This window comes from Mycolicibacterium aichiense (assembly GCF_010726245.1).
GTDB classification, from domain to species: Bacteria; Actinomycetota; Actinomycetes; order Mycobacteriales; family Mycobacteriaceae; genus Mycobacterium; species Mycobacterium aichiense.
The window spans coordinates 4,909,049-4,965,904 of record NZ_AP022561.1 but is presented as its reverse complement, the minus strand read 5'-3'; the positions used below and the strand labels follow the sequence as shown (position 1 = coordinate 4,965,904).

Below are 56,856 nucleotides of genomic sequence, written 5' to 3'. Positions count from 1 at the left end.
CCGCCCACCACATACCGCTTGCCGTCGACGGTGAACGGGGTGATCGGCGTCGAGCGTGCCTTGCCCGACTTGCGGCCCGGCACCGTCAACACCACCGGCGATTCGGTCCCGAACGGGATTCCCAGACGCATCGCCGCCATGAAGATCTTGTTCATCGGCTTGAGCCACCACGGCGGCCTGATGCGCTCGGAGTCGGCCATGTCCAAAAGGTACGCCTAGCATCCGATGCCGCGGTCGCGCAGTGCGTCGATGAGCCCGGTCGGGCGCTCGGCGACCGGCAGCGGGTCGACCAGGACGAAGTCGCACCCGAGGTGGCGCGCGGCACCGTCGTTCTCTTCACTGTCGCCGACCATCAGCGCCTCGTCGGCGGCGACGCCCAGGCGCTGCAGCGCGATCTCGAAGATCCGCGGATCGGGTTTGACCACACCGACTTCGAAGGACAGCACGAATTCGTCGGCATCGGCCCCGGCGGTACGGAACGCGGGCCGGATGTCGAAGGCGATGTTGGACACGATCGCGGTGCGTAGACCCTGCGCCCGAAGCGACTGCAAGACCTCGACAGTGTCGGGGTAGGGCATCCACGATGCCGGGTCGACGGCCCGCTGATAGAGCGTCTCGGCGTGGTCGTCCGCCAGGCCTGCGTCGGTCAGCGCGTGCATGTAGGCCTCCCGGTGCAGACTGGGGGCGAGGTCGCGGTTGACCCAGGCGCGCTGCGCCTCTTCGGTTCTCGTCACCGAGCCGCCGGTGGGGTGGGTGAGGCGCTCCATCAGCTCGGCCTGTGTGTGCTCGTCGACGGCGCGACGGCCGTCCTCGCCGATCAACTCCATGCCGTCGAACCAGCTGTCGTCCTCCTCGAGACGAAACAGGGTGCCGGAGAAGTCGAACAGCACAGCGCGTACGGGCATGGCCCCATGCTGCCAGTGCGCGAAAGGGACGCCGCTCAGGGCCTGGGAATGGTCCCGGTGGGATTGGTCATGCCGGGCGTATTCGAGGTCGGCGCGGGATGGTGCAGTCGGTGCTCCAACATCGACGCGCCGCGGTAGTACGCGAATGCCATGCCCAGGGCGATCAGGCCTGCCATGAACGCGACCTGCAGCGCCACCGAGACTGCGCGGGGCACGGCGGGGACGGTGAACCTGCTGCGGATCCTCGGCGCGATTCGTTCGGCACGCGGCATGATCGGCTGCTCTTTGCCGCGCAGGAACTGCATCACCACGTCGGTGGCCCGATGGATCTGCTCACGGTCCACGTACAGCTGGACGCCGTTGGCCGGTGAACCTCTCAGGCCGCTCGGACGGGCCACGTACCCGCCGATGTCGGCGTCGTGCAGAAGCGCGAGAACCGGTGCCGCGTGGGCAGATTCGAGGTCGGCGAGGATGACCCAGGTGTCGGCCCACACGTCGTTGTCCTGGCCGCCCGGCGGCAGCCAGAACATGATGTCGCGCTCTTTGAGGTACTCGAGCGGGATCACCCGAGACAACATCACCCAAGTATGCGCCGAACAGCTAGCCGATGGCTCGAGATGACCCTTCCCAGAACTGCGCCCGCACGGCTTTCTTGTCCGGCTTACCCAGCGCGGTCACCGGCACCGAGTCGACGACGATCACTTGCTTGGGTGCCTGCACCGAACCCTTGCGCTCCTTGACCGCGGCCTGGATCTCACCGGTCAGCGTGGCCACCGACTCGTCGTCACTGGGGTGGTCGGGCCGCAGCACGATCACCGCGGTGACGGCTTCGCCCCACTTCTCGTCGGGGGTGCCGATCACACACACCTGCGCGACGGCGGGATGTTCGGCGACGACGTCTTCGACTTCACGCGGGAACACGTTGAAGCCGCCGGTGACGATCATGTCCTTGACCCGGTCGACGATGAACCAGTAGCCGTCCTCGTCCTCGCGCGCCATGTCACCGGTGTGCAGCCAGCCGTCCTTGAACGTCTTGGCCGTCTCCTCCGGCAGGTTGTGATACCCGCCGGACAGCAGCGGCCCCGACACGCAGATCTCGCCGACCTCGCCCTGGGGCACCTCGTTGCCGTCGGCGTCGAGCAGTGCGGTGCGCGCAAACAGCGTGGGCCGTCCGCACGAGGTCAGCCGCTTCTCGTCGTGATCTTTCTTGCCCAGGTAGGAGATCACCATCGGGGCTTCGGACTGTCCGTAGTACTGCGCGAAGATCGGGCCGAAGCGGCGGATCGCCTCGGCCAGGCGCACCGGGTTCATCGCCGAGGCGCCGTAGTACACCGTCTCCAGCGACGACAGGTCCCGGGTGTGCGAATCGGGATGGTCCATCAGCGCGTAGATCATCGACGGCACCAGCATGGTGGCGGTGATCTTCTGCTCCTCTATCACCCGCAGCACCTCGGCCGGGTCGAACTTGGTGAGCACCACGAGCTCGCCGCCCTTGACCACGGTCGGCACGAAGAAGGCCGCGCCGGCATGCGACAGCGGCGTGCACATCAGGAACCGCGGGTTCTCCGGCCACTCCCACTCGGCGAGCTGAACCGTCGTCATCGTGGTGATCGACTGGGCGGTGCCCAGCACACCCTTCGGCTTACCGGTCGTTCCGCCGGTGTAGGCCATGCCGCCGACATGGTCGGGCGGAAGGTCGGCCGCCACCAACGGCCTCGGCGGGTATTTGGCAGCCTCTGCGATCAGGTCCACCGCGGAGTCACCCAGGGCTTCGGGCACCGGGCCGAGCGTCAGCACCTGCTTGAGGGCGGGCACCTTCTCCAGCAAGCCCTGCGCCCGCTCGATGAACATCGGGTTGGGGTCGATGATCAGCGACGTCACCCCGGCGTCGTTGAGCACGTAGGCGTGGTCGTCCAGTGAGCCGAGAGGGTGTAGTGCCACTCGGCGATAGCCCTGGGTCTGGCCGGCGCCGATGATCATCAGCACCTCGGGCCGGTTCAGCGACAACAGGCCCGCGGTCGCCCCGCTACCGGCGCCGAGCGCCTCGAACGCCTGAATGTACTGGCTGATGCGGTCGGCGAGCTCGCCCCCGGTCAGGGTGGTGTCACCCAGATGCAGCACCGGCTTGTTCTTGTTGCGCTTCAGTGCGCCGACGGTCAGGTGGCCGGAATGGAGGGGATGGCGAAGCAGCTCGTCACTCATGCGGTCCACATTAGAACGTGTTCCAGTTCGGAAGGAAGGGTGTTCGCCAAGCTCGACGACCGCGTGGGGTTTGACGCCGGCGCAAACCGGTGAATCAGGCGCTCACGCGTCCGTACCAGACGGTGCGCGAGAGGACACGGCGTTATTCATGATGTTTCGGGGCGCGCGGCAGCGCCAGGCGGTCTTCGTCGATGCGATCCGCAGCCGGTTGTGGCCGGTACCGGCGATAGGCGTAGTCGCCGCCGTCCTCCTCGGCGTTGCGCTTCCCCAGCTGGACATGGCGGTGGACAAGAGCATGCCGCCGACGTTGGCGGCGTATCTGTTCGGCGGCGGAGCCGACGGTGCGCGAGAAGTGTTGGCCGCCATCGCGACATCGTTGATGACTGTCACGTCGTTGACGTTTTCGTTGACGCTGGTGACACTGCAGCTGGCCAGCAGTCAGTATTCGCCGCGGCTGCTGCGCACGTTCGCTTCAGACCGGTTCGTGCAGCGCACGCTCGCCCTGTTTCTTGCGACGTTCGCCTTCGCGCTCACCGTCTTGCGCACCGTCCGAAATGCCGACGACGGGTCCGCCGCGTTCGTACCGCGGATTTCGGTCACCGCCGCCTACCTGCTGGCGACGGCCAGCGTGCTTGGTCTTGTGCTGTTTCTCGCTCATCTGGTGCGCCAGATCCGGATCGAGACGATGCTCGATCACGTCTCGACCGACGCCATCGACACCGTCTGCCGCACGGCGGCACCAATGGACGAGGATTCCCCGGCGTCCCCGCCCCCGCGGCTGCGGGGGCACCGTATCGTCGCGAATTCCTCGGGCTTCCTGACCCAGGTCGATGAGGCCGCGCTCGTCGCCGCCGCGGTTGACGCCGATGCCGTGGTATTCGTCGATCGTCCCGTCGGTAGCAGCGTCGTTGCGAACGTGCCGGTTGCTTTTTGCCGTCCCGCAGACGCTGCCGCCCAGCTCGACGATGACAGCCTCACGTCGCTGCGCACACGCGTCGCCGCTGCGCTGCACGCAGGTGTCGAACGCACCGCGACCCAGGATGTCGGCTACGGGCTGCGCCAACTGACCGATGTTGCCATTCGGGCGCTGTCGCCGGGGATCAACGACCCCACCACCGCCGTGCATGCGCTGCAATCCTGTACCGCCGTGTTGTGCGAGGCGGCCGGTCAGCGGCTGGGCCAGCGGATTCTGCGCGATGAGGACGGCGTCGTACGGGTCGTGGTGGCCCGCCCCGATCTTCCCGATCTGCTCGACATGGTCTGTACCCAGCCGCAGATCTACGGAGAACGTGATCCGCTGGTCATGGCCAGTCTTCTGACACTGCTGAGGGACCTGGCCTGGGTGGCGCGCCAGTCGGAGCACCGGCAAGCAATCGCAGAGCGTTGCCAGCGGCTGCGCCTCGGTATCGCGTCTCAGCAGTTCGGGTCCTCCGAACGCAGCGCCCTCGAGACTCTTGCAGATCAGGTCGACGAGGCGCTCGATCGTTGACGAGGTCCCTGGTGTCTGATTCGGCCGGACGACGCGTCGCCCGGGGGTTCCGGTGAGTGACGTGGGCAGGCGGCTGCGTTCCGCGATCCTCACACTGACGGCCGAGCGTGCGCCGCGCACGATCTGCCCCTCGGACGCCGCCCGTGCAGTGGACCCCGACAACTGGCGTGAGCTGATGGACGCGACGCGCGATCTCGCCCGCGAGCTGGCCAGGAGCGGGGATGTCGTCATCACCCAGAAAGGCGAAGAGCTCGACCCGGACGCGCAGTGGCGCGGACCAATCCGGATCCGACGAGCAGGCACCTGAACTTTCGCCGACATGGCAATCTGGCTCGTATGCAACCACCCGAACCACGCTTTCTCGACGACCGGCCGGCGTACTGGGCCGAGCACAAGCCCGACGGTCAGGCCATCAGTTACCTGGACCGCAGCTGGACCTGGGCGCAGTGGGACGACCGGATCCGGCGGCTGGCAGGCGCCCTGGTGGAGCGTGGCATCGGCCGCGGTGACGTGGTGGCGTTCCTGGACAAGAACCACCCGGCCTGTGTCGAGCTGCAGCTGGCCGCTGGATCGCTCGGCGCCGCCACCGCCGTCATCAACTTCCGGCTGGCCGCCGACGAGATGGACTACGTCCTCAACGACTCGGGTGCCAAACTGCTGATCGTCGGCACCGAACTGATGGGTGCTGTCGACAAGATCCGGGACAAGCTGACCAACGTCTCGGAGGTCATCGAGGTCACGCCCGACGGCGCGGACGGCGATGGCTACGAAGCCCTGCTGGCGACGGCCAACCCGGTAGGGCGGCCCGCCGAGGTCGATCCCGAGGATGCCGCTTTGGTCATGTATTCCTCGGGCACCACGGGCCGGCCCAAGGGTGTGGTTCTCTCGCACCGAAATGTGTTGGCGCACACGATGAACGCTGCGACGTTCGAGTTCGGCGACGACGACAAGAACATGGTGGCGATGCCGTTGTTCCATGTCGGTGGGTCCGCCTACGTGCAGTACAGCATTCACGCCGGTGTCCCGACGATCATGACGCGCGAGGCTGACGGTGCCTCGCTTGCCGGAGCGCTCCTGCAGGGTGCCAACCGAACTTTCCTGGTGCCCGCGGTGCTGGGCAAGGTGCTGGAGTCCGGCGAGGACGCGGTCAAGCTGTTCAGCGCGCTGCGGACCTTCGTTTACGGGGCTTCCCCGATGCCGCCCGCGCTGCTGAAATCGGCGCTGAAAGCCTGGCCCGACACCGATTTCATCCAGGTGTACGGCCTGACCGAGGTGTGCGGCGCGATCACCCAGCTCTCCCCGGAGGTGCACCGCGACGACTCCCGGCCGGAGCGCCTGATCAGTGCCGGGCAGCCCTCGCGGGAGGTGGAGGTCCGGGTTGTGGACACCGACACCCTGGCTGAGGTGCCGGTCGGTCAGCCCGGCGAATTATGGTTCCGCACACCGCAGCTGATGAAGGGCTACCACAACAAGCCGGAGGCCACCGCCTCGACCATCACCGAGGACGGCTGGTTCCGTTCCGGTGACATCGGCCGCGTCGACGAAGACGGCTTCATCTTCGTCGAGGACCGCCTCAAGGACATGATCATCTCCGGCGGCGAGAACATCTACTCCGTGGAGGTGGAGCGGGTGCTCACCGATCATCCTGCGGTGCTCGACGCCGCGGTGTTCGGTGTCCCGGACGAGAAGTGGGGCGAGTCGGTCAAGGCGGTCGTCGAACTGTCGCTCGGCGGTAAGACGTCCGAGGAGGAGCTGATCGCCTGGTGCCGGGAGCGGCTGGCACACTACAAGTGCCCGCGCAGCGTGGAGATCTCCGAGGCGCTGCCGCGCAACCCGACGGGCAAGCTACTCAAGCGCGACCTGCGCAACCCGTACTGGGAGAACCGCGGCCGCGCGATCTGATGGCGGTGGACCTGGACGACCTGCTGAATCGGTTGCATGTTCTCGCGCTACCGATGCGGGTTCGGTTCCGCGGCATCATGGTTCGCGAGGTGGCCTTGATCGACGGGCCTGCGGGCTGGGGTGAATTCGGCGCATTCATCGAGTACGAACCACCTGAGGCCGTGCACTGGCTGGCCTCCGGTATCGAATCCGCCTATAGGGCACCGCCTTCCGTTGTCCGCGATGTGGTGCCGATCAATGCGACGGTGCCTGCCGTGCCGGCGGAGACCGTGCCGGAAGTGTTGGAGCGCTTTCCCGGGACACGTACCGCCAAGGTGAAGGTGGCCGAGCCGGGCCAGACGCTGGATGACGACGTCGCCCGGGTGAACGCGGTGCGTGCGGTGATCCCGACGGTGCGGGTGGACGCCAATGGCGGGTGGACGGTGGAGCAGGCAGTAGCGGCGGCAGAAGCGCTGACCGCCGACGGTCCGCTGGAATACCTTGAGCAGCCGTGCAAATCGGTGGCCGAACTGGCCGAAGTGCGCAGCAGGGTCGACGTCGCGGTGGCCGCCGACGAGAGCATTCGCAAGGCAGCCGACCCGCTGGCGGTGGTGCGCGCGCGGGCAGCCGACATCGCGGTGCTCAAAGTGCCGCCGCTCGGTGGGGTGCGGGCACTGTTGGACATCGCCGCCGAGATCGACATTCCGGTGGTGATCTCCAGCGCGTTGGACACCGCGGTCGGCATCGCCGCCGGGCTGACAGCGGCGGCGGCGCTGCCGCGGCTGCAGCATGCCTGCGGGTTGGGGACCGGCGGATTGTTCGTCGATGACGTCGCGGAGATCACGTTGGTCGATGGTGGCCTGCGCGTCGGTGACGTGGTGCCGGATCCGGCGCGCCTGGCCGCACTGGCCGCACCGGCCGCGCGCCGCGACTGGTGGATCGAGCGTGTCCGCGTGTGCCACGCCCTTCTCGCCCGAACCGACAAACGGGCGAGCAATCGCGAGTAGATCGCTGCAGAACGTCGACCTCGGCGCTACATGCTCGACTTGAGGTCCGCCACCGCGCGGCGGACGAAGTGAGCCAAGTCGTGCGTGTCGTCGGCCAGCCACTGCTCGAAAGCCAGGTGGAACACCGCGGCACCGGCCTCGGCGGTCAGGCGTGCGGTGGTCTCGGGGACACCGCGGCTCACCAAGCCGTCGGCCATCGCGGCGGCCAGTGCGGATCGTTTGGACAGCTCGCGTTCCTGCAGAGCGGGATTGGCGTCGATCACCGCTTGCCGCAGCCGTGATGCGTCCCGGCGATAGCCGAAAGTGGCGCCCAACGCCTGTAGCGCTGTGCTGACCGCATCCAGGGGGGCAAGCGAATCGGGCGCTTCCGCAACGCCTTTCGTCAACTGATCCAATAGCTGGGGCTGGCCGCCGAAGAGCACTTCGCGCTTGTCGGCGAAGTAGCGGAAGAACGTGCGCTCGGTCAGACCGGCGCGCTCGGCGATCTCGGCCACCGTCGTCTGGTCGAATCCGCGCTCGGTGTAGAGCGCCATGGCCGCCTGTTGCAGGCGGCCCTGCGCATCCGGCTCCCAGCGGCCCATGCGGGAATTTTAGCGGGATGACAGCTGCTGACATCAGCGCTAGTGTTCGATGACAGCGACTGACATGGAGGTAGTCCCATGAAAATATTCGTCACCGGAGCATCCGGCTGGGTCGGCTCGGCCGTGGTGCCCGAGCTGCTGGCCGCCGGACACCAGGTGCTCGGTCTGGCCCGCTCCGACAAGTCCGCCGACGCGGTTGCCGCTGCCGGTGCCGACGTCCACCGCGGTGACCTCACCGACCTCGACAGTCTGCGCAGCGGTGCCACGGATGCCGATGCCGTGATTCACCTGGCCTTTCACCATGACTTCGACAACTTCACCGACGCGGGCGAACTCGACCGCGCCGCGATCACCGCCCTTGGTGAGACCCTGGCTGATTCTGGCCAGCCGCTGGTGGTCACCAGCGGCACGGCCGGACACGCGCCGGGGCAGGTGCTCCGCGAGGACCAGACCGCCAACCCGCAGTCGCCGCGCGTCTCCGAGCAGGCCGCGTTGGCGTTCGCCGACCGCGGTGTGCGGGTGTCGATCGTGCGGCTCGCGCCGTCGGTGCACGGCAACGGCGACTACGGGTTCGTCCCGCACCTCGTGGGAATTGCTCGCGAGAAGGGCATTTCGGGCTACGTCGGCGACGGTGCGAACCGATGGTCGGCCGTTCATCGTGACGACGCCGCACACCTGTTCCGGCTCGCAGTCGAAGGTGCGCCTGCCGGAACCGTGCTGCACGCGACCGGCGAGGAAGGTGTTACCACCCGCGCGATCGCCGAGACCATCGGTCGCGGTCTCGGCGTTGCGGTCACCAGCGTGCCGGCCGAGAACGCGATGGATCACTTCGGCTGGATCGCTGGGTTCTTCAGCCTCGACATGCCGGCCGGCAGCGCCGTCACCCGTGAGCGGTTCGGCTGGCAACCCACCGGCATCGGATTGCTCGAAGACATGGAGCGCCACTACTTCTGATGGAAGCCCTCGCCGCCGAAATATAGGCTTGCCGTGTGCTGCGCCCTGGTGATCAGTTCGCCGGCTACGTCGTCGACCGGACGCTGGGGCGCGGCGGCAACGCGATGGTCTATCTTGCCCATCGGCAGTCCGAACCCGCCGTTGCGCTGAAGATCCTGACCGATGAGCATCGCGACCCGGCGGCGTTGGAACGTCTGCGACGCGAATTCGACATCGCCAGCGGCCTGCACCACCCGCACATCGCCGCGATGTTCGACCGCGGACCCGACTGGCTCACCATGCAATACGTCGACGGGGGCAATGCGACCGCTCTGGCATCGTTGGCTGACAAGCTGTCGGCGCTCGCGCAGATCGCCGCTGCGCTCGACTACGCACACGGCGCGGGGGTGGTGCACTGCGACATAAAACCCACGAATATCCTTGTCGCTGAAGATTTTCTGCACATCGGTGCGGTCCTGATCGATTTCGGAGTGGCCCACGTTGTGGACGAGCAGTGTCCTCCGATGGCTGCCCGCCCCTCCCACGTGCAGGCGTCCCTGCCGTACGCCGCACCAGAGCTGTTGACCGGGTCGCCGCCGTCGCCCGCGACCGATGAATACGAGCTTGCCTGCACCGCAGTCGAATTGATCGCCGGCGCTCCGCCGTTCACGGCCGCCACGCCAATGGGACTTTTCGACCGCCACCTTCATCACCCGCCGCCGCGGCTGTCACGCAAGATCGATTGGGTGCCGCGCGCGTTCGACTCCATCCTGGCGAAAGCAATGGCGAAGCGTGCCGAGGCCCGATACCAGACGTGCACGGAATTCGTCACGTTGATCACGCGAGCGCTGACGTGACACCCGGGAAACGTTGTGTAACCGAGGTTTAACCGCAGGTGAGTTTGGGGTACGGGGCCGGCTGGATATTCCCGGGCAATGGGAGCGCCAACTACATACGACAATTCCGCGTTGGCCCACGAGGATGTCGGCTATCACAAGGGGCTCAAGCCCCGGCAGTTGCAGATGATCGCGATCGGGGGTGCGATCGGCACCGGCCTGTTCATGGGTGCCGGTGGGCGCCTGCACACGGCAGGCCCGGGACTGTTCTTGGTCTACGCCGTCTGCGGTGTGTTCGTGTTCTTCATCTTGCGCGCCCTGGGGGAGCTGGTACTCCACCGGCCGTCGTCAGGGTCTTTCGTGTCCTACGCCCGAGAGTTCCTGGGGGAGAAGGCGGCGTATGTGGCCGGCTGGATGTACTTCTTCAACTGGGCTTGCACGTCGATCGTCGACGTGACGGCGATCGCGCTCTACATGCACTATTGGGGCGCCTTCAAGGCGATCCCGCAGTGGACCATCGCGCTGATCGCCTTGGTGATCGTGCTGACCGTCAACATGATCTCGGTCAAGGTCTTCGGAGAGATGGAGTTCTGGGCCGCCCTGATCAAAGTCGTCGCACTCGTCACGTTCTTGGTTGTCGGCATCGTGTTCCTCGCGGGCCGCTTCACCGTGGAGGGTGCGACCACCGGACCGTCGCTCATCGCCGACCACGGCGGTATCCTCCCCACCGGTCTGCTGTCGTTGGTGGTCATCACCTCGGGCGTCATATTCGCCTATGCAGCAGTCGAATTGGTCGGCACGGCCGCGGGGGAGACGGAGAATCCGGAGAAGGTCATGCCGAAGGCCATCAACTCGGTGGTGTTCCGCATCGCGGTGTTCTACGTCGGCTCGCTGATCTTGCTGGCGCTCCTGCTGCCGTACACCACCTACAAGCAGGGGGAGAGCCCGTTCGTCACATTCTTCTCCCGCATCGGGGTCCCGGCCGCCGGCACGATCATGAACTTCGTGGTGCTGACCGCGGCGCTGTCCAGCCTCAACGCCGGCCTGTATTCCACGGGCCGGATCCTGCGCTCGATGGCGATGAACGGAAGCGCACCCCAGTTCACCGGCCGGATGTCCAAACGCGGCGTGCCCTTCGCCGGTATCGCGCTCACCGCCTGCTTCACGGTGGTCGGCGTGTTCCTCAACCTGGTGGTTCCGGCCGAGGCGTTCAACATCGCGCTGGACCTCTCGGCGTTGGGCATCATCGCGTCGTGGGCGACGATCGTCATCTGCCAGATTCAGTTGTATCGCTGGTCGAAGAAGGGGATCCTGAGCCGGCCGGCGTTCCGCCTGTGGGCGACGCCGTATACGAGCTATGCCACGCTGGCTTTCCTGGCGGTCGTCACCGGACTGATGTGTTACGAGAACTACTGGAATCTGGTGGCCATCGTGGCCCTCGTCCCGCTGCTGACGATCGGCTGGTATGCGGTCCGCGGCCGCGTGCTGGCGATGGCACAGGAGCGCGTCGGGTACACCGGCGACTACCCGATCTCCGCCGAGACCCCGCTGATGGACGAGTACTTGCGCGAGGATCGCGAGCCCCGCTGACGCGCAGCCGAGGCGGATTTACGTAGGTCGCTACGTAAGTCGGCCGTGGCGGTCGCCACGACACTGAAGCGATGTCAACGCTCCGCGTCGGAATGATGGATCCCATCGTGGCGGCACGTCCCACGGTCGATTTCCTCACCAAAGCCAACTACGCGGCCGCGGCCGCCGCCCGGGTCGACTCGTTCTGGGTGCCCGATCACCTGAATTCGCTGTTTCCGCGCTCACTGTGGAACAACCCGAAGTACTGCGGCGGCGCGGCCCTGCTGCCGCGCGGCGACGCGTATCTGGAGCCGTGGACCATGCTCGGCAATATCGCCGCACGCAATCGAGCGCGCCTTCGCCTCGGCATCGGCGTGACCGACACGGGCCGGCGCAATCCGGCCGTCACCGCGCAGGCAGCGGCCACCCTGCACTTGCTGACCCGCGGCCGCGCGATCCTCGGCATCGGCAGTGGCGAACGAGAAGGCAACGAACCCTACGGCGTGGAATGGTCCAAGCCGGTGGCGCGGTTCGAAGAAGCCATGGCGACCATCCGGGCGTTGTGGAATTCCAAGGGGGAGTTGGTGAATCGCGACTCCTCGTTCTTTCCGCTGCGGAATGCGCTCTTCGAGCTGCCGCCATACAAGGGGACGTGGCCGCAAATCTGGATCGCCGCGCACGGTCCGCGGATGTTGCGCGCGGCCGGTCGCTATGCCGACGGGTTCTATCCGGCGTTCCCGCACACTCCGCAGGAATACGCGCAGCGGCTCGAGGCCGTCCGCACCGCGGCTTCCGATGCCGGGCGCGACCCGATGTCGATCAAGCCGGCGCTTTGGCTGATGACGTTGGCCGCCCGCAACAACGACGACCTCGACGAGGCGCTCGAGTCCGAAGTGATCCGGGCGGCGGCACTGAATGCCCCCGATCACTTCTACGCCCGCCACGGCGCCCAGCATCCACTCGGCATCGGCTTCACCGGCGCGCAGGACATCCTTCCGCAGGACATGGACGAACAGACGGCGCTGTCACACGTCAAAGTCATTCCCACCGAGGTGGTCCGTGACTGCCTGCTGTGCGGGACACCTGAGGAGATCGTGGATCGGGCTGCCCAGTGGCGGGATTGCGGCGTCGAGTACGTGGTGCTGGCGAACGTGGGACCGCTGCAGCGCAGCCTGCGTAAAGGCGCAGCGTCGATGCTGCCGCTCATGCAAGCCCTGCGGCGCCTCAGAAAGCTGTGATGTCCTGATCTGTGGGGTACATGGCCTAGACGCCATCGCGGCCAGCCTCGACACTGAACGCATGGCGCGATCGGTGGTGATCCTCGGGTTTCCCGGCGTGCAGGCCCTCGACCTGGTCGGACCGCACGACGTGTTCACCGGCGCCGCGCTGCTCACCGAGGGCGGCTACCGGGTCAGCGTCGCCTCCCTCGACGGCCGCCCGGCGAGCACCCCGACCGGTCTGGCATTCGTCGCCGAGGCGATGCCCGAACCCCATGGCATCGACACCCTGATCCTGCCCGGCGGCCCCGGCGTCGACGCCGCCCGCGAGGACGCCGCCACCATGGCCTGGATTCGCGCGGCCGCGGCCAATTCGAGGCGCGTCGTCAGCGTGTGCACCGGCTCGTTCCTGGTCGCCCAGGCCGGTCTGCTCGACGGCTGCCGGGCCACCACGCACTGGGCGTTCGCCGACCGGATGGCCCGCGAGTTCCCGGCGGTCACCGTCGACCGCGAGCCCATTTTCCTGCGCAGCTCGGCCACGGTGTGGACGGCGGCCGGCGTGACGGCCGGCATCGACCTGTCACTGGCGCTCGTCGAGGACGACTACGGCACCGAGGTCGCTCAGACCGTGGCGCGCTACCTCGTGCTGTTTCTCCGCAGGCCTGGCGGCCAGACGCAGTTCGCGGCGCCGGTGTGGATGCCGCGTGCCCGTCGCCAACCCATCCGCGAGGTGCAGGAGGCCATCGAGGCCGAACCCGGTGCCGCCCATACCATCACCGAGCTGGCTCGGCGCGCCGCGATGAGTCCGCGGCACTTCACCCGAGTGTTCACCGAGGAGGTCGGCGAGGCCCCCGGCGCCTACGTCGAACGGGTCCGCACCGAAGCCGCCCGCCGTCAGCTCGAAGAGACCGACGACACCGTCGTCACCATCGCCGCCCGCTGCGGTTTCGGATCATCGGAGACGTTGCGCCGCAACTTCATTCGCCGGGTCGGCGTCTCACCCGACCAATACCGCAAAACGTTCGCGTAAAGGAGAGTGTCATGCAGATCGCCATCGTGCTCTATCCCGGTTTCACCGCCCTGGATTTCATCGGGCCCTACGAGGTGCTGCGCTGGCTGCCCGACGCTGAGGTGCGCTTCGTGTGGCACGAAACCGGCCCGATCACCGCGGACTCCGGTGTGCTCGTCATCGGCGCCACCCACTCGTTCGACGAAACACCCTCTCCCGACGTCATTCTCGTGCCCGGCGGGATGACGACGATCGAACACTCCCGCGACGAGAAATTGCTCGACTGGGTTCGCCAGGCCCACCAGACCGCGACCTGGACGACGTCGGTGTGCTCCGGGTCGGTGATCCTCGCGGCGGCGGGACTGCTGAAGGGCAAGCGCGCGACGTCGCACTGGGCGGCGCTGACCGCGCTGAAGGCGCTCGGGGTCACGCCCGTCAAGGACGAACGCGTGGTTCACGAAGGCGACATCGTCACCAGCGCCGGGGTGTCGGCGGGCATCGACCTCGCGCTGTGGCTGGCCGGACAGATCGGCGGTGAAGAGCGCGCCAAGGTGATCCAGCTGTCGATGGAGTACGACCCGCAACCGCCGTTCGACTCCGGGCACATGTCGAAGGCGTCGGCGACGACGAAGGCCTCCGCTGCCGCGTTGATGGCCAAGGATCTGGCGACGCCCACCCAACTCAAGGCGATGACGTCGCTGCTGTGGTCCGGCGCCATCGACGCCGCGCGGTCGAAGGCACGGCGGAAACGGGGTCGCGTAGCCTCTGCCAGGTGATCAACCTGGCCTACGAGGACAACGGCTCCGGCGATCCGGTGCTGTTCATCGCCGGCACCGGCGGCGCCGGCCGAACCTGGCACATCCACCAGATTCCGCGCTTCCTGGCGGCGGGTTATCGGTGCGTCACGTTCGACAACCGGGGAATCGGGGCCACCGAGGAAGCCGGCGATTTCACGCCGGAGCAGATGATCGCCGACACCGCCGCCCTCATCGAGGACGTGATCGGCGGACCCACCCGGATCGTGGCGATCTCGATGGGCGCCTACATCGCCCAGGAACTGATGCTGACCCGCCCGGAGCTGGTCACCCAGGCTGTGCTGATGGGCACCCGCGGCCGTCTGGACCGGACCCGCAAGTCGTTCCGGGCCGCCGACGTCGAACTCACCAAGGCCGGCATCCAGCTGCCGCCCGCCTATGCGGCGAAAGTGCGTGTGCTGGAGAACTTCTCACCCAAGACCATCAATGACGAGAAGGCGATCGGCGACTGGGTGGAGATGTTCACCGCCTTCCCGATCAAGCGCACCCCTGGCCTGCGGGCCCAGCTCGAGGTCTACCCGAAGGACAACCGGCTGGCCGCTTACCGTTCGATTACCAATGAGGTGCTGGTGATCGGGTTCGCCGACGACCTGCTGACCCCGGCGGCGCTGGGTCGCGAGGTCGCCGACGCCATCCCAAACGGCCGATACGTGCAGATCGGGCATACCGGCCACCTCGGATTCCTGGAGCGGCCGGACACCGTGAACAACGCGATGCTGGACTTTTTCGCAGGCACTCTTGTCTGATGTCGAGCCCGATCGACGTGTGACACGCTGTAGTAATGAACCCATCGACGGCTCAGGCCCGCGTCGTCGTCGACGAATTGATCCGCGGCGGCGTCCTCGACGTCGTGCTCTGCCCGGGTTCGCGTAACGCCCCGCTGGCCTTCGCACTCTCCGATGCCGACCGGGCCGGCCGGCTTCGGCTGCACGTCCGCATCGACGAGCGCACCGCCGGCTTCCTGGCGATCGGGCTGGCCGTGGCCAAGCGGGCCCCGGTCTGCGTGGCGATGACCTCGGGCACCGCGGTGGCCAACATGGGCCCCGCCGTCGTCGAGGCCAACTACGCCCGGGTGCCGCTGATCGTGCTGTCGGCCAACCGGCCCTACGAGCTGTTGGGCACCGGCGCCAACCAGACCTTCGAGCAGCTCGGCTACTTCGGCACCCAGGTCCGCGCCGCGATCAGCCTGGGCCTAGCCGAGGATTCCGCGGACAAACTGGACTCACTGAACGCGCAGTGGCGCTCGGCCACCTGCCGGGTGCTGGCGGCGGCCACTGGCGCGCGCTCGGCTAACGCCGGCCCGGTCCAGTTCGACATCCCGCTGCGCGAGCCCCTGGTGCCGGATGCTGACTCGGGTTCGGCGGCGATCCCGCCCGGCAGGCCGGACGGCAAGCCGTGGACGTACAGCCCGGCGGTGGTGTTCGACCAGCCGCTGGACATCGATCTCACCCCCGACACCGTGGTGATCGCCGGGCACGGCGCCGGTGTCCACCCGAACCTGGCCGCGCTGCCGACGGTCGCCGAGCCGACGGCCCCGCACGCCGCCAACCCGCTGCATCCGCTGGCGCTGCCGCTGCTGCGGCCCCGCCAGGTGATCATGCTGGGCCGCCCGACGCTGCACCGGCCGGTGTCGACGCTGCTGGCCGACCCGTCGGTGCCGGTGTTCGCCCTGACCACGGGTCCCCGCTGGCCCGACGTGTCGGGCAACTCGGCGGCCACCGGCACCCGCGCCGAGACCAGCGGCACGCCCGACCCGGCGTGGTTGGCGCGCTGCGCCGAGGTCAACGCGCACACCATCGCGGCGGTGCGCCGGCAGTTGGCCGCCCACCCGCTGACCACCGGGCTGCACGTCGCGGCCGCGGTGGCCGCCGCGGTGCGTCCGGGGGACCAGCTGGTGCTGGGCGCGTCCAATCCGGTTCGTGACGCGGCGCTGGTCGGACTGAACACCGAGGGCATCAAGGTGCGCTCCAACCGGGGAGTGGCCGGGATCGACGGCACGGTGTCGACGATCATCGGCGCGGCGTTGGCGCATACGGGCCGGACCATCGGTCTGATCGGCGACATGACATTCGTGCACGACAGCTCGGGGTTGCTGATCGGGCCGACCGAGCCGACGCCGAAGAATCTGACGATCGTGGTCTCCAACGACAACGGCGGCGGCATCTTCGAGCTGCTCGAGCAGGGCGACCCCCGGTTCTCCGACGTGTCGGCGCGGATCTTCGGCACCCCGCACGACGTCGACGTCGGTGCGCTGTGCCGGGCCTATCACATCGACGCCCGCCAGATCGAGGTCGACCAACTCGGCGGCGCGCTCGCCGAACCCTTCGAGGGCATGCGGGTCCTCGAGGTCAAAGCCGACCGATCCTCGTTGCGGCAGCTGCACGCCGCGATCCGGTCGGCGCTGTGATCCGCAGCCTTTCGGCGTGGGTGACATTGGCCCTGCCACGGCGCGATCCAGATGTCACCGACACCACACAGCGAAAGCTGTTGCGCTGGAGCAAGTGTGCGGTGTGGATCCTGATCGGCCTGGTCACCCTGCAATCGGTGCTGTTGGTGGCCGGTGCGTGGCGCAACGACCGGCAGATCGAACACAACATGGGTGTGGCGCAGGCAGAGGTCCTCTCGGCCGGTCCGCGCCGCTCGACGATCGAGTTCGTCACCCCGGACCGCGTCACCTACCGTCCCGAGCTTGGGGTGCTCTATCCCTCCGAGCTGGCCGAGGGCATGCGCATCTACGTCGAGTACGACCGCAACAACCCGGATCTCGTTCGCGTGCAACACCGTACGGCTGCACTCGCGATCATCCCGGCCGGCTCGATAGCGGTGGTGGCGTGGCTGATCGGTGGACTGGTGTTGACGGGCCTGGTCCTGCTGGAACGCCGGGTGAATCAGGTGGACATCAGCTTGGACAACCAGTTGTTGTCGTAGATGTCGATCTTCTCGTTGGTGTTGAGGTCGAACACCGTTGGGGTACCGGTGTTGATGGCGTCGATCTCATAGAGGTATTCGAAGTTGGTGTCCGCCATATCCTGGACGTCCAACGCGGGCTTGCCTGCCCGCATCGCGTCGACGGCCGGGGCGGGAATTCCACTTTCGCGAGCCATGTCGGCGATCTGAGTGTCGCTGGGTCCCTTGCCGTGCGAATCCTGGTGGCTCCAAAGATCTTGCACGAACCTCTGGAACGCCTTGCCTGACGTGTCCGGGCCAGGCGCGAGGAACATCGCGTTGCTCACCCGGTCGGAGTAGCCGCCGGGCTTGTCATCGAGAAATGTCAGCGGACGGTAGGTGACGGCGAGCTGGCCGAGGTCGATGTAGCGGGCCAGTTCGTCACCGAAATCCTTCTGCAGATCCGCGCAGTGGCTGCATTGCGGTTCGGTGTACAACTCGATGTGGACCCGCGCGTTCGGGTCACCGGCCACGATGCCGTAGCCGTCCTTGCTCAGTGCCGTTCCCGGCCCGCGCGGATCCACCTGTGCCACACCGACAATTTCCCTGCTGCAACCGGTGGCCAGCATGACCAGCGCCATCACGAGCACAGACCAGAACCGCATGCTCGCACGGTACCGCGTCGCACCTGTTTTTCGTGTCGTGTATGCCTGGGCGCAACCTCGCTGACAGGCGGCGCTGTCACTGTCTAATCGTGCGCGTTGCCATTGTCGCCGAGTCCTTCCTGCCCAACGTCAACGGAGTGAGCAACTCGGTGTTGCGGGTGCTCGAGCATCTCCGCCGCACCGGCCATGAAGCACTCGTGATCGCCCCGGACACCCCCCGTGGTGAACCGGCAGCTGACCGGATCCACGACGGGATCCGGGTGCACCGGGTGCCGTCGCGGATGTTCCCCAAAGTGACGTCACTGCCGCTGGGTGTGCCGCGCCCACGCATGGTCGGCGTGCTGCGCGGTTTCGATCCGCACGTGGTGCATCTGGCCTCGCCCGCGCTGCTCGGGTATGGCGGGGTGCAGGCCGCCCGGTATCTCGGCGTGCCGACGGTGGCGGTGTACCAGACCGATATCGCCGGATTCGCCCAGAGCTACGGGATCGGTGTCGCGTCACGTGCGGCCTGGGCGTGGAACCGGCATCTGCATTCACGGGTGGACCGGACCTTGGCGCCGTCCACCGCGGCGATGGAAGACCTTGCCACCCACGGCATTCCGCGGGTCTTCCAGTGGGCCCGAGGTGTCGACGTGACCGGCTTCGCGCCGTCGGCGCGGAGTAACGAGCTGCGGGCGCGCTGGTCACCGGCGGGCAAGCCGATCGTCGGCTTCGTCGGCCGCCTCGCACCGGAGAAGCATGTGGAGCGGCTCGCCGTGCTCGCCCGCCGCGACGACCTGCAGCTGGTGGTCGTCGGCGACGGTGTCGACCGCGAGAAGCTCCAGGCGATGATGCCGTCGGCGGTGTTCACCGGGGCGCTGTACGGCGAGCAGCTCGCCACCGCGTACGCGAGCATGGACGTCTTCGTCCACCCCGGCGAGCACGAGACGTTCTGCCAGGCCGTGCAGGAGGCGATGGCATCGGGTTTGCCGGTCATCGCTCCGAATGCCGGTGGTCCCCGGGATTTGGTGGCGCCGTACCGAACCGGACTTTTATTGACGGTCGCGGAATTCGAAGCGCGCCTGTCGCAATCGGTCGATCACCTGCTCGACGAGAGAGCGCGCTACTCGCTTGCCGCGCGCCGCAGTGTCCTCGGCCGGACGTGGCCGGCGATCTGCGACGAGTTGCTGGGCCACTACGAAGCGGTGCGGCTCACAAGCCGACGGCGCCGCGCGGCCTGAGTCTGGTGCCACGCCAATGACTTTCCTTAATTGTTCCTGATAAACCTTTCCAGGGCATGTGCGTGGGCGCACACTTGAACGCAAACGGGGGAATGCTGAATGCCAGTGACAAGACCACCTCTTCAAGACCTGGGGGCGTCCGAATGAACGACGCGTCGTATCGCCAAGATCTCACCGACTTCGCACTCGAACTCCGTAAGTTGGCTTACACCATGCCCGCTGGGCACGAGGATCGGCTGATCCACCTCAGCGAACGGATGGCCAGTCGTGCGCGTCAACTGCCGAGAGTCGACGCGCGCGCGATCTGATCAGCCCTGGGCCTCGACGGCCACCGGCTGCCACTGTTCCCAGTTCGCGATGCGGCTCTCGTAGTCGGCCTTCGCGGTCTGCAGCGGGGACTCCCCGAAGAACACTCTCAGCGGGGGAGTCGGCGCGTCCACGACCTTGAGAATGGCCGACGCCGACGCCTTCGGGTTGCCGGGCGCAGACCACCGTTGCTTGCGGGCCTCGTCGACCTGGCGGTGCAGTTCGGCGTAGTCCGGCAGTTCGGCCGAGCGCCTCGATGACGAGCCGGACCAATCGGTGTCGAACCCGCCCGGCTCGATCAGTGTGACGTGAATGCCGAATGGCGCGACCTCCTGGGCCAGCGCCTGCGAGAACCCTTCCAGCGCCCATTTGGAGGCGTGGTAGATGCCGACGAGCGGGAACGCGGTGATGCCGCCGATCGACGACACCTGGATGATGTGGCCACTGCCCTGAGCGCGCAGATACGGCAGCGCGGCCTGGGTGATCCACAGCGCGCCGAAGACGTTGGTCTCGAGCTGATCGCGCGCATCGCTCTCGGAGAGTTCCTCGATGAAGCCGAAGTGCCCGTAGCCGGCGTTGTTGACGACGATGTCCAGTCGGCCGAAGTGGTCATGCGCCTTGGCGACGGCGGCGAAGTCGGCATCCCGGTCGGTGACGTCGAGCTGGATCGGCAGGATGGCGTCGCCGTACTGGTCGACCAGGTCGGACAGGGTGTCGGTGTTGCGCGCGGTCGCAGCGACCTTGTCGCCACGGTCCAGGGCGGCGATCGCCCACTCCCGGCCGAAGCCGCGCGATGTCCCGGTGATGAACCACACTTTTTCGCTCATGCGTCTAGCCAACGCATCGACGGGCTCAGCATTCCCGCTCGGGTAGCGTCGGCACCGTGAGCCGGGCGACGCTGGACAAGGATCCCCGCGATGTGGCGTCGATGTTCGACGCCGTCGCGCGGCGGTACGACATCACCAACACCGTGCTGTCGCTGGGGCAGGACCGCGCCTGGCGGCGGGCGACCCGTTCGGCGCTGGGTATCGGACCCGGCGACCGGGTGCTGGACCTGGCCGCGGGGACCGCGGTGTCGACGGTCGAGCTGGCCCGCTCCGGCGCCTGGTGTGTGGCCGCGGACTTCTCGGTCGGCATGCTGCGGGCCGGTGCCGCGCGGGCGGTGCCGAAAGTGGCGGCCGACGCGACCAAGCTCCCGTTCGGCGACGCGGTGTTCGATGCGGTGACGATCAGCTTCGGGTTGCGCAATGTCGTCGACCATCCGGCGGGGCTGCGGGAGATGGCGCGGGTGACCCGCCCGGGCGGTCGGCTGGTGGTGTGCGAGTTCTCCACACCCGTCGTGCCGGTGTTCTCGACTGTCTACAAGGAGTACCTGATGCAGGCGCTGCCGCGGGTGGCCCGCGCGGTGTCGAGCAACCCGGACGCCTACGTCTATCTGGCGGAGTCCATCCGGGCCTGGCCCGACCAGGCGGCGCTGGCCACGCAGATCCGCGACGCCGGCTGGTCGGATGTGCGGTGGCGCAATCTGACCGGCGGGATCGTCGCGCTGCATGCTGCGGTCAAACCCGGGTAGTCCCGCATGGTGACCGTGCTTGCCTTTGACGTCAACGAGACGTTGCTCGACCTGAGTCCGCTCGACGCGATCGTAGGCGGCGCCGAAACCCGTAGGCGCTGGTTCAGCCAGATGCTGCAGATTGCGTTTGTCGGCGGGCTCACCGGTAGCTACGTGGATTTTCCGACCGCTCAGCGGGCCGCACTGGAGATGCTGCGGCTGGACTGCGCCGACGAGGTCGCCGCCGGTATGCGGCGCCTGCCGCTGCACCCCGACGTCGCGCCCGCTCTCGCGCGTTTGCGTGGCTTCACCCTGGTGGCGCTGACCAACTCGCCGCTGTCGGTGGTCACCGAGCAACTCGAATTCAATGGCGTTGCTTCGCGTTTCGACGCCATTCTGTCGGCGGACACCGTTCGTGCGCTCAAGCCGCGCGCCGAGGCCTACCAGCACGTCGGCGCCACCCTCGGCGTGCCGCTGAGCGAGGTGCGGCTGGTGGCCGCCCATGGCTGGGATATCGCCGGCGCACTCGCCGCGGGCTGTCACGGCGCGTTCGTCCGGCGATCAGGTCAAGCGCTCATCCCGGTCGGCGCGCAGCCGGACATCGTCGTGGACGATCTCGTTGAACTCGCCGACGCCCTCTAGGCTGATCGGGCGCGATAACCGGTGCTCTACACCGGAAATCGCGCCGGATTTCAGCGGCCGGCGTCTTCTAGTACCTGATACCCGGCGTTGTAGCCGGGGATGAACGTGATGCCCGGTCCGCCGTGACAGCCCGCACCGCCCAGGTAGAGGCCTTCGATCGGGATCGGTTCGTCGATGAACCCCTTGGGTCCGGGCCGGTTGACCCCCATCAGCTCGGGCTGCAGCAGCCCGTGGCAGAAGTCGCCGTTGGGTGCGGCGAACATGGTGTTCATGTGATACGGCGCGAACGTGATGTCGCGGATCAGGATGTCCTTGAAGTTCGGGGCGTAGCGGGTGATCTTGTCGACAACTCGTTCGGCCATAACGGTTTTCAGGTGGCCGTGCTGATCGCGCGGCGCCTCGATCGGGAAGCCGTAGGCGTACACGCTGGCGGCGTGCTTGCCCTCCGGCGCCATCTCGGGGTCGCCGACCGTGGGCATCTGGATCGACAGCGCGGGGTTGTCCGGTACTTCGCCGCCCCGGGCCATCTCCCATTGGCGCTGTTGTTCCTCCGGTGACCCGAACATGCCCACCGACATCTGCATGCCCGGCTCGTTGAGGAAGTCGTAGGGCGCGGCGTACTGGGGCAGCCCGTCCAGGGCGAAGTGGATCTGCATGAAGGATGCCCGGTGATCGCGGCCGCCGAGCCTGGTCACCAGTGACGACGGAAGATGGTCGACGCCAACAAGATCCAGCAGTGTGGTCTCCGGTGCGAGGTTGGACACCACGACCGGTGCACTGATCACTTCACCGTCCTTGAGGCGAACCCCGGTGACCTTGCCGTCCTCGACGAGGATCTGTTCGACCTTGGTGCGGTAGCGCATCTCCCCGGCGGCGTCGACGAACAGGTCCCGCAGATGCTCGGCGAGCACGCCGATTCCGCCCTTGAGTTTGGTGGTCATCTGGCCGCCCTCCGGCGGCATGGCCATTGCGAACGCCAAACATGTTGCGCTGCCTGGGGTGTACGGGCCGCGGTAGGTGGAGTTCACTGCCAGGAAGGCCAGCATGCCGCGGATCACGGAGTGCTTTTCCTTGTCGGGCAGGAACCGGTCGACGACGTCCATCGCCGAGCCGAACAGCATCTCGTGGATGGCGCGCCGTTCGTTTTCGTCTGCGGCACAGGCATACATCTCGTCGATGGTCTTCGGCAGCGCCAGCGCGTCGAAGCGGCCGAGGGCCTTACCGGGGCCGGCGCTCCAGGCGTAGAGGTTGGCCATGGCCATCACGGCGTCCATGCCGTGCTTCTCGTTGAGATGGTTCATCATCGCCATCGGGTCGCTGTGGAAGACCATTGCTTCCTCGCCGTTTTCCCCGAGGTTGACCGACATGATCTCCGAGGAGATGGTCGGCAACGTGTCCAGGCCGAGCTCGCTGTTGATCTTCTGCGCGGTGGGGAAACGCACCGACCCGGCGATCTCGAATTTGAAGCCGTCGATCAGCTCGACGGTGGCCGACATGCCGCCGCTGTAGGTGTTGGCCTCCAGGCAGAGCGTGCGCAACCCGGCTCGTTGCAGCACCACCGCTGCGGTCAGGCCGTTGTGCCCGGCCCCCACGATGATCGCGTCGTAGTCACTCATGCGGCGGAGCTTATGCCGCAACCGCCGCGATGTGAAGAAGTTTTGTCAAATTTGTCATTTCTGCGAGGCGGCGGTCGCTGCACCGCCATTCATTGAGCGCTGACGCTTCACAATGCGCCGCTGAGTGAGGCGTCAACGCTCACTCAACGGGTCAGCTGAACGGCTTGCGCCGGTCCAGGATTCGCGATCCCATCCCCGCGACGCGCCACGCCCGCGCCACCAGGTCGGCGTCGTCGTCGGTGACCAGGTTGCCCATCACCCGCACCGCGACGCCCATCAGCCGCGACGAGCGCATCGCGACCGGCCCGGTCAGCGGCAGGAAGCGAGGCAGCGTCAACAGCAGCCCCAACCGCCGGGCCACCGAGAACCCGCGCCCGTAGTGCGCCTGCAGCATCGCGGGCCACGCCTGTGACAGGTCGCCCGAGCCCAGCATCTCGGCAGCCAGCCGACCGGTTTCCAGCCCGTAATCGATGCCCTCGCCGTTGAGCGGGTTCACGCACGCGGCGGCGTCCCCGATCAGCACCCAGTTGGGTCCGGCCACCCCGGAGACCGCCCCACCCATCGGCAACAGGGCCGAGGACACCGCGCGCGGCGGGCCGTCGAATCCCCAGGCAGCCCGCTTCAGGTCGGTGTAGTGCTTGATCAGGGGCCGTAATGCGACGTCGGCGGGCCGTTTCGCCGTGGCCAGGGCGCCGACGCCGATGTTCACCTCGCCGTTGCCCAGCGGGAAGATCCAGCCGTAGCCGGGCAGCACCTGCCCGTCGACAGACCGCAGCTCCAGGTCCGACGAGATCCACGGCTCGCCGGCCCGCGGCGACGCGAGGTATCCGCGCACCGCCACCCCGTACACCGTCTCCTGATGCCACTGCCTGCCGAGCACCCGCCCGAATGGGGAACGCGCGCCGTCGGCCACGATCACCCAGCGGCAGGACACCCGTGACCCGTCGGCCAGCACCACCGCGTCCACATGGCCGCGCGAATCGCGGGATACGTCAACAGCTTTGACGCCGAGCAACATGGACGCGCCGGCATCCTCGGCGACCTTGCGGATCCGGTCGTCGAGTTCGGTGCGCGGCACCGCCGACCCGCCGGACGGGAACGACGGCCCGGGCCACGGGACCTCGACGTCGGCGCCGAACCCGGACAACCGCAGGCCATGGTGGCGGATGTGGCCGTCGAGCCAGTCGCCGAGACCGAGCCGCTGCAACTCGAGCACCGCGCGTGGGGTGAGTCCGTCGCCGCAGGGCTTGTCGCGGGGGAATTCGGCGGCGTCGACGACGAGCACCTCGTGGCCACGGCGGGCGGCCCAGGCGGCCGCCGCCGAGCCGGCCGGGCCGGCCCCGACGATGACCACATCTGACCGCAACTCCATGCCCCCAGTATGTTGGCAGGGTGAGTACTCCGGCCACGGTGGTAGCAGGGGTGGACTTTGGTGATCCGGCCTTCGCCAAGAGCGTCCGCGACGGGGTAGGTCGTGTCGAAGAGCTCATGAGCACCGAACTGCGCGGCGGTGACGAGCTGATGACCGAAGCCGTCGTGCACCTGTTCGAGGCCGGCGGCAAGCGCTTCCGCCCCCTGTTCACGGTGCTGTCCGCGCAGATCGGCCCGGAGCCGGACGCCTGGCAAGTCACGGTCGCCGGCGCGGTGATCGAGCTGGTGCACCTGGCCACGCTGTACCACGACGACGTCATGGACGAGGCGCAGATGCGGCGCGGAGCGCCGAGCGCCAACGCCCGCTGGGGCAACAACATCGCGATCCTGGCCGGCGACTACCTGTTCGCGACGGCGTCGCGGCTGGTGAGCCGGCTGGGACCGGACGCGGTTCGCATCATCGCCGAGACGTTCGCTCAACTGGTCACCGGTCAGATGCGCGAGACCAAGGGCAACACCAACGGTGTGGACCCGGTCGACCACTACCTCAAGGTGATCTACGAGAAGACCGCCTGCCTGATCGCGGCGTCGGGACGTTTCGGAGCCACCTTCGCCGGTGCCAACGACGACCAGATCGAGCGGCTGAGCCGGCTCGGCGGGATCGTGGGCACCGCGTTCCAGATCTCCGACGACATCATCGACATCGACAGCGACCCCGACGAGTCGGGCAAGACCCCGGGTACCGATCTCCGCGAAGGCGTGCACACCCTGCCGGTGCTGTACGCGCTGCAAGACACCGGCCCGGACGCCGACCGGCTGCGTGAGCTGGTGAAGGGCCCGATCGAGGACGACGACGCCCTGGCCGAGGCCCTGGCGCTGCTGCGCGCCGGCGACGGCATCGCCAAGGCCAAGGCCACCGTGCAGCGCTACGCCGAGCAGGCCGGCGAGGAACTGGCCGGTTTGCCCGACGGGCCGGGCCGGCGGGCACTGGCGTCACTGATGGACTACACGATCAACCGGCACGGCTGACAGCGTCGCGGAACCTCACGGTCTGTTCGAGGCGTTAACCTCCCGGAGAGTGCGTTTGCTCGGAGGAGGAATTGATGACGTGGCATCCGACCGCCAACACGTTCAAGACGTTCGCGCTGCTTGTTGGGATGTCGGCGCTGATCGTCTTCCTCGGTTCGCTGTTCGGGCGCAATGTGATGTTCCTCGCGCTGGTCTTCGCGATCGGCATGAACGTCTACGTGTACTTCAACTCCGACAAGCTCGCGCTTCGCGCCATGCACGCCCAGCCGATCACCGAGGTGCAGGCGCCGCAGATTTACGCGATGGTCCGCGAGCTGGCGACCACGGCGCACCAGCCGATGCCGCGGCTCTACATCAGCGACACCGCCAACCCGAACGCGTTCGCGACCGGCCGCAATCCGCGCAATGCAGCGGTGTGCGTCACCACCGGCATCCTCAACCTGCTCAGCGAGCGTGAACTGCGCGCGGTGCTCGGCCATGAACTGTCGCACGTCTACAACCGCGACATCCTGATCTCGTGTGTGGCAGGTGCACTGGCCTCGGTGATCACCGCGCTGGCCAACATCGCCGTGTTCGCCGGGGTGTTCGGCGGCAACAACCGCGAAGGCGGTGCCAATCCCTTTGCGCTGTTGCTGGTTTCGCTGCTCGGTCCGATCGCCGCGACGCTGATCCGGATGGCGGTGTCCCGCTCGCGCGAGTACCAGGCCGACGAGTCCGGGGCCGAGCTATCCGGTGATCCGCTGGCGCTGGCGTCGGCTCTGCGCAAGATCAGCGGCGGGGTGGAGAACGCGCCGCTGCCTCCCGAGCCGCAGCTGGCCGACCAGGCGCACCTGATGATCGCCAGCCCATTCCGCTCCAGCGAGAAGATCGGCAAGATGTTCTCGACCCATCCGCCGGTCCAGGACCGCATCGCGCGGCTCGAGAAGATGGCCGGCCACTAACTGGCCCACGCTGCGGCCAGGCGTCCGGGGTATGGCGGTAACGAATCACGACCGCGGAGCCGAAGGACCAGGTGAGTACGCAAACTGCGCCATCAGTGGCGCTTACGTAGGGTGTGATGATGCTGAGCAGAATCCTGATCGGCCTGGTGAGCGTCGCGGGGGCGGCAGCGATCGGTACGCCGGGCATGGCAGCGGCAGATCCCGAGCCGGCGCCCGCCCCGGTCCTTCCGAACGTGAATGCCTACACCCCCGTCAGCCCGGTGCCCTACACGGCGATGGGCGGCAACTGGTACGCCTTCGCCGGTCCGCCCGGGGTGGTGTGTGTACTCGACAAGCAGAACTCCAGCTACGGCTGCAGCGGGGCACTGCCCGGTGCGCCCAATGGCGCGAACCTGGTCAGCGCCGGTCCGTCCGGTGAGCCCGGCTTCTCCAGCAGCGGCGCGTCGCTCTATGCGGCGGCCGGTGATGTGAAGCCGCTGCCGCCGAACACTCGGCTGAGCTTCCGCGACATCAGCTGCGGCGTCGACGGTGGCGGCGTCGTGGCATGCGTGAACAATCACGACCAAGTCGGCTTCGTCGTCGGACCTGGCGCGACGTTCACGTCGGGACCGAGCCCGATGCTGGATCGGCCGAAGAACTCGAACCCGCTGTTCCCGTCGTTCCCTGGCTGAGCCGCGCTAGAAGTGTGAGTCGTTGACCTCGTGGCCGGGCTTCTCGGCCATCAGTCCGCGGTAGGCCTGTTCGACGTTGGCGCCGTGGTTGACGACGGCATCGACCTCGCGGGCGATCGGCATGTTCAGGCCGTACTTCTCGGCGAATTCCATGATCACGCTGGCGGCCTTGACGCCCTCGGCGACCTGGTTCATCGAGGCGATGATCTCCTCGATGGACTTGCCGGAGCCCAGTTGCTCGCCGACGTGGCGGTTGCGGCTGCGCTGCGAGGTGCAGGTGACGATGAGGTCGCCCATGCCGGCCAGGCCGGCGAACGTGTCGCGGTGCCCGCCGATCGCTTCGCCGAGCCGTGACATCTCCCGCACCGCGCGAGCCATCACCAGCGCCCGGGTGTTCTCGCCGATGCCCAGCGAATATCCCATGCCGACGGCGATCGCGTAGACGTTCTTCAGCGCGCCCGCGATCTCGACTCCGACGACGTCGTCGGTGGTGTAGACGCGGAACCGCTTGGTGCGGAACATCTTCGCGAGATTGGCGGCCAGGTGCTGGTCGGGCATGGCCAACACGGCGGCGGCCGCATACCCGTCGGCGACCTCGCGTGCGATGTTGGGTCCGGCGAGGATGCCGGCCGGGTGGCCGGGCAGAACCTCGTCGATGATCTGGCTCATCCGCATGTTGGTGCCCTGCTCGAGTCCCTTGACCAGGCTGACGACGGGCACCCACGGGCGCAGTTCCCTGCTCAGTTCGGCCAGCACGCCGCGGAAGCCGTGGGACGGCACGCCCATGACGACGACGTCGGCGCACTCGGCGGCTTCGCTGAAATCTGTGGTGGCTCGCAGGGTTTCCGAGAGCTCGACCTCGTCGCCCAGGTAGCGCGAGTTGCGGTGGTTCTCGTTGATGTCCTTGGCGGTCTCCTCCGAGCGCACCCACTGCAGCGTCGGCCCCCGGCGCGAGCAGATGGATGCGACGGTGGTACCCCAGGATCCGCCGCCGAGCACGACGACCTTGGGTTCGCGGCGTTCAGAAGTCATGGTGTTCAGCGTATTGCGAATACCCGGTTGTTCATGGGGAGTTCGTGCAATCGGGGTGTGCGGTCGGGCCGAGATGGTGGGTGTCTGTTCCAGAACGCGATATCACCGGTGATATCGCGTTCTGGAAATGTGCACACACCCCACCCGCAGCTGGGCTATCCGGCCACCCGCGCCGGGGACGCGATCCGCCCGAACGTCATGTCCTCGTCGATCTTGTCGATGAAGTGGTGGTCGAAGGCATCGGCGAGATAGTTCTGCCGGACCACCCACGGGCGCTTGAGACCCGACTTCGGCAAGGCGTGCAGGTTGCGCAACACGTAGCCGGCCTGGATGTCCCATGCGGGCTTCTCGGCGATGGGTTCGCCGCCCAGGTGTGGGAAAGCGTGGGTGTAGCCGTGCGAGTTCATGTATTCGATCAGCTTGGCCGCCGCGCGGGCGGTCATGTCGGCGCGCAGCGTCCAGGACGCGTTGGTGTAGCCGATGCACCAGATCAGGTTCGGCACGTCCTCGAGCATGTGCGCCTTGTAGGAGAAACGCTCCTGGGGCTTGATCTCGTTGCCGTCCAGGGTGATTCGCACACCGCCGAGGGCCTGGAGTTGAAGACCGGTCGCGGTGACGATGATGTCGGCCGCAAGATGCTTACCCGACTTCAGCATGACGCCGGTGTCGTCGAAGCGGTCGATGTGGTCGGTCACGACTTCGGCGCGGCCATCGGAGATCACCTCGAACAAGTCACCGTCGGCCACCAGGCACAGGCGCTGATCCCAGACGTTGTAGCGCGGCTTGAAGTGGACGTCGACGGGATATCCCGCGGGCAGCCGGCTGAGGTTCTGGGCCCGGATGATCTTGCGGGCCAGCCCCGGGACGGTGCGGGCCAGGAACCACACGATGCTTTCGAAGGCGACTGCGAAGTAGCGGGCGAACGCATGAGAAATCTTGCGGGGAACGACTTTCCGGACCGCTTCGATGAGCGGGTTGACCCGTGAGCCGGCCAGCAGATAGGTCGGTGAGCGCTGCAGCATCGTCACCTTGGCCGCCTTCTGCGCCAGCGCGGGGATCAGCGAAACCGCGGTGGCCCCGCTGCCGATGACGATCACGTTCTTGCCGGTGTAGTCGAGATCCTCCGGCCAGAATTGTGGGTGCACGACGGTGCCTGCGAACGTCTCGAGGCCGGGGAAGTCGGGGGTGTAGCCCTCGTCGTAGTTGTAGTAACCCGAGCCGAAGAAGACGAAGCGTCCGCGGTAGGTCTTGCGTTCGCCGTTCTCGTCCGCGTGCACGGTCCAGGTGTCGGTGGCCGAATCCCAATCGGCCGACTGTACGTAGGTGCCGAACCGGATGTTGGGCAGGATGCCGCGCTTGCGGGCGGTGTCTTCCATGTACTCGCGGATGTGGTCGCCGTCGGCGACGCCTTCCCTGCGGACCCACGGTTCCCACGGCCAGGACAGCGAGAAGATGCTGGAGTCCGAGCGCACGCCCGGGTAGCGGAACAGGTCCCAGGTGCCCCCGATTCCCTCGCGGCGTTCCAGGATCACGTAGCGCGTGCCGGGGTTGCGCTCGGCGATGCGATAGGCGGCACCGATCCCGGAGAACCCGGCGCCGATGATCACGACGTCGTAGGACCCGCCGTCGGTCTCGGCGGGTACGGGAGCAGTCTCCGGGGTGGCGGTCATCGCGGTCCTCGCTTCGCGTGGGTGGTGATGCTCACCACACTAGGCACTGACCGGTTGGTTGAGCGAGGGCCCTTGGTCTACCGATAGTTGACGAACTGCAGCGCCACGTCGAGGTCGGCACCTTTGAGCAGGGCGATGACGGCTTGCAGGTCGTCCCGCTTCTTGGAGCTGACCCGGATCTCGTCACCTTGGACCTGCGACTTCACCCCTTTGGGCCCTTCATCGCGGATGAGCTTGTTGATCTTCTTGGCGTGCTCTTGGTCGATGCCCTGCTTGAGGGTGCCGGACACTTTGTAGGTCTTTCCGCTGGCCTGCGGTTCGCCGGCGTCGAAGGCCTTCATGGAGATGTCGCGGCGGATCAGCTTCTCCTTGAAGACGTCGACGGCAGCCTTCACCCGCTCCTCGGTCGAGCTGACGAGCTCGATGACCTCGTCGCCCTTCCAGGCGATCGTGGTGTCGGTGCCGCGAAAGTCGAACCGGGTGCTCAGCTCCTTGGCCGCCTGGTTCAGTGCGTTGTCGACCTCTTGGCGGTCGACCTTGCTCACGATGTCGAACGATGAATCCGCCATTGGACTCGTCCCTTCGGTTGATCGGCCGGTTTGTATCTGAGGTACATGATCGTTGTACCCTGCTATTCGCACCAAACCGGATCCCCGGCGCGGCGCACCCAGGCAGGTTGCCCGAGCGGCCAATGGGAGCGGACTGTAAATCCGTCGGCGGAAGCCTACACAGGTTCGAATCCTGTACCTGCCACCACATTCAGGCCCGGTTTTCAACCGGGCCTGATGTGGTTTCCGGACCGATGCCCGGGGTAGGCCGACGCTCACTTGATCATCAGGTTGACGATGATCACCGCCACCCCGAGGCCGGTGTTGGCCAGTCCGACCACACCCGAACCCCACCGCGAGTAGCCGCTGATCCGGCCGGCCACCACACCCCAGCCGAAGAGCAGGCCCGCGTTCATCATCAGGGCGAACGAGGTGTAGCCGATCGCGAGCGATCCGTCGGCCCCCGTCACGTCGTCCCGCCATCCGGTGAGATGGGCCACCCACAGGACGATCAACGTCGGGATCGACGCGAGGACCATGGGGATGCCGGTCAGCATGAAGGATCTGAGGTCCTTCACGAAGCTCGTCGTGGTGCCGGCCTGGTGGGTGGAGACATGCTGTCCGTAACTGCGGGTGAGTGCCGCGATCGCGACGCTGGCGGCCACCCACACGGCTGAGTAGCCCGGTGATGGGCCGATGGGTATTGCCGCGAGCGTGGCACTGGCGAACACCGTACCGATCACTCCGCCGTAGATGTCGTTGGCGGACAGCACTTTTGCCAGGGGAGTCCGCTCCCGCGGCGGAGATTCGATGGTAGCTGAGTCAACTGTCATGGCGTGGTCCTGATTCTTGGAGCAACGAGTCGTGGGTGCCGGAGTCGAGGCGCAGCGCGTCGACGAGACTGCGATACAACTCGCAGCGGCCGATCAGTTCGTCGTGGCTGCCGCGGTCGATGATTCGTCCGCGATCCATGACGAGGATCGTGTCGGCGTCGATCACGGTCGACAGTCGATGCGCGATGGTGATCACCGCGCGTTGCCTTGCCTGATGCCGGATGACGTCGTGAACCGCCGCCTCTGAAAGCCCGTCTATCTGAGCCGTGACTTCGTCGAGGAGAAGCACGTCGGGCTCGGCGAGTAGGGCCCGCGCGAGCGCCACGCGTTGCCGCTGCCCACCCGACATGGTTACCGACGCGACGTCGGTGTCGAGCCCGCGCTCGAGTCCCTCGACGAATTCGACGAGCTGGAGCCGCCGCAGAACGTCGTCGATATTGTGCTGTGCGGCTGATTGATTGGCGAAGACGAGGTTCTCGCGCAGGGTGCCGGCCAGCAGCGGGCTGTCCTGCTCCACGTAGCCGAGGCGCGCGCGGACGCCGGCGATGCCCAAGTCCGAGTACGGCCGGCCGGCCATCAGTAGACGCCCGGCGTCGGGCTCGATGAACTTGAGGATCAAGGCGAACAGCGTTGTCTTGCCTGCTCCGGAGGGCCCGACGATCGCCGTGTGACCGTGGCGCGGTACCTCGAAGGAGACGTCGTGCAGCACCGTAGGTCCGCCTCGGCGATACCGTCCGCTGACTCGCTCGACGGAAAGTGCGGGGGCGTCGGAATCGGGTGGGCGAACCTCCGCCAATGTGGCACCGGATCGCTCCGCGGTCAGCGCCTGCACGTCACGGATGCGACCCGCCGCCGCAATACCCGCCTGAAGTGTGGTGAGGTGTGTGCTCAATTCCATTGTGGGGCCGAGCAATCCCACCGCATACAACAGGAACGCCACGAGCGTCGACATGCTGAGTTGTCCGATCGACACCAGATACGCGCCACCGCACACGATGACCAGGGTCGCGGCCTGGATGCCGGAGAAGGTGACACTCCACACCAACGCCTCGCGGCGAACGGCACGCAAGCTGTGCCCCCTCGACTCTTCGGCGAGCGAAAGCAGGGCGCGCGATTGCCGGTCTTCGGCGGCGGCGACTTTGACGGTCTTGATGGCGCGCAACGTCGTCTCCAACAGCCCGCCGAGTGCGCCCAGTGAACTCTGAGCGTCCTCTTGAGCCCGCCCGATCGCCGGCATCAGTGCCCCGAAAATGACCGCGATCACCACGATGGCGCCGATGGTGACGGCCGCGAGCAGGGGATTGAGGTAGGCCATCAACACCAACGTGCCGACGACGGTGATGGTGCCGTTGACCAGACCGACGGCACTCGATGACGCCGCCTCGCGCAGGAGCACCGTATCGCTGGTCACCCGGGTCACCAGCTCGCCGTTGGACCGTACCTGGAGCGGGATCAGACGGGCTCGCAGGAATCGCCGGACCATGCCCTGGCGGGCGTCGTAGACCACGTCCTCGGCCAGGCTGCCGAGCATCACCCACTGCCGCCAGCTCAGGACGGTGCCCACGACGATCAGGGCGGCCAGCACCAGGATCGGGCCTACGAAGCGGCCGGCCGTGCTGCCGATCGAGTCCAGCACCCACCGGGTGACGAGCGGCGTCGCGAGCTCGGCTGCCGAGACACCCAAGCCCAGCACGAAGGCGAAGACCAGTCGGCCCCGATGGGGTCGGGCGAAGGCCCACAACACGGACAACTTGGTCGGTTGAGCCGGTGTGGTCGCGTCGACGTCGAGAAGTGCGGGCATGCAATAATTAGGACAGGATGTCCCATTTTCGTCAAATTCGTCCCATTTTGGGTTCATCCGGCACGATGGGCGCATGGCGCCTACTGATGTGCAGCCGCGGGTCAGAGACCGCACGCGGGCAGCCCTGCTGGCAGCGGCCATAGACGTGCTGACCGACAACGCGGCGGCGTCGATGAGCGAGATCGCCGCGGCCGCGGGCGTCGCTCGAAGCACCCTCAACCGCTACTTTCCCGATCGCGCCGCGTTGACCGAGGGCATCGAGTCGTTCGTCGAGGCCCAGTACGAGGACGCGGTCCTGGCAGCCCGGACGGCGGAGGGCACCGGGTTGGAGGCGTATCTGCGGATCGTCGACGAGATGCTCGAGCGCCTCGACAGCTTGGGGTGGTGGCTGCGCGCGTCGGCCGACTACGACCTCGACGACTTCGACTGCGAGGCCGACCAGGGCTTGATCGCGGTCCTCCAGCGCGGCCACCACGATGGCACGGTCGACACCCAATTCACCCCGACGTTCTTGGTCGGCGCGACGTGGTCGATGCTCACCGCGGCCTACTACGACGTTCGGCACGGCAAACAGCCTCGCCGCCAGACCCGGGACATGTGTCACCGGGCGCTGATGAAGCTGGCCGGCGCAGTCGACGCGCAGAGTTGACGACCGGCCGCCACGCGATTGTCAACGCGCGCTAGCGGTTTCGGCCGCTGCCTCCCACCGCGCGCTTGGCGACCCCGTTCCCGGTCGACTTCTTCGACGAGGCGTTGGAAGTGGGGGAGCCGCCGCGCTCCTTCGCCGGAGCGACGGCTGCGGTTGGTGCGGTGCGGCCGGGCACAGTCTTCGCCGGCCGTGTGCGCGGGCCTGCGGTGCCGCGACCGGAGCGGCCGGTGGCTGTGGGCACGTCGCTCGCAACCGTGGCACGAGCGTCTGATTTCGTCGCCGCCCCTGGCGCAGTGAGGCTCCGCGAGATCGCCGATCCCGCCTGCACCAGGCCCGCGACGACCAGCGCCGGCGGCAAGAGGGCGTAGATGAGCGCGCCGATCAACACCGCGGATCCGGTCAGGATCGGGGTCATGGTTCCACCCGCGGCGGCGACGAACGGACGCAGAAGGACAACCAGGAACGCCGCGCTACCCGTGAGGGTGACCGGAAAGCCGAGGTACCAGGCCGGGGCCAGTAGCGCAGCCGCACCGGCGATGACCAAACCCTGGGCGAAGTTGTAGATGGGCTCGGGCACAACCACGGTCACAGAGGCGGTGGGGGATCGATGCGCCCCAATGGAATTCGCTCCAGTGGCTGTGGAGGCCACAGCGACGGCGTCGACGGCCATCGACGTGACGGTTGCGGCCAGGGTGGCTTCGAGCTCCGCCACCCGGCCGACGTGTGGCCGGCTCGTCTCGCCTGGCGCAGTGACTCCCCAGCCCGCTACCAGCATGGTGGCGGCTATGCCGGCGGCGCAAACACCCCGCAACCCATCGCGGAATCTCACGGTCCATGTCGTCGCGCCAACTGCTGCGGTCATGCCGTGTCCTCTGCTTGGGCGGAATGTTCCTGAGAAATTATCAGGAAGATTGGCAAAGGATCGCTTTCCGGATTTGTGCGTGCGCGTCGGATCTGACGGTCGCCTGGCGTGGTTCTTCGCTGAATCTGTGAAATTATTGACGAGTGCGTAATGCAGGTCGGTCTGTTCCGCTCCGTCGTGGTAGCTGAACCGCGATGGATCTGATAGCCCTCGGCCGTGCCCGCCAGGCGGTACTGCGGCTCGGTGTCGTGCTGATCATGGTCGGCGCGATGATCGTCGGCACATCGCCGGGCGACTGGGTCGCGGAGTGCATCTGGATCGCGGCCTATGCGCTCGCCGCGATCGGAGCGGCCGTTCTCGCGGTCTCACCGGCCGGCAAGCGGATCGGCGGGCCACGTTGGCGCATCGCGACCGCCGTGACCGACATCGTGGCGCTGGCGGGTTTCCACCTGCTGACGTCCGGCGGTTACGTCCCGTTGCTGCTGATCGCGCTGCTTCCGCTGATGGTGATCGTCGAGTTGTCGTGGCAACGCGCGGCAATCGTGTTGTCGCTGAGCGTGGTTGCGTTCTTGGGGACGCTGATTGCCGATACGTCGATCCATCAGCGGATCGGATGGCCGGCAGCCTGGTTCCTCGTGGTCTTGTACGCATACCTGTGCTGCGCGGCATTCCTCGCGACGTATGTTCACGCGCGCCAGATTGCCGAAATCTCCTCCGAGCGCACCGCGAGTGAACGCCTGGCCCATCAGGCCACCCACGACGATCTGACCGGCCTGCCGAATCGGGCGTACGTGCAGGCCCGGATCACCGATGCCCTGACCCGAGACGGCCGTGATGTGTTGTCCGCCGTGCTGTTTCTCGATATCGACGACTTGAAGGTCATCAACGACTCGTTGGGGCACGACGCCGGCGACACGATGCTTCAGACCGCCGCCCAACGCCTTGCGCGTTCGGTGCGAGCCGGGGATGTGGTCGCCCGGCTCGGCGGCGACGAATTCGTCGCATTGCTGTTCGGTCCGACCACCCGCGAGGCGCTGGACGCACTCGCCGAGCGAATGCACGCCGCGTTGGCCGAGCCGGTCCGCATCGGCGGCACCACCCTGCGTATGACCGCCAGCATCGGTATCGCCCCGATCAACGACCGCGAGGAGAACACCGCGGCCACCATCCTGCGGGACGCGGATCATGCGATGTATCAAGCCAAGCGGCTGGGCCGCGGCAAGAGCGCTTACGCCCCCGACGAACTCGTCGACTCGAACGGATCGACGTAGTCGCGTCGGCTGATCAGACCGACAGGATGTGGCCTTCGTTGGCCGGGACAGTCCCGTCCAGCAGTGCCGTATAGCACTGCTCGACGGCGTCGCGACCGTGTCGCGTCACCACGGTCATCCACGGATGCTCGGCGTCGTCGATGCGCGTCAGGAATGCCGTCCACGCGTCGGCCAACCGCTCTTGCAGACCTTCGGCGCCCCACTGCGCCGCCCGCTTGCGGGCCTGTTCGGGCGCGAAGAACAACTGCGGCGGCGGGCCGGGCAATTCGCCCCCGCCACCGAGTGAATCCCAATGGGTCGCGCCCACCGCGCAGCTGTAGGCCAGCAGATCGCCGAGTCTGCGGTGCACCGACCCGCGCAGCGCGGTGTCCCCGCTCATGTCGACGTACACCGACGCGACTTCGGGAAGCGTGCCCGCGTCCTGGTAGCAGACGACGTCGTCGTAACAGCCGAGCGACCGGGTGAATTCGGCATTCGCCGGCGACGTCAGCCCGACGACGGTGACCTCCCCGCCGCGCTGTGCGAGGCAGAACGCGGTGCCGTACGCGGTCTTGCTGGACGCACTGGACAGGATCACCGTCGTGGCGCCGAAGAATGCGTTGTCCGCGAGGAAGTCGTCGATCAGGAACGACGTGGCGAACAGTGGGCGCAGCAGCGCCTGCTGCGCCTCGCGGTCGGTGCGATAGCCGGGGTCGGCACTGCACCGCACGTACTGGTTGTAGACCGCGTGCAGGGCGCGGCGGTGCTCGGAGCCTTCGGCGAAACCACCCGGGTGCACATCGGTGGCCCGCAGCACCACCTCGTCGGCGATCGGCCAGTATCCGTAGAACCGCTCGCCGACTTCGACTCCAGCGCAGCGTGATTCGATGACGGTGGCGAAGCCCCATACCGGGACGTGGCCGGTGGCCGAATCGCCGGTCGGATAGAACTGCCAGTAGTTCATCACGTCGCCGAGCGCGGCGTAGGTGATGTTGTTCGACGTCAGGGCGAAGGCGTCGATACGCAGGCGCACCTCAGCGTCGTCAAGGCTGGGTGCGGGGGACTCGTCCCAGTGGGTCGTGCGCAGATCGTTGCGGTGCACCACGAAGCTCGTCGTCATCGGTTCTCCCAGCGTCATCGTTGACGGGAACGACGGTAACCTACCGCGGCTGTCGTCAAGGGACTCGGTCATCGGTGTAGGGCAGACCCGGTAGGCGATGGGTCGAGGTTTCCCGTGTGGATCTCCGGGGTACACGGGTGGCTGCAGGTTCAGAAGTTGTGCCGCGCAGTCCTGGTACCGCGAGACCAACGTAATGGAGCCTGATATGTCGGAGTATTCGGAAATGACGACGATGTTCCGTCACCTCAAGTCCCTCGAAGTTGGTTCGCTGGCGTCTCGTCGTCAGCGCAACGACATCATCGAGTACGGATTGCCGCTCGCCGATCACATCGCCCGCAAGTACAGCGGCCGGGGAGAACCGTTCGACGACCTCCTGCAGGCCGCCCGAACCGGTCTCGTCAACGCAGTCAACCGTTTTGACGTCGACAATGGCGCAGACTTCCTGTCGTTCGCCGTGCCCACCATGATGGGCGAGGTTCGCCGACACTTCCGCGACCACACGTGGGCCGTCAAGGTGCCGCGCCGCGTCAAAGAGATTCAGCCGCAACTCACCAAGGCTCGGGCGGAATTGTCGCAACGCCTCGGTCGGGCGCCGAAGATCGTCGAGATTGCCGAGCATCTCGGCATAGCGCGAGAGCTCGTCGTCGAGGGAACTCTCGGTGGGGCTCAATACTCGACGATCTCCACCGATACTCCGACCGGGGATGGTGACGACGATCGACCTGTCGGCGCTGTGATCGGCACGATCGATCCCAAGCTGGACAGGGTTCTCGACATCGAGACAGTGCGGCCCCTGATCGCTGCGTTGCCCGAGCGGCAGCGGATCGTTCTCAATCTTCGGTTCTTCGAGAACATGACGCAAACTCAGATCGCAGAACGCATCGGCTGTTCGCAGATGCACGTCTCACGCATCCTGGCCAAGGCGCTCGAGACACTGCGCGACCATGCCGTTGAGCCGCGGCTGGCCGCTGCCGGATAACCGGCTGTCGTTTCGGCGTCAGCGGGGAACGCCGAGCGCCAGAACTGCTGTGTCGTCTTCGATGCCGGATCCGAAAGTGCTTAAAAGTTGCCGGATTTCGGTGATCAGCTCATCGGCACCGACAGGTCCCAGGGCCGTGACAAATCGACGCAGTGCGCCGTCGTCGTCGTACCGGCGTGTGCCGTCGCCGACCCGTGCCTCGGTCAGGCCGTCGCTGTAGAGCAGCATGGTGTCGCCCGGCGCGAGTCGCAGCGAGGCGTCGACGAACCGCGGCCGGTCGGTCAGGCCGACAGCCATCCCACCGGTGATATCCAGATAGCTGACCTCGCCGGAACCCTCCATCAGCAGCGGTGCCGGATGCCCACCGCTGGCCAGCCGCACCTCGAACCCGTCGTCCTTTTGAGTCAGCGTGCCGAAAATTACTGTGCAGAAGCGCGTTTGGTCATCTCGGTGCTCCTGGCCGATCACGGTGTTGAGCCGGTGCAGCACAGTGATCGGGTCGGGGTCGACGACAGCGGCTGTGCGCAGGGTGTAGCGGGTCAACGACGTGATCGCCGCGGCCGCCGGTCCCTTGCCGCACACATCGCCCAGGAAGAACCCGGATACGTTGTGTGACAACGGGAATAGGTCGTAGAAGTCACCGCCGATGTCTTGCATCGATGCATGGTAGTGGGCGGCAGCGGTGAGCCCTTCTGGAACCGACAAGGACGGCGGCAGCAGCGACCGTCGCAGGGTCTCGGCCAACGACTCCGCCCGGGCCCGTTCGGATTCGGCGCGCTGACGCTCTTCGAGCAGCTCTCGTTCGTACGACCGTCGCTCCCGGGCGTCTTGGATGTCGACGCGCAACAACACAGGCCGACCGTCCGCCCCACGTTTGACATTGGCGGTCAGAAAAACCGACCGGCGTGAGCCGTCCGCGGCCCGCAGTTCCACGCTGATGCCTTCGAGTTGGCCGCTCATCTGCAGCAGCGGCGCGAAGTGCGTTTCGAAGTGGATGCGCCCGCCCATCGAGAAAAGATCGGTGATCGGCTTGCCGCGCAACGCATTCGGTGTGGTTCCCAACCAGGACGCCAACGTGGCGTTGGCGTCGACGATGAGTCCGTCCGGGGTCGCCGCCAGCTGACCGCTGGGTGCGTTCTGCCACAGATCCTCGGTGTCGGTCATGGGGAGGCGAACGCCGCAATGACCTCCGCGGTGGCCTCGGGCGCACTGACGTGCGGGCAGTGTCCGGTGGCGTCCAGCGTGATGAGCTGGGCGTCGGGGATGTGATCGCGCACGTAGATGCCGACTTCCGGGGGCGCGATGATGTCCTGGCGGCAGTCGACGATCAGCGTCGGAACCGGAACCGCGGCGAGATCAGCCCGGTTGTCGGAGAGAAACGTGGCGCGGGCGAAGACCTTCGCGGCTGCGGGATTGGTGCGGCAGAACGTGTCGGCGAGGTCCTCGGCAAGCTCGGGGCGGTCGGCGTTTCCCATGATCGCCGGCGCCATCGACTGCGACCAGCCGAGGTAATTGCTTTCCAGCGATTCCAGAAGCTCGTCGATATCGGCGCGGCTGAAGCCACCGCGATAACCGTCGTCGTCGATGTAGCGCGGGGACGGGGTGATCATCACGAGCTTGCCGAACCGGGCCGGCGCCGCAGACACCGCCAGCGCCCCGATCGTGGCGGCCACCGAGTGGCCGACGAGCACCACATCGTGCAGGTCAAGGGCCTCGGCAATCTCCACCACGTCGTCGGCATAGCCCTGCAACGAGGAGTACTTGGCCGGATCCCACGCGGCGGGGTCGGCGTTGCCCGAACCGACGTGGTCGAACAGGACGATGTCGAACCGGTCCCGCAGCCGAGAAGCCACCGGGTGCCAGAGGTGCTGGTCGCAGCCGAAACCGTGGGCCAACAGGAGCGTCGGCCCGTCCGCGTCACCCACGCGGGTCACGTTATTGCGGGAGGCAACATCCATCACGGCATTCTTGCGCAGTCAGCGCCGGGTTCCGGATCTGGTCCGTTTGTCGGCGTACATCGCCGCGTCGGCGCGGGCCAGGACTGCTTCGGCGAGGTCGCCACCGCCGACGACCGCCGTTCCGCAGCTGGCACCGACGGTCAGTGCCCCGACGCTGGTGGCCATCTCTTGCTGCAGCGCGGTGAGCAGGCGCTCACGCAGGCTGACCGGGTCGGGTGCGAACGACGACGCGAGCAGGACGGCGAACTCGTCCCCGCCGATCCGCGCCCCGAGATCCTCGGCCCGGCAGGTGGTCGCAATCCGGTTGCCGATGATCTGCAGCACCTCGTCGCCGACGGAGTGTCCGTGCACATCGTTGATGGGCTTGAACCCGTCGAGGTCGATGTAGAGCACGACGGCGACCGGGTTGCCGGTTCCGGCGGCGCCGGAAATCATGCGTTCCAGCCCCGAGAGGAACGCCGCCCGGTTGGCCAGGCCGGTCAGGGCGTCGACGGAGGCGGCATGGGATTTCTCTTCCATGACGTTGGCGCGTGCCAAGGCTTTGGCGATGAACGCGGCCAGCTGCTCGAGCAGGTTCACATCCTCATCGGTGAACGCGTTCGGCTCGTCGGAGATGACTTTCAAGACGCCCTGGGTGCGGTTCCCGTCGACGAGCGGAACGACGATCATCGACCGGGCGTGCACCCGACGGCAGGCCTCCAGGTCCACCCGGGGATCGGTCTCGGTGTCGGTGGAAATCAGGATCTGGCCGGTTCGGACGCACTCACCGGACATGCTGCCCGACATCGCCAACCGCAGTCCTTCGGTGCCGGCGAGTGAGCCGGCGGTGACGGTGTAGACCATCTCACCGAACTCGGCGAGCTCGATTACCGCGCCGGGTGCTCGGGTTGCTTCGCACGCCTGCTCCACGACGATTTTCATCACCGCCGCAGCCGTGACATCCGCGTCGTTGATCGCTTGCTGGACCTGGATGATGGTCTGCAAGGTCGCCACGGATAGTTCGCCCCCCACGAGCTGGATCGTAGGGGAAAACGCGCGGTCAGCGTAGGCAATGAACAATTCGCATAAGTGCGTTTACGCGTACACGCTCATGTCACCCACGGCGTGTGCTATACCCCTAGCAAATTAGCTTTCTCGTCAACATCGGGGGTTGGTGCCATGGGCCTGGGACAGCAGGGTCGCTACGTCGGTCGGGTTGGAGCGTTGGCGGTGGCTCTCGGTGTCGGAGGGTTGATCGTCGCGCTGCCTGCGGTGGCCGGTGCGGACAGCGGCGCGGGGGACTCAGGCAAGACGACGTCGTCGGCAGGCAAGGCCGGCCCGCGGACCGCGGCGAAGGCGGGTCCGCGCGCCCCGAAGGCGCCGACGTCGACGCCGGCCGCCTCGGTCAAGCCGGCCGCATCGATCACCGTGGCGAGCCGCCGGCCACTGGACCGGGTCAGCGGAAGCGGCGATCCGTCGGCTCCGGTCACCGAGCCGTTGTCGTTCGCGGTGCTGGCGGCGACTCGCCGGGACGGCACCGCTCGCTCGGCGCGCTCGGTCGTCACCGGCGGAACCGCTTCTGCCGCAGCCGCGTCGGTGCCCAGCGCCGGTGTCACGGGCGGCACACCGGTAGCAGCCGGAGCGACCGCGGGCAGCGCGCTCGACACCGCGGTGCGCACCTTCATCGACTCGCATTTCCCGGGGTGGAGCCCAATCGGCGACGAGTTGGCGCCGATCGTCGCCAACGGCATCCAAGACCTGGTCACCAACGGCAAGATCAGCGCCGAGGTGCAGCAGCTGCTCGCGAATAACACGATCATGCAGTTCGTTTCGACGAAGATCTCCGCCGCGCTGAACACCTATCTCGGTGTGCCGTCGCCGGTCGGCACCGTCGTCGGCAATGCGGCGGTCGGCTTCGCTCGCACCGTGCTCGGCAACGCCGGCGTCCAGGCCGCGCTGGATGTGATCGCCACCGCCGTGCAGCCGGACAGCGCGCAGGCCACCGCGATCGCAGCGGGGTTGGCAATCAATGACATTGCGCCGCTTGCGAATTACCTCAAGTCAGTGGTCGCCAACTCGTCCGGCGAGATCGCGACTTTCCTGAGCACCCCGGCCGTCCAGGCCGCGCTGGCGTCAGGTGTGTCCGGTGCGGTCATCGATCTGACCAGCGGTGGGGTCATCCCCGCGTGGCTCGGCAACATCGTCGACGGCTGGGTGACCTCCGCGCTGGGTGACAGCGCCACCGCAACCGCTGTCGGCAACGCACTGGGCGCGGCCGTACAGGGTCTGCTGAGCAACACCAAGGCGGTGCAGGGGGTGGCCGCGGCCGCCGGTGCGGCTGTCAGCGACATCTTGTCCGCACCGGGCGTGCCGGCCGCGCTGGCCGACTACATCACGCACTTCGGCACCGCGCTGCTGGCGGGCGAGAACTGGATCGACGCACTGGACGTGGCCTGGCAAGGGCTGCAGGGCAATTCGGCGTTCCTGTCGGCGCTGGCTCCCGCCGCGGGTGACGCTGTGTCGTCACTGGTCACCAATGCTGATGTGGTGGCGGGCCTGGCGTCGACTGCCAAGTCTCTGGTGGTCAGCTTGGCGGCCGACGAAGGTTTCCGCACTGTCGTCGGTGAATTGTTCGGGCCGACCTATGGTCCGACGCTTGCCGAGGCTCTGGCCGATCCGAAGTCAGCGGCGCAGCTCGGTGCGACGGCCGGCTCGGTGATCACCAGCTTCCTCGGCCAGGACGGGGTGGCGGCGACGCTGTCGGCTGCCACCGAGCAGATCGTCGCGGCGCTGCTGTCCGGTGTTTCTCCCGTCGACGTGCTGGAAGGCGCTGTGCAGCAGCTGGCGTCGGACCCGGCGTTGGTGGCGGCATTCAATGCGACCGTGCCGGACGCGCTGCAGTCGGTGCTCAAGGCGCCGGCCGTTAGGGACGTGATCAGCACGGTCGCGCAAGGTGTCGTCAATCAGCTGATCGACTCGACCCCGCTGAACAACACGGCCCTGGACCCGGTGGTCAGCCAGGTCGCGAAGGCGACGGTCCAAGCCTTCGTGTCCAACCCGGCCGCCCAGGGCTTGATCGGCGACCTGGCCGGGGATCTCCTCGGCGGAACGCCGCCGGCCGATGTGGTGCAGACCGTCATTTCCAGGGTCGTGAACAGCCCCGCACTGCAGATCGCGCTCGGGCAGTCGCTGGGCCAGGGATTCGGCGCGCTGCTCGGTGACAATCCGGTCGCCTACGCCGTCGGTCAGGTGGCCGGAATCGGCACGGCGCTGGCGTTGGTGTTGAGCTTCGGGGTGGCGAACCTCTTCGGTCTGACTGGCGGCTTGTCGGCATCCTCGGTCCCGAGCGGCAGCTCGTACTTCGTGACATTGCAGATTGCCTGACCCTCCTGGGTGACCGGGCTCTGAATCCCCTCGTGCAACTTTGAGGGTGTGCTATATCTAGCAAACTATTGTGCGGGCTGGGGTGGGAGTGACTGCAATGAGCCTGGGGCAGCAGGGTCGTTACATCGGTCGGGTTGGCGCACTGGCCGTCGCCCTCGGCATCGGAGGAGTGATTGCGGCTCTGCCCGCGGTGGCAGCAGCAGATACCGGCGCGGGGGACTCGGGCAAGGCCACGGCCTCGGCAGGCAAGCACGCCCCCCGAACCCCGGCCAAGCCGGACGGCCGCACCCCGAAGGCCCCGCTTCCGGCGGCGGCAACCAAGCCCGCTCGTGCGATCTCGGCAAGTAGCCGCGTGCCGCTGGCCCGCCTCCGCGTGGGACACGATCCCCTCGCTCCCGTTACCGAGGCGATTTCATGGGCGGTGCTGGCGGTGACTCGTCGCGAACAGTCAGGGCCGACAGGGATCTCCGTCCCGGCAAGCTCGGTGACCACCGCGGAGCCGGCCGACGGGATCGCCCATACGGCCAGGACGCTCACCCATGTCAGTCCAAGCCGGAACGCCGGCTCCGCAGCTTCTGTGCCGTCCGTTCAACTCGCGCAGGTGCCGGCCGCAGCGGAGGTCGAAACCTCGGCTGACATGACATTTTGGAACGACGTCGTCGCCCCGGCTCTCACCGATTTCGTCGAACTCGGCATCAAGTTCAGTGATCTCACCGCCGCCAAGCAAGCCGTGGTGAATTTGTTTCTGCCAGTAGCCATCGAATTGATGGGTGAGGCCCTGTACGGGGACCCGGTCAACGGCGCCCTGTCCGGACTGGCCGGCAATCCGGACTTCTCCACCTTCGTCAGTAATCAGGTAGAGACCAGCTTGGCGGGAATGGGGGCGTCCCAGGGCGCCGCCCAAGTCGCCGGTGCCGCAGCGGCCTACTGGTGCACCTCAGTGTTGAACGACACCTACTTTCAGAATGCGTTCGGAACATTCATCCAAACGTTGACGGTGATTCCGAACGGCGGCGGAGCCCTCGATCTGCTGGGCGATCTCGTGACGACGGACTTCACCGTGAACGATCTCGTGAGCGCGGACCTGCTGGAGAGCGCTCCGACAGTCGTGGGATCGCTTGCCGCCTTCCTGACGGACGAGGGCGTTCAAAGAGCGCTGGCGACGGCCACGTTCGGTGCGGTTAACATCCTCCTCGGCGCTCAGGGCGATCCTGCCTCGACCGACTTCGTGACATTCATCGGTGACAGCATTGGTAACTCGCTGGCCTCGGCGCTGGGCGGTGGCCCCGCCGCGATCCAAATAGGCGCGGCGATCAGCCAGGCCACCGTGACCTTCCTGACCACACCGGCTGTTCAAGCGAAGATCGCCGACGTGGCGGGATCACTCTTCGGCTACACAGTGGATGGTGAAATCGCCCGCTGCACAGGACTTTTCTGTCAGAGTGGCGTCGCCGGCGAGATCGGCAGCGTGGTCGGAACATTATTCGCGGCTGTGGGGCTGGGTGACAACCAGGCAGATGCAATCGAAGGCGCTGTGCAGTCACTGCAAGGCAGCACAGCCGTCCAGGACGGGATCGCGGGCACAGTTGCGAGCGCGGTGTTTTCACTGTGGGCAGATTCTGCTGTGCAGCAGGGCGTCGGCACCTTCGTGACCGACGTGGTGTCGGCGTTCACCGCTGACTCGGCTACGCGGCTGTTGGTGGGCCAAAGGGTCGAGCAGTCGGTGACCTCGGCACTGGGCGGTGGCCCGGTTGCGGTGGGGGTGGGGGCCGCGGTGAGCACTGCGGTGCAGAACCTGTTGGCCAATCCCGCTGGGGTGAACGGATTGTTGGCGGTCGCCGGCGCAGCCCTGAGCTACGTCGAGGTCCCGATCGGCGTATCGACGGTGATCGAGGAGGTGCTGCCTGCCATCATCGCCGGGACCGATCCGGTGACCGCTCTGGCGAACGCATGGCCTTCGTTGCGCACCTCGCCGGCCGTCGAGGACTCGCTGCCCTTGGCCGTCAAGCTGGGGTTGCAGACCTTGTTCAGCTATCAGGGGCTGCTGCCGGCGCTGGGCGCCTTCATCACCGATGTCGTATCAGGTTCGGCGGCAAGCGAACCCGTGCAAGCCTGGGTCGGCCAGCAAGTGCAGCAGGAGTTGACGGCGGCGCTGAGCGGTAGCGCTGCCGCCGCCGGGATCGGTAGCGCCGTGGGTGCCGCGGTGCAGAATCTGGTAGCCAATGCGACGTTCGTCAACGGCGTCCTCGGTGCTGCAGAATCGGCATTGACGACTCTTCTCGGTACTTCCGGGATTGCGGCAGACCTGACCGGAGCAGGGGAACAGGTCGTATGGTCTCTGCTCGCCGGAAACGACGTGGCCGCCGCTGTCGGAGCTGCTTGGCAAGGGCTGCAGTCTGATTCGATGTTCACGTCGGCGCTCGGCACTGCGGTGGCCAGCGCCGTCTACGCCTTCACCAGCGACACTGGTGTGGTCGCGGCGCTGGCGGCGACCACCAGTGCCCTCGTCAGCGACCTGGCATCCGACGCCGCTGTACGGACGTTCCTCGGTGCGCTGGTCGGTCCCACCTTCGGTCCGACGTTGGTGAGCACGCTGGCCGATCCGGCGGCCGCAACGCAGATCGCCGCGACGCTGGGCTCCCTGATCACCGGTTTCTTCGGCTACGCCGGGGTGCCGGGCGCGCTGTCGAATGCCGCGCAGGGCTTCGTCGCCGCGTTGTCGGCCGGGGCGACCGTCAGCGGCGCCGTGCAGGGTGCCGTGCAATATCTGCAGGCCGATTCCGCGATCAAGGCCGCACTCGACGCCATAATTCCGCCCGGGTTGCGTTCGCTGCTGACCGTGCCCGCGGTGCAACAGGCGGTCGGTGAAGCGGCGCAGGGTTTGGTCGCCGACTTCCTCGGGACGACGCCGTTGCACAACGCCGTGCTCGATTCGCAGGCGGGTCAGGTGACCAAGGTCGCGGTGGATTCGCTGCTGTCCAATCCGTCGGTGCAGACCCTCATCAGCAGCCTGGCCGGTGACATCGTCAACGGCACCCCGACCAGCGATCTTGCTGAAACGGTGATCCAGGCCGTGGTGCGGAGCCCGGCGCTGCAGGTCGCCATCGGAATGGCGCTGGGGCAGGGGATCGGATCGCTCTTCGGTGCCAACCCGGTGGGCTTCCTGGTCGGACAGGTCACCGGAGCGACGGCGGCGCTGCTGATCGGGATGCTCTCGGGGTTGTCGTTGATCGTCTACCAGGTCAGCGGCAGCGCGGCGGCCGTAGCGCCACGGAGCAACTCCTATCTGCTCATTCGGGTGCCGGCGGCGTGACCGAGGGCCATACTGATCAACTAGCAAATCGCCCTCAGGCGATTTTGTATTGAGGGGAAAAGGATCATGATCACTTCCGCAAAGACTCGTTACACCGCCACCGGTGTACTCGCCGCCGGTGCGGCTGCGAGCGCTTTACTTGCTGGCGCCGCTCTCGGGTCGGCCCCCGCTGCGCACGCGAGTTGCGCGTCCTTCTTCGGTCTGGGGAACAGCGCCGACTGCTCCAGCACGCCGCTGAGCATCGCGATCGCGGTCGGCAGTGGCGCCACCGCGCACGCGAACGGACTGTTCGGCGGAGCGTTCGCACTCGGGACCAATTCGGCCGCGACCACCGGCGACGCGTTCACCTTCGCCACGGCCGCCGGGGACGGGTCGGTCGCCACCGCGAATGGGCTATTCGGTATCGCCACACAGCTGGGTCCGAACGGCTCCGCCACTACCCAAGGCTCGGGCCTGTTGACCAACCCCGGGTTCAACATTGCGCTGAACGTCTCGGCACTCGGTGCGCCGACCGACAGCAGTAGCGTCATCGCCGGCGGTACGGGTGCAGCCGGGAACATCGCCCTCAATCTGTTCGGCCGGGGGACCGCGAACAATCCGGACAGCATGAAGGTGGTCTCGCACGGCTTGCTCAACATCGCTACGAACTGGGGCGGCCACGACAACGTCATCGAGGCCGGTGATGCCGCGACGAGCTCGCTGCTCAACTTGACCACGAATCTCTTTGGCAGCAATACCAACGTCACCGCCGAGGGCGGCATCTTCAACTGGGCCACCAACCTCCTCGGCAACAACAACACCGTTGCCACGAATGGCAGCCTGGTGAACACCGCGAGCAATCTGCTCGGCAGCAATAACACCGTCACCACAACGGGCGGCTATGGGAACTGGGCCCGCAACATTCTCGGCAATGGCAACACCGTGACGATCACCGGCGGCTACGCGAACGCGGTCCGAAACCTGTTCGGCGGCGGCAATACCGTGACAGTGGCGGGCGGCGCCTATGGAAGCACCGCGCAGAACTGGTTCGGCACCAACAATGCCGTAACCGTTGCGGGAGGCATCTATAGCTCGGCCAGTAACTTCCTCGGTGGCAACGGCAATACGCTCGAGTCGACGACCGGGTACAACAACTCGGTGGTGAATCTCGTCGGCAGTGGCAACACGCTGTCCGCTGGTGGCGCCGGCAGCAACTACAACCTGACCTTCAATTCGTTGGGCAGCAACAACCAGGTCTCCTCGGGTGGCGCCGGCGGTAACCTCACGGCCGGGTTCAACTTTGCCGGCGGTACCAACACCGTGACCGCGGGACCGGGACCGTTGGCGTTTGCCGGCACCATCTTCAACAACGGCGCGACCGTCACCAAGCAGAACCCGGGCATCGCGATCAATAACTTCCGCATTGGCGGGGCTCAGGCGACCGGCGGCTCGAGCAGCAAGGCTCCGGCGGCGAAGGCTAACGACAGCAGCAAGAAGAAGGCGTCCGCGGGCAGCGCGCGGGGGAAGCGCTAGCTGCGGCCGGGTTCACGAGTAGGGCATAGGGTTGGTGTCCGCCTCTGAGCGACAACGGGTCCTGCCCGCCGCGCTCTAGCCGCGGTTGTCGCTCAGAGGCGGGCACCAACCGTGCCCACCCCACCGGGCTCAGCCCATGGGCCCCATGTCATCAGGCATCGGCGCGTCGCAGCGAGCCCGGAAGTCCGCCGCCGGCTGCCGCACGGCCTTGAGCTGATCACGCACCTCGGGATTGGCCTGCAGGTAATCGGCGACGGCAGTGCGCATCTCGTCGCGTGACTTGCCCTTGAGTCCGGTGAAGAAGGCGTTCACGTCGGGGTGGGTGAACAGGTAGACCGACATGCCTGCGTTGACTCCGGACAGGACCTGGGTGAGGTCGCCCGCCGTACAGTTCGGCTCGTCGGCGGCGGCGGTTGCCGCACTGCCGATCAGCATTGCGCCCGAGATTATGCCGGCGCTGATCAAGTTACGGACCAACATTCGACTGCTCCTAACGATGACGGATGGACAGGGCCGGCTCAGCCGCGTGGGCCAGGCCGTGGAGGCCGGGGCCTGGGCGGCGGATCTGGCCGAGGATTGAGGTTGATGTCGATACCCCAGCCACCGTCGCAGTACCACGGGTCAGCGCAGTAGCCGGGATATGCCGGCCCGGCAATCGGTGCGGTCGGTCCCCCGCCACGAACTTCGCCTTGTGCGCAGACAGTGGCCGCCCCGTTGCCACTGCAATCCGCACGGGCGGGCGTCGCCGTAAACAGGGTGGCGGGCACTGACGCGGCGATCAATCCGAATGCCAAGAAAGAAGGAGCTTTTCGCATGAGCGCCACCTCTATCCCCCAAAATTCGCTGTGAGGATAGTACTACGCCGCGTCGTGCAATTGCGCAAGAGCAAAGAATCAGAACGCGCCAGGTTCGCCGGGCTCGCTATCCAGGGCGGTCCGGTTGGTGACGAGCAGGAACGCGAAGTACAGGCCGCCCACCGCGAGCAGACCGAGCACGATCAGCCCGGGAACCCTTGCCTCACTGGGTGATACGAGAGCGAAGATCGAGAAGGCCACCCAGACGAGCGCGGTATACGCCACCGGTGTCTCGAACCGGCCGAGGCTGAACCCGCCTTCTTTGGTGTTGAGGCGTTTGCGTACGCACAGATACAGCACCACGATCCCGCCGTAGAGCAGCGCAGGCAAAATCGTCGACGCCACGATCAACTGCAGCAGTGCATCGCCGGGCAGCGCGAGCATCAAGACCACGCCGATCACCAGGATCAGGACGGTCGCGATCACCGGCGTCTGCGTTCGCGCGCTGACCTTGCGCAGCACGCTGTGAGCGGGGAAACGTGCATCGCGCGCCATGGCGAATGCCTGTCGTGAGCACGCGGCGATCATCACCATGCCCGCGCCGAACATCGCAAACGCGATGCCGGTCAGCAGAATTCGTTCGACCACTGCGCCCAGCTGGCCGCGGATGATCGTCGCAACCGGTGATCCACTGGTGGTCACCGCGGGAATATCTTTGATCGCCAACGTGAGGATGATGATGAACACCAGGCCCAGCGTTGCCGATGCCACCACTGACGAGACGATCGCGCGCGGGACGCTGCGGAACGGATCCTTGGCCTCCTCAGCGAGATTCGCCGCGGAGTCGAAACCGACCAGCGTCACCAACCCCATGATCATCCCGGCCATCAGTGGACCACCGATCGCGAAGTAGTTCGGAGCATCGGCGGCCACACCACGGGAGACCAGGTTGGCGGCGGTGCCGCTGCCCGAGAACACCATCACGGCCCCGAGACCGACGATCATCACCGCCAATATGGTCAGCTCGAGCCCCACCGTGGCCGACGTGACTCTGCCGAGCAGTCGGGTGGAGGCGATGACGAGTAGTGCCTCGGCGAGCATCAGCGCCAACGTGATCAGCCGGGCGACACCTTCGTCGATCGCCATGCCGAACAGCGGCATGACGGCTTGGCTGGCCAGCGCGCTGTTCATCGCGACCACGCCGATTGCCAGGAACCAGAACGTCAGCCAGCCGAAGAACCACCCGACTTTCGGATTCGCCAGTCGTGATGCCCACTGATAGGACGAACCGGTGAGTGCGATGCGCGCGGCGAACTGGGCCACCACCAGGGCGACGAGCGTCTGGCCGACGGCGGCGATGATCCACAGCCAGATGCCCACCGGCCCTGAATAATTGAGCACCGCGCCGTAGGTCGCGAAGATCGCGACGAGGACGGAAATGAACGCGAAGGAGATCGCGAACACCTGGAATCCGCCCAGGGTTCGCTTCAGTTCGGGTTGGTAGCCCGAATGCCGAAGTTCCTCGTCGGTGGAGTCAACGGTCATTGCGGCACCGGGCCTTCCTTGAAGTCAGAGCAACCATAGGGGACAAGCGGGAGTTCGGGCGGCGGCTTGAGCAGCATCCACACCGCCACCGCCGAGGCGAGCAGTAAGGCCGCGCCGATTCCCGCGGCGACGGCGACTCCGTCGGCGAATGCGTGCTGGGCCGCGGTCAGCAGGGCGTGCGCCTCGGTGCCACCGAGGGTTTCGGCGGCCCGGTGCGCGGCTGCCAGCGATTGTTCGGCGTGCGCGACGACATCGTCGTGGATGCCGGGCGGGCGGTCCAGCCCGCGGTAGACCGCGGCGATCACGCTGCCCAGTAGCGCGATACCCAACGCCATGCCCAGTTCGTAGGCGGTCTCTGACACACCCGCCGCGGCGCCGGCGCGTTGCGGCGGAACGCTGGCGATGACGAGGTCGTTGGCGACGGTGAACGCCAACCCGAGGCCGGCGCCGATGACGAACAGCGCGATTCCGAGCGGCCAATACGGTGTCGCCGGGCTGATCAGAGTCAGCGACGCGAGTGCCACACCGATCATCGCGAGTGCGGTCGTGAGGACCGCGCGTCGCGACCAGTGCCGGACCGCCACTCCCGCCAGGACACCGAACGCGGTCGCTGCCACCCCGGCGGGCAGTTCGGCGAGCCCGGCCTGCAGCGGGCTGTAGCCGTCGACCAGTTGGAAGAACTGGGATAGGAAGAAGAGCACCCCGGACAGGCCGAGGATCGACAGCATGTTGGCGGTGATGACGCCGCAGAACCCGCGGTTGGCGAACAGGCGCACGTCGATCAGCGGGTGCTGCGCCTTGAGCTGACGTCGGACGAATAGCGTGAGCGACACCGCGCCCACCAGGCCGGCCGCGACGATCTCGGCGTGCAAGCCATGAGCGGCACCCTGTTTGACTGCGTAGACCACGCCGAGGATGCCGACCAGAGAAAGCCCGGCGCCGATCGGGTCCCACGGTCCGGGCGTCGGATTGCGTAGCTCGGGCAGTAGCAGCCAGCCACCGATCACGAGCAGGATCACCACCGGCACGTTGATCAGGAAGACCGCGCCCCACCAGAAATGCTCCAGGCACAGGCCGCCGATCACCGGACCCAGCGCGGTGCCTGCCGAGAACACTGATGCCCAAATGCCCACGGCCACAGCGCGTTCCCGCGGAATGGGAAACAGGCCGCGAATCAACGCCAGGGTCGACGGTGCCAAGCTGGCCCCGGCGACACCGAGCAGAGCGCGGGCGGCGATCAGCATCCCGGCCGTCGGCGCGAAGGCAGCCGCGACCGACGCCAGCGCGAAACCGGTTGCGCTGCAGAGCAACAGCTTCTTATGCCCGATCCGGTCGCCCAGGCTGCCCATGGTGACGAGCAGTCCGGCGAGCACGAACGAGTAGATGTCGCCGATCCACATGATCTCGGTGGAGGTCATCCCGAGATCGCGGCCGAAGACCGGCGCCGCCACGGCCAGCACCGTGCCGTCGACTCCGATGAGCAGCACGCCCAGGCTGAGCACACCCAGGGCAAGCCAGCGGTGCCGCATGGATTATCCGGCGTGGCAGAAGACGTCGACCTGAGCGGTTTCGAAAGCGTCGCGCTGCTGGCCGCCGTGGTGCTCGTGACGGTCCTGGTGCACCGAGATCACCGAGCACTTGTCCAGCGGCATGGTGCCGTCTTTGTTGATGACGACGTGCACGCCTTGGTCGCGCAGCTGGCCGATGGTGTCGGCGGCGCTAATACTCCCGCCGTCGGTCTCGGGGGTTTCGGCGGCGGCGTGGCCGGCCAGTCCGACTGCGAGGGCGGCCAGCACGGGGGCGGCCAGTGTGGCGAGGGTGAGCTTGGCGGCGGTGGCGGTGATCATGCTGACGACGTTATGGCGAGCAGGCACCCTGCATCATCGGCCGAAGTATGCGTTTGTGCAGGTACGGCATGGTGCAAATTATGTAGACGCGCCGTGCAGCACCTTGTTCTCGTGCGCCCACGCCGCCGCTGCGGTGCGGGAGGAGACGCCGAGTTTGACGTAGATGTTGGCAAGGTGCCGGGCGGTGGTTTTCTCGCTGATGAACAGCTTCTTGGCGAGATCACGGTTGGACAGGCCCGCTGCGATGCCGACAAGGACTTCGAGTTCGCGTTTGGTGAGTCCCCCGGGAGCCTCGGTGGGCTCCGCTTGGGCGGGCGTGACGCCGAGTTGCTGATAGATGGCGGTGGCGTTGGCTTTGTCCGCCGCGGCTCCCTCAGGATCTCCGGAGTCGCTGCGGGCCAACGACATCCACTCATACACCTGCGCCATCTCGTAGCGGCATTGGGTGCTGCGGTAGCGGCGCAGCGCGTCTTGGAGGACGGGCAGTGCGTCGGCGGCGTTTCCTTGTTTGACCAGGACGGCACCGCGGGCGTGGCGGGCCCAGGCCCGGAAGCCGGGGGAGTCGAACTTCTCTGCGCCGGCTTCGAGTTCGGCACAGTAGCGGTCGGCGTCGTCTAGTTTGCCTCGGAATAAGGCGATGTCGACGGCCGCGGGCAGCAGCCGAAGGCGGTTGATCTCGTCGTGTTCGGCGTCCATCCGCATGCGCAGGTCGGTGGCGGCAGCGTCGGCCTCACCGAGGTGGCACCTCAGGAGGGCTTCACCGGGTTGCGGGTCTTTGTTGTGTTCGCGGGCCTGGTTGAACGCTTGGCGGGCGCCAGCGATGTCGCCCTTGCGGCGCCGGATTTCGCCGAGTTCGTAATAGCCCTTGCCGACAGTGCCGGGGAAGTCACCCATGGCGGTGATCGCGTCGATCAGCCGCTGCTCGACTTCGCTCAGGGTCTTCGTGGCGCTGTGCAGGTCCATCTTGTGAACCTCGCAGGTGGTGCCGTACCAGGAGGCGGTGACCTTCGGGCCTTTGCGCCAGACCTCCATGGCGTCGAACCAGGTCTTCATCCGGGTGAGATCGGCGAGGCGATGGCATTCGTGGATGACGGCGCAGTAGATGTCGCCGGCCCAGTCGACGGGCACTTGGTCGGCGAGGACGGGCATCATCGCCTCGTCGAGTTGGGCGAAGGCTTCGCTGGTGCGGGCAAACGGCAGCATGGTGACGCCGCTGGCGGTGAAGCACAGCGCGTTGAAGCCGGGGTCGTCGAGTCGGTCGGTGACGTCCTGGAGTTCCTCGGCGAGGTCTTTGGCGACGTCGTTGCGGCCTTCGTCGATGGCGACCAGGGAGTCGACATAGAGAAGGTAGGCCAGGATCCGGTCGTCGGGTTGCTTGTCGTGGAGGCGGCGGGCGCGGTTGATCCAGACCCGGGTGATGGTCAGATCGCCGCCGTTGAACCACTGCAGGGCGACCTCGACTGCCTTCATGGCGGCGCCGTGGGTGTCGTTGGCGGCATTGAGGCGGTTAAAGGCCTGCTCAGAGAGCTGCATGGAATGGCGGCCATGGCCGAGGCGCCAGGCGGCCAGCCCGAACGACGACAGATCGTCGGTGGTGAGCTCGCCGGCTTCTTGGGCTTCGGTGAACTGGTCGTAGGCGGTGCGCCAGTCGCCGTGGGCGTAGGCGGCGCGCGCGGCCGTGAGCTGGGTGTCGGCTGCCATGGTGATCGGCTAACGGTATCGCGGGTGGCGGCGATGTAATGGCTGAACAGTGCGGGTGCTTCGGCGGTGTCGCGGGTTGTCTGCCCAAGCCATGTGCTGCGGGTTTTCAGATTGTCTGCATACTGTTGACAGCCGTTGACTTCGGAAGGGGTTGTTCATGCGTGCTGGCTGTGTCGCTGCCGTGGTGTGCGGTGTTGCGCTGGCGATGGCGCCGACGGCGAATGCGGCCGAGGACCTGATGAGCGGCAGCTACACCGTGAAGGGCCCGAACGAGATCATCGACACCTGGACCATCTCGAACCTGTGCAACGTGATCGAGACGGGCTGCTTGGCCAACATCAAGTCCCCGCTGATCGAGGGTCAGGCCGTCTACCAAGGCGCGCACACCTGGATGATGCGAGTCATCGGCCAGGTGCCGGTGTGCCCGGACCGGTCCAAGACCAAGGGCGCCATGGTCTTCACGTGGAACACCCAGTCGCTCACCGGGTCGGTGACCGAGATCCAGCAGGGCAACTGCGTGTTCACCCGGCCTGGGCAGTCGCAGATTCCGATTACGTTGGTGGCCGCTTAGGGGTGTGACGACGCCTCAGGCATGCCGTATGGCGGCAGGGAATCGGCTGATTGAAGCACCTCCGGTGGGAGGACATTGGATTGCGGGCTAGGCGCCCATCGGTTCTCGTTCCTGCGTGGTCCTTATTTATCACCGACTTATGCCTCGCTGTTAGGGCTCTCCGCTACGGCACACTAGATCGTCGCGCCCCAGCGCCCGGCTAACAACCATCGGTGATCGCTTCGGTGGGCAATCCCGTGTCGCCAATGATCGGAATGGTTCATCGACGACGGGCCTGTGTGGTGTTGAGTTGTACATCCTTTGGCGTCTTAGGATCTCCGAAGTTTCGAACCAGTCGAGCCTTGAGAGAAGTGGCATTCAATTCCCTGATTCAAAGCCGCCCAGACCGAATGTGGTCAGCCCTCCGACGACCGCGCCGGCACCAAGCGCTCATGCCGATTCTGTGATGTAGCTGCGCGCAACCTGTCGGACCCATAAATTAGGGTGCCGTCAATAGGTAGCGAGGGGGAGCGTGGCGGGACAAATTTCGCTGAAGGACTGGTTGAGCGACGCGGAGTATGGCTGGCGGCAGAAGCTCAGGCCGGCGAACTTGGTCATCGAAACTGATTTCACCTCCAAACAGATCGCGCAGATCAAGAAATACTGGGGTGCAGCCGTCCGGGCTCTTCGGAAGCGCGACGTCGGTCACTACGAGATCATCAAGCGCTACCCAGCTCTGACACTGATGGCCCTCGTCGGCCATGCCTCTTTGTCATACCGAGAAGGACGGTTCTGGGAAGACTTCTGGGTTGATATCGGAGTAGACCGCGACCAGGAGTTCGAAAATGTGCTGCGGCACAGCATTGACGAGTTATTGATCAAGTTCGCACTCGCGCGCTTCCCGGATACCGAAACTTTTAAGTCACGCAAGTATGTGATGGTGCTCGCTCTGCACGCAGGCATCCCAGTGCACTGCCTAGGTGACCTCCTCGGGACCATCAACGAGCACATCGTTCAAGGCCGCGAAGCGAGTGGCGCGGCACTATTGGCTTGGCTCGACGAACCGGGCAAAGGTTATCGGGCCAACAATTTGGACATCCCCGTCCGCAACTTCTTTGCACACGGCGCTGAGTTCGCCATTGACATCCTCGATCGAATCATCGAATTCGTCATAGCGTCGAACGAAGACCGACAACTGCTGGACGCCGAGCTCGAGTCATCGACGACCGGGTTACCCACGGTCCTTCTCCACGAGCTCATCAGCCAACTCCGCGACGCGCCGATGCAGTGGACACGACCCGGTAGGGGAACAGGCACAGGTACCAAGCGCATTGCCATCTCGTACGACGTCGACGACGACCAGTTGGTCGTTTCCCTGCCCTATCCAAACAGTGGCTCGGAGGAGCCCTGGCGACTGTCGATCGACGGTGACGTCCGAGACGTCTACTCCACGCGGCAGTGGGGTTCGAATGCCGAGGCATCCCTCACGCGGGTCGTCATCGATCGGCCGGTGCGCGAGCTCGTGGTCACGCACGGGCCGTCGGAAGCCCGCACTGTGCTCGGGATCATCAATCGTGACGACCCCTTGCTTACCTTCTCCGCCAACGGTCAGTGGATTCCGCGACGGGACGGACTCAAGGACGCGGTATGGGTGGTGTATCCCGCGGACAATGAACTCGTTGACCCAATCAACGGGAATCAAGTCGCGCTGGAGAACGAAGGCAGCCCCGCGGGCTGGCTCGGTTGGAAGAGCGCGTTTATCGAGTTGTCATCGGTCGGCAGCCTTCAGCTGCGGTCGAACGACAAGGCGGTGGGTACTGAGCGTCAGGTCCGAAAGGACGCGCGTCCGCGATTCGACACGGAGGCACCGGTGCGTGGCGTCCGGTCGATCGATGGACGCCCGGTGCTTGCGGCGCGGCCGTGGGTGTGGCTGCCTGCCGCCCAGTCCGATCCCCCGCCCGTGTGGCGGGTGCAGACGCGACGATTCGGCAGTGCCGACTGGCTCGTTGATGACTCGTGGAACGCGGCGCAGGACGAGGCGGCCGTCGATCCCTTCGATGATGCTGAACAACCTCAACTCGGTTTGTTCGAGGTCGTCGTCACCGGACCGCTCGGCGCCGACGCTCGCTTCCTCTTCTTCCTCTCGGAGGGGTTGTGGCTCGAAACCAACTGTGCGATAAGGGTTC

General features: G+C 66.6%; 52 protein-coding genes and 1 tRNA gene (2 of these 53 only partly in view). 29 read left to right on the top strand and 24 right to left on the bottom strand.

Annotated features, from left to right (window positions below):
* The 4 genes in view from G6N32_RS23885 to fadD8 are tightly spaced (at most 35 nt apart) and all read right to left on the bottom strand, a layout consistent with a single transcriptional unit that may run on beyond the window.
* Positions 1–200, bottom strand: partial view of a nitroreductase family deazaflavin-dependent oxidoreductase gene (locus tag G6N32_RS23885; RefSeq protein ID WP_115318619.1) — the 5' portion only. The gene continues 274 nt to the left of window position 1, outside the view; 200 of the gene's 474 nt are visible here — the first part of the coding sequence; it begins with the start codon at positions 198–200; its stop codon lies off the left edge, out of view.
* Between the two features lie 15 nt (positions 201–215).
* On the bottom strand, positions 216–905 hold the full coding sequence (locus G6N32_RS23880) for an HAD family hydrolase (protein WP_115318620.1): 690 nt from the start codon (positions 903–905) through the stop codon (positions 216–218).
* Positions 906–940: 35 nt separating this feature from the next.
* The gene (locus G6N32_RS28600) at positions 941–1,483 is read right to left on the bottom strand and encodes a hypothetical protein (RefSeq protein WP_174901040.1); all 543 of its coding nucleotides are present in this window, start codon (positions 1,481–1,483) and stop codon (positions 941–943) included.
* Positions 1,484–1,505: 22 nt separating this feature from the next.
* A complete protein-coding gene (gene fadD8 / locus G6N32_RS23870) occupies positions 1,506–3,107 on the bottom strand; it encodes a fatty-acid--CoA ligase FadD8 (RefSeq protein ID WP_115318621.1) in 1,602 nt (533 codons plus the stop codon).
* 148 nt (positions 3,108–3,255) lie between these two features.
* Here fadD8 and G6N32_RS23865 point away from each other — a divergent pair, with 148 nt between their 5' ends.
* From G6N32_RS23865 to G6N32_RS23850, 4 genes are all read left to right on the top strand, one after another.
* A complete protein-coding gene (locus G6N32_RS23865; RefSeq protein WP_115318622.1) occupies positions 3,256–4,596 on the top strand; it encodes a DUF2254 domain-containing protein in 1,341 nt (446 codons plus the stop codon).
* Positions 4,597–4,657: 61 nt separating this feature from the next.
* Positions 4,658–4,903: a DUF3253 domain-containing protein gene (locus tag G6N32_RS23860; protein WP_115319065.1), complete on the top strand. Its 246-nt coding sequence runs from the start codon at positions 4,658–4,660 to the stop codon at positions 4,901–4,903.
* 29 nt (positions 4,904–4,932) lie between these two features.
* On the top strand, positions 4,933–6,498 hold the full coding sequence (locus G6N32_RS23855; RefSeq protein WP_115318623.1) for a long-chain-fatty-acid--CoA ligase: 1,566 nt from the start codon (positions 4,933–4,935) through the stop codon (positions 6,496–6,498).
* A complete protein-coding gene (locus tag G6N32_RS23850; protein ID WP_115318624.1) occupies positions 6,498–7,484 on the top strand; it encodes an o-succinylbenzoate synthase in 987 nt (328 codons plus the stop codon). The genes G6N32_RS23855 and G6N32_RS23850 overlap by 1 nt, the downstream gene beginning before the upstream one ends.
* Positions 7,485–7,510: 26 nt before the next feature.
* On the opposite strand, the gene G6N32_RS23845 is transcribed toward G6N32_RS23850, so the two are convergent.
* Positions 7,511–8,065: a TetR family transcriptional regulator gene (locus tag G6N32_RS23845; RefSeq protein ID WP_115318625.1), complete on the bottom strand. Its 555-nt coding sequence runs from the start codon at positions 8,063–8,065 to the stop codon at positions 7,511–7,513.
* 78 nt (positions 8,066–8,143) lie between these two features.
* Here G6N32_RS23845 and G6N32_RS23840 point away from each other — a divergent pair, with 78 nt between their 5' ends.
* The 9 genes from G6N32_RS23840 to G6N32_RS23800 all read left to right on the top strand — a co-directional run bounded on the left by G6N32_RS23840 (position 8,144) and on the right by G6N32_RS23800 (position 17,372).
* Positions 8,144–9,019: an SDR family oxidoreductase gene (locus G6N32_RS23840; protein WP_115318626.1), complete on the top strand. Its 876-nt coding sequence runs from the start codon at positions 8,144–8,146 to the stop codon at positions 9,017–9,019.
* A gap of 35 nt (positions 9,020–9,054) precedes the next feature.
* Positions 9,055–9,855, top strand: a complete 801-nt coding sequence (locus G6N32_RS23835; RefSeq protein WP_115318627.1) for a serine/threonine-protein kinase — start codon at positions 9,055–9,057, stop codon at positions 9,853–9,855.
* A 78-nt stretch (positions 9,856–9,933) separates the two neighbouring features.
* The gene (locus G6N32_RS23830; protein WP_115318628.1) at positions 9,934–11,424 is read left to right on the top strand and encodes an amino acid permease; all 1,491 of its coding nucleotides are present in this window, start codon (positions 9,934–9,936) and stop codon (positions 11,422–11,424) included.
* Between the two features lie 71 nt (positions 11,425–11,495).
* Positions 11,496–12,641 (top strand): LLM class flavin-dependent oxidoreductase, encoded by a 1,146-nt coding sequence (locus G6N32_RS23825; RefSeq protein ID WP_115318629.1) that lies wholly within the window; start codon positions 11,496–11,498, stop codon positions 12,639–12,641.
* Between the two features lie 61 nt (positions 12,642–12,702).
* Entirely contained in the window at positions 12,703–13,650 is a 948-nt protein-coding gene (locus G6N32_RS23820; protein ID WP_115318630.1) for a GlxA family transcriptional regulator, read from the top strand.
* 11 nt (positions 13,651–13,661) lie between these two features.
* Positions 13,662–14,405 (top strand): DJ-1/PfpI family protein, encoded by a 744-nt coding sequence (locus G6N32_RS23815; RefSeq protein ID WP_115318631.1) that lies wholly within the window; start codon positions 13,662–13,664, stop codon positions 14,403–14,405.
* A complete protein-coding gene (locus G6N32_RS23810) occupies positions 14,402–15,190 on the top strand; it encodes an alpha/beta fold hydrolase (RefSeq protein WP_083118252.1) in 789 nt (262 codons plus the stop codon). Before G6N32_RS23815 ends, G6N32_RS23810 begins: the two co-directional genes overlap by 4 nt.
* Positions 15,191–15,225: 35 nt before the next feature.
* Positions 15,226–16,851 carry a 2-succinyl-5-enolpyruvyl-6-hydroxy-3-cyclohexene-1-carboxylic-acid synthase gene (gene menD / locus G6N32_RS23805; protein ID WP_115318632.1) on the top strand — a complete coding sequence of 542 codons (1,626 nt, stop codon included), beginning with the start codon at positions 15,226–15,228 and terminating at the stop codon, positions 16,849–16,851.
* Positions 16,851–17,372 carry a DUF3592 domain-containing protein gene (locus tag G6N32_RS23800; protein ID WP_232077823.1) on the top strand — a complete coding sequence of 174 codons (522 nt, stop codon included), beginning with the start codon at positions 16,851–16,853 and terminating at the stop codon, positions 17,370–17,372. The genes menD and G6N32_RS23800 overlap by 1 nt, the downstream gene beginning before the upstream one ends.
* Here the strand turns inward: G6N32_RS23800 and G6N32_RS23795 are convergent.
* Entirely contained in the window at positions 17,333–17,995 is a 663-nt protein-coding gene (locus tag G6N32_RS23795) for a DsbA family protein (protein ID WP_115318634.1), read from the bottom strand. The genes G6N32_RS23800 and G6N32_RS23795 overlap by 40 nt on opposite strands.
* Positions 17,996–18,084: 89 nt before the next feature.
* Here G6N32_RS23795 and G6N32_RS23790 point away from each other — a divergent pair, with 89 nt between their 5' ends.
* Complete coding sequence (locus G6N32_RS23790) at positions 18,085–19,215, top strand: glycosyltransferase family 4 protein (RefSeq protein WP_115318635.1); 1,131 nt, start codon at positions 18,085–18,087, stop codon at positions 19,213–19,215.
* Positions 19,216–19,358: 143 nt separating this feature from the next.
* Positions 19,359–19,523 carry a hypothetical protein gene (locus G6N32_RS28510; protein ID WP_170310607.1) on the top strand — a complete coding sequence of 55 codons (165 nt, stop codon included), beginning with the start codon at positions 19,359–19,361 and terminating at the stop codon, positions 19,521–19,523.
* Here G6N32_RS28510 and G6N32_RS23785 read toward each other — a convergent pair whose 3' ends face one another.
* Positions 19,524–20,348, bottom strand: a complete 825-nt coding sequence (locus tag G6N32_RS23785) for an SDR family oxidoreductase (RefSeq protein WP_115318636.1) — start codon at positions 20,346–20,348, stop codon at positions 19,524–19,526.
* A 56-nt stretch (positions 20,349–20,404) separates the two neighbouring features.
* On the opposite strand from G6N32_RS23785, the gene G6N32_RS23780 reads away from it, so the two are divergent.
* Both G6N32_RS23780 and G6N32_RS23775 read left to right on the top strand, forming a co-directional pair.
* Entirely contained in the window at positions 20,405–21,094 is a 690-nt protein-coding gene (locus G6N32_RS23780; RefSeq protein ID WP_115318637.1) for a demethylmenaquinone methyltransferase, read from the top strand.
* Between the two features lie 9 nt (positions 21,095–21,103).
* Positions 21,104–21,715: a haloacid dehalogenase type II gene (locus G6N32_RS23775; RefSeq protein ID WP_197935789.1), complete on the top strand. Its 612-nt coding sequence runs from the start codon at positions 21,104–21,106 to the stop codon at positions 21,713–21,715.
* A gap of 50 nt (positions 21,716–21,765) precedes the next feature.
* Here G6N32_RS23775 and G6N32_RS23770 read toward each other — a convergent pair whose 3' ends face one another.
* Together G6N32_RS23770 and menJ are read right to left on the bottom strand one after the other, a co-directional pair.
* The gene (locus tag G6N32_RS23770) at positions 21,766–23,331 is read right to left on the bottom strand and encodes a phytoene desaturase family protein (protein WP_115318639.1); all 1,566 of its coding nucleotides are present in this window, start codon (positions 23,329–23,331) and stop codon (positions 21,766–21,768) included.
* A gap of 151 nt (positions 23,332–23,482) precedes the next feature.
* On the bottom strand, positions 23,483–24,703 hold the full coding sequence (gene menJ / locus G6N32_RS23765) for a menaquinone reductase MenJ (RefSeq protein WP_115318640.1): 1,221 nt from the start codon (positions 24,701–24,703) through the stop codon (positions 23,483–23,485).
* A gap of 20 nt (positions 24,704–24,723) precedes the next feature.
* Between menJ and grcC1 the strand changes: the two genes are divergently transcribed.
* From grcC1 to G6N32_RS23750, 3 genes are all read left to right on the top strand, one after another.
* Positions 24,724–25,731 (top strand): nonaprenyl/(2E,6E)-farnesyl/geranylgeranyl diphosphat synthase, encoded by a 1,008-nt coding sequence (gene grcC1 / locus G6N32_RS23760; protein ID WP_172507240.1) that lies wholly within the window; start codon positions 24,724–24,726, stop codon positions 25,729–25,731.
* A 74-nt stretch (positions 25,732–25,805) separates the two neighbouring features.
* Positions 25,806–26,672: a zinc metalloprotease HtpX gene (htpX, locus tag G6N32_RS23755; protein WP_115318641.1), complete on the top strand. Its 867-nt coding sequence runs from the start codon at positions 25,806–25,808 to the stop codon at positions 26,670–26,672.
* A gap of 119 nt (positions 26,673–26,791) precedes the next feature.
* On the top strand, positions 26,792–27,343 hold the full coding sequence (locus tag G6N32_RS23750) for a hypothetical protein (RefSeq protein ID WP_115319067.1): 552 nt from the start codon (positions 26,792–26,794) through the stop codon (positions 27,341–27,343).
* Between the two features lie 6 nt (positions 27,344–27,349).
* Here the strand turns inward: G6N32_RS23750 and G6N32_RS23745 are convergent, their stop codons facing one another.
* From G6N32_RS23745 to G6N32_RS23735, 3 genes are all read right to left on the bottom strand, one after another.
* Positions 27,350–28,375, bottom strand: a complete 1,026-nt coding sequence (locus G6N32_RS23745) for an NAD(P)H-dependent glycerol-3-phosphate dehydrogenase (protein WP_115318642.1) — start codon at positions 28,373–28,375, stop codon at positions 27,350–27,352.
* A 155-nt stretch (positions 28,376–28,530) separates the two neighbouring features.
* Positions 28,531–30,045: a flavin-containing monooxygenase gene (locus G6N32_RS23740; RefSeq protein ID WP_115318643.1), complete on the bottom strand. Its 1,515-nt coding sequence runs from the start codon at positions 30,043–30,045 to the stop codon at positions 28,531–28,533.
* A 77-nt stretch (positions 30,046–30,122) separates the two neighbouring features.
* Entirely contained in the window at positions 30,123–30,614 is a 492-nt protein-coding gene (locus tag G6N32_RS23735) for a YajQ family cyclic di-GMP-binding protein (RefSeq protein WP_071947634.1), read from the bottom strand.
* Positions 30,615–30,715: 101 nt separating this feature from the next.
* Between G6N32_RS23735 and G6N32_RS23730 the strand changes: the two genes are divergently transcribed.
* Positions 30,716–30,801: transfer RNA gene (locus tag G6N32_RS23730), tRNA-Tyr, on the top strand.
* Positions 30,802–30,868: 67 nt separating this feature from the next.
* Here G6N32_RS23730 and G6N32_RS23725 read toward each other — a convergent pair.
* Positions 30,869–31,426, bottom strand: a complete 558-nt coding sequence (locus G6N32_RS23725) for a hypothetical protein (RefSeq protein WP_147291990.1) — start codon at positions 31,424–31,426, stop codon at positions 30,869–30,871.
* Entirely contained in the window at positions 31,416–33,227 is a 1,812-nt protein-coding gene (locus tag G6N32_RS23720; RefSeq protein WP_115318645.1) for an ABC transporter ATP-binding protein, read from the bottom strand. The genes G6N32_RS23725 and G6N32_RS23720 overlap by 11 nt, the downstream gene beginning before the upstream one ends.
* A 73-nt stretch (positions 33,228–33,300) precedes the next feature.
* Between G6N32_RS23720 and G6N32_RS23715 the strand changes: the two genes are divergently transcribed.
* Positions 33,301–33,876: a TetR/AcrR family transcriptional regulator gene (locus tag G6N32_RS23715; protein ID WP_115318646.1), complete on the top strand. Its 576-nt coding sequence runs from the start codon at positions 33,301–33,303 to the stop codon at positions 33,874–33,876.
* Between the two features lie 31 nt (positions 33,877–33,907).
* Here the strand turns inward: G6N32_RS23715 and G6N32_RS23710 are convergent, their stop codons facing one another.
* Positions 33,908–34,738 carry a hypothetical protein gene (locus G6N32_RS23710; RefSeq protein WP_147291991.1) on the bottom strand — a complete coding sequence of 277 codons (831 nt, stop codon included), beginning with the start codon at positions 34,736–34,738 and terminating at the stop codon, positions 33,908–33,910.
* Between the two features lie 194 nt (positions 34,739–34,932).
* Here G6N32_RS23710 and G6N32_RS23705 point away from each other — a divergent pair, with 194 nt between their 5' ends.
* Complete coding sequence (locus tag G6N32_RS23705; RefSeq protein WP_115318648.1) at positions 34,933–36,009, top strand: GGDEF domain-containing protein; 1,077 nt, start codon at positions 34,933–34,935, stop codon at positions 36,007–36,009.
* A gap of 13 nt (positions 36,010–36,022) precedes the next feature.
* Here the strand turns inward: G6N32_RS23705 and G6N32_RS23700 are convergent, their stop codons facing one another.
* Positions 36,023–37,180, bottom strand: coding sequence for a DUF2855 family protein (locus tag G6N32_RS23700; protein WP_232077302.1), 1,158 nt, complete (start codon positions 37,178–37,180; stop codon positions 36,023–36,025).
* A 160-nt stretch (positions 37,181–37,340) separates the two neighbouring features.
* Here G6N32_RS23700 and G6N32_RS23695 point away from each other — a divergent pair, with 160 nt between their 5' ends.
* The gene (locus G6N32_RS23695; RefSeq protein ID WP_115319069.1) at positions 37,341–38,087 is read left to right on the top strand and encodes a SigB/SigF/SigG family RNA polymerase sigma factor; all 747 of its coding nucleotides are present in this window, start codon (positions 37,341–37,343) and stop codon (positions 38,085–38,087) included.
* Between the two features lie 18 nt (positions 38,088–38,105).
* On the opposite strand, the gene G6N32_RS23690 is transcribed toward G6N32_RS23695, so the two are convergent.
* From G6N32_RS23690 to G6N32_RS23680, 3 genes are read right to left on the bottom strand one after another with little or no spacing between them, the layout of a single operon-like run.
* A complete protein-coding gene (locus G6N32_RS23690; protein ID WP_115318649.1) occupies positions 38,106–39,251 on the bottom strand; it encodes a PP2C family protein-serine/threonine phosphatase in 1,146 nt (381 codons plus the stop codon).
* The gene (locus tag G6N32_RS23685; RefSeq protein ID WP_115318650.1) at positions 39,248–40,045 is read right to left on the bottom strand and encodes an alpha/beta fold hydrolase; all 798 of its coding nucleotides are present in this window, start codon (positions 40,043–40,045) and stop codon (positions 39,248–39,250) included. The genes G6N32_RS23690 and G6N32_RS23685 overlap by 4 nt, the downstream gene beginning before the upstream one ends.
* Before the next feature lie 18 nt (positions 40,046–40,063).
* On the bottom strand, positions 40,064–41,056 hold the full coding sequence (locus G6N32_RS23680) for a GGDEF domain-containing protein (protein WP_147291992.1): 993 nt from the start codon (positions 41,054–41,056) through the stop codon (positions 40,064–40,066).
* 147 nt (positions 41,057–41,203) lie between these two features.
* Between G6N32_RS23680 and G6N32_RS23675 the strand changes: the two genes are divergently transcribed.
* The 3 genes from G6N32_RS23675 (at position 41,204) to G6N32_RS23665 (ending at position 48,233) form a co-directional block, all read left to right on the top strand.
* Complete coding sequence (locus tag G6N32_RS23675) at positions 41,204–43,408, top strand: hypothetical protein (protein WP_163789418.1); 2,205 nt, start codon at positions 41,204–41,206, stop codon at positions 43,406–43,408.
* 97 nt (positions 43,409–43,505) lie between these two features.
* Positions 43,506–46,721, top strand: a complete 3,216-nt coding sequence (locus G6N32_RS23670) for a ribosomal eL19 family protein (protein ID WP_115318653.1) — start codon at positions 43,506–43,508, stop codon at positions 46,719–46,721.
* A 66-nt stretch (positions 46,722–46,787) separates the two neighbouring features.
* Entirely contained in the window at positions 46,788–48,233 is a 1,446-nt protein-coding gene (locus G6N32_RS23665) for a beta strand repeat-containing protein (protein WP_115318654.1), read from the top strand.
* Between the two features lie 129 nt (positions 48,234–48,362).
* Here the strand turns inward: G6N32_RS23665 and G6N32_RS23660 are convergent, their stop codons facing one another.
* The 5 genes from G6N32_RS23660 to G6N32_RS23640 form a co-directional block, all read right to left on the bottom strand.
* On the bottom strand, positions 48,363–48,713 hold the full coding sequence (locus G6N32_RS23660) for a heme-binding protein (RefSeq protein WP_115318655.1): 351 nt from the start codon (positions 48,711–48,713) through the stop codon (positions 48,363–48,365).
* Positions 48,714–49,126: 413 nt separating this feature from the next.
* Complete coding sequence (locus G6N32_RS23655; RefSeq protein ID WP_115318656.1) at positions 49,127–50,572, bottom strand: amino acid permease; 1,446 nt, start codon at positions 50,570–50,572, stop codon at positions 49,127–49,129.
* Complete coding sequence (locus G6N32_RS23650) at positions 50,569–52,101, bottom strand: MFS transporter (RefSeq protein WP_115318657.1); 1,533 nt, start codon at positions 52,099–52,101, stop codon at positions 50,569–50,571. Before G6N32_RS23650 ends, G6N32_RS23655 begins: the two co-directional genes overlap by 4 nt.
* A 3-nt stretch (positions 52,102–52,104) precedes the next feature.
* Positions 52,105–52,419 (bottom strand): hypothetical protein, encoded by a 315-nt coding sequence (locus G6N32_RS23645; RefSeq protein WP_115318658.1) that lies wholly within the window; start codon positions 52,417–52,419, stop codon positions 52,105–52,107.
* Positions 52,420–52,497: 78 nt separating this feature from the next.
* Complete coding sequence (locus tag G6N32_RS23640) at positions 52,498–54,120, bottom strand: helix-turn-helix transcriptional regulator (protein ID WP_115318659.1); 1,623 nt, start codon at positions 54,118–54,120, stop codon at positions 52,498–52,500.
* A 157-nt stretch (positions 54,121–54,277) separates the two neighbouring features.
* Between G6N32_RS23640 and G6N32_RS23635 the strand changes: the two genes are divergently transcribed.
* On the top strand, positions 54,278–54,691 hold the full coding sequence (locus G6N32_RS23635; RefSeq protein ID WP_115318660.1) for a hypothetical protein: 414 nt from the start codon (positions 54,278–54,280) through the stop codon (positions 54,689–54,691).
* 511 nt (positions 54,692–55,202) lie between these two features.
* Positions 55,203–56,856: the start of a hypothetical protein gene (locus G6N32_RS23630; RefSeq protein WP_232077298.1), read on the top strand. It continues 1,739 nt past the right edge of the window; the window shows 1,654 of its 3,393 coding nt (coding positions 1–1,654); its start codon is at positions 55,203–55,205; its stop codon lies beyond the right edge, outside the window.

Coding starts and splice junctions, on each gene's coding strand:
- G6N32_RS23795 (WP_115318634.1), bottom strand. CDS start 17,995: ATGCGGTTCTGGTCTGTGCTCGTGATGGCGCTGGTCATGCTGGCCACC.
- G6N32_RS23850 (WP_115318624.1), top strand. CDS start 6,498: ATGGCGGTGGACCTGGACGACCTGCTGAATCGGTTGCATGTTCTCGCG.
- G6N32_RS23865 (WP_115318622.1), top strand. CDS start 3,256: ATGATGTTTCGGGGCGCGCGGCAGCGCCAGGCGGTCTTCGTCGATGCG.
- htpX (WP_115318641.1), top strand. CDS start 25,806: ATGACGTGGCATCCGACCGCCAACACGTTCAAGACGTTCGCGCTGCTT.
- G6N32_RS23845 (WP_115318625.1), bottom strand. CDS start 8,065: ATGGGCCGCTGGGAGCCGGATGCGCAGGGCCGCCTGCAACAGGCGGCC.
- G6N32_RS28600 (WP_174901040.1), bottom strand. CDS start 1,483: ATGTTGTCTCGGGTGATCCCGCTCGAGTACCTCAAAGAGCGCGACATC.
- G6N32_RS23770 (WP_115318639.1), bottom strand. CDS start 23,331: ATGAGTGACTACGACGCGATCATCGTGGGGGCCGGGCACAACGGCCTG.
- G6N32_RS23690 (WP_115318649.1), bottom strand. CDS start 39,251: ATGACCGACACCGAGGATCTGTGGCAGAACGCACCCAGCGGTCAGCTG.
- G6N32_RS23725 (WP_147291990.1), bottom strand. CDS start 31,426: ATGACAGTTGACTCAGCTACCATCGAATCTCCGCCGCGGGAGCGGACT.
- fadD8 (WP_115318621.1), bottom strand. CDS start 3,107: ATGAGTGACGAGCTGCTTCGCCATCCCCTCCATTCCGGCCACCTGACC.
- G6N32_RS23825 (WP_115318629.1), top strand. CDS start 11,496: ATGTCAACGCTCCGCGTCGGAATGATGGATCCCATCGTGGCGGCACGT.
- G6N32_RS23820 (WP_115318630.1), top strand. CDS start 12,703: ATGGCGCGATCGGTGGTGATCCTCGGGTTTCCCGGCGTGCAGGCCCTC.
- G6N32_RS23665 (WP_115318654.1), top strand. CDS start 46,788: ATGATCACTTCCGCAAAGACTCGTTACACCGCCACCGGTGTACTCGCC.
- G6N32_RS23855 (WP_115318623.1), top strand. CDS start 4,933: ATGCAACCACCCGAACCACGCTTTCTCGACGACCGGCCGGCGTACTGG.
- G6N32_RS23675 (WP_163789418.1), top strand. CDS start 41,204: ATGGGCCTGGGACAGCAGGGTCGCTACGTCGGTCGGGTTGGAGCGTTG.
- G6N32_RS23635 (WP_115318660.1), top strand. CDS start 54,278: ATGCGTGCTGGCTGTGTCGCTGCCGTGGTGTGCGGTGTTGCGCTGGCG.
- G6N32_RS23745 (WP_115318642.1), bottom strand. CDS start 28,375: ATGACTTCTGAACGCCGCGAACCCAAGGTCGTCGTGCTCGGCGGCGGA.
- G6N32_RS23655 (WP_115318656.1), bottom strand. CDS start 50,572: ATGACCGTTGACTCCACCGACGAGGAACTTCGGCATTCGGGCTACCAA.
- G6N32_RS23880 (WP_115318620.1), bottom strand. CDS start 905: ATGCCCGTACGCGCTGTGCTGTTCGACTTCTCCGGCACCCTGTTTCGT.
- G6N32_RS28510 (WP_170310607.1), top strand. CDS start 19,359: ATGAACGACGCGTCGTATCGCCAAGATCTCACCGACTTCGCACTCGAA.
- G6N32_RS23660 (WP_115318655.1), bottom strand. CDS start 48,713: ATGTTGGTCCGTAACTTGATCAGCGCCGGCATAATCTCGGGCGCAATG.
- G6N32_RS23830 (WP_115318628.1), top strand. CDS start 9,934: ATGGGAGCGCCAACTACATACGACAATTCCGCGTTGGCCCACGAGGAT.
- menJ (WP_115318640.1), bottom strand. CDS start 24,703: ATGGAGTTGCGGTCAGATGTGGTCATCGTCGGGGCCGGCCCGGCCGGC.
- G6N32_RS23710 (WP_147291991.1), bottom strand. CDS start 34,738: ATGACCGCAGCAGTTGGCGCGACGACATGGACCGTGAGATTCCGCGAT.
- G6N32_RS23645 (WP_115318658.1), bottom strand. CDS start 52,419: ATGATCACCGCCACCGCCGCCAAGCTCACCCTCGCCACACTGGCCGCC.
- G6N32_RS23740 (WP_115318643.1), bottom strand. CDS start 30,045: ATGACCGCCACCCCGGAGACTGCTCCCGTACCCGCCGAGACCGACGGC.
- G6N32_RS23700 (WP_232077302.1), bottom strand. CDS start 37,180: ATGACCGAGTCCCTTGACGACAGCCGCGGTAGGTTACCGTCGTTCCCG.
- G6N32_RS23840 (WP_115318626.1), top strand. CDS start 8,144: ATGAAAATATTCGTCACCGGAGCATCCGGCTGGGTCGGCTCGGCCGTG.
- G6N32_RS23650 (WP_115318657.1), bottom strand. CDS start 52,101: ATGCGGCACCGCTGGCTTGCCCTGGGTGTGCTCAGCCTGGGCGTGCTG.
- G6N32_RS23695 (WP_115319069.1), top strand. CDS start 37,341: ATGTTCCGTCACCTCAAGTCCCTCGAAGTTGGTTCGCTGGCGTCTCGT.
- menD (WP_115318632.1), top strand. CDS start 15,226: ATGAACCCATCGACGGCTCAGGCCCGCGTCGTCGTCGACGAATTGATC.
- G6N32_RS23640 (WP_115318659.1), bottom strand. CDS start 54,120: ATGGCAGCCGACACCCAGCTCACGGCCGCGCGCGCCGCCTACGCCCAC.
- G6N32_RS23705 (WP_115318648.1), top strand. CDS start 34,933: ATGGATCTGATAGCCCTCGGCCGTGCCCGCCAGGCGGTACTGCGGCTC.
- G6N32_RS23720 (WP_115318645.1), bottom strand. CDS start 33,227: ATGCCCGCACTTCTCGACGTCGACGCGACCACACCGGCTCAACCGACC.
- G6N32_RS23750 (WP_115319067.1), top strand. CDS start 26,792: ATGCTGAGCAGAATCCTGATCGGCCTGGTGAGCGTCGCGGGGGCGGCA.
- G6N32_RS23815 (WP_115318631.1), top strand. CDS start 13,662: ATGCAGATCGCCATCGTGCTCTATCCCGGTTTCACCGCCCTGGATTTC.
- G6N32_RS23685 (WP_115318650.1), bottom strand. CDS start 40,045: ATGGATGTTGCCTCCCGCAATAACGTGACCCGCGTGGGTGACGCGGAC.
- G6N32_RS23670 (WP_115318653.1), top strand. CDS start 43,506: ATGAGCCTGGGGCAGCAGGGTCGTTACATCGGTCGGGTTGGCGCACTG.
- G6N32_RS23785 (WP_115318636.1), bottom strand. CDS start 20,348: ATGAGCGAAAAAGTGTGGTTCATCACCGGGACATCGCGCGGCTTCGGC.
- G6N32_RS23735 (WP_071947634.1), bottom strand. CDS start 30,614: ATGGCGGATTCATCGTTCGACATCGTGAGCAAGGTCGACCGCCAAGAG.
- G6N32_RS23715 (WP_115318646.1), top strand. CDS start 33,301: ATGGCGCCTACTGATGTGCAGCCGCGGGTCAGAGACCGCACGCGGGCA.